The organism is Paenibacillus oryzisoli (assembly GCF_001653565.1).
GTDB lineage: Bacteria > Bacillota > Bacilli > Paenibacillales > NBRC-103111 > Paenibacillus_E > Paenibacillus_E oryzisoli.
The window spans coordinates 346028-403698 of record NZ_LYPB01000069.1; the positions used below are offsets into that span (position 1 = coordinate 346028).

Sequence of the window (57671 nt, forward strand, 5' to 3'; positions counted from 1 at the left end):
CCTTTGACCCGAAGCTCTGTCCAGCCTACCATATTTTGCCCCATATCATAAATATAAGTTCCTGCTGCTGTTTGCCTTACAGTGAGTGGACGCATCGTTTCGGTAATTCGGATGGGCGGCTCCACAGCAGCAACGAGAAGACCATTATAACCTGGACGCACATCCGGCGACTCCCAATCCGCATCATCATAGTAAGGACTATCCCATTCTTCTTTTTCCAAGCGTGCATCATAAGTTTCCCCTAGAATCATATCCGAATATACAATCGGACCACGAGATGTCTTCCAACTGGCATCCGTCAGGACGGAATCGCGAGTTCCGTCCGCATAATCGATATGAACCTGCATAAGGAAAAAGGGCCTCTCACCATACACTTTGTTACCCAGAAATCCTACCGTTCCTGCATACCAACCGTCCCCGAGTATAACACCAAAGGCATTATCGCCTGGATGGATGTGCTCAGTAAGATCGAAAGTAGTCACTTGAACACGCGTATCATAATCCGTCCATCCTGGCGCAAAGTGGGCGCTGATTGGCGCTCCGTTCACTCTTAGCTCAAAAACACCAAGTGCTGTCGCATAAGCAGTAACGCGTCGTACACCAACCTTAACCGTAAAACCTTTGCGAAAAAAGGGTGAAGGCTGCATATGCAGATCAGACTCCGACTTGCGCCCAATCCACAGCGCTTTCCATTCATCTCTGGAGAGAAGTCCCATCGTCCAGAGGGCCGGATCACTCCAATCCGAAGCTATATCCGCAGCCCCCCATACACGAACCTTCCAATAATAGCAACCCTCTGTTTCCAAGGGTTCTCCCGCGTACTCAATATGAGTGGATTGATCCGACTGCACTTTACCCGAATCCCATGCATCGCCAATATCCTTATTCAACTGTTCCTCCGAACGAGCAACCAGCACCTGATAGGCAATCTGCACAGCTGAACGCTCGTCTGAAGCCAGCTTCCAAAAAAGTCTAGGCTTGCGCTCATCCAGCCCCAACGGGTTGTGCATATATTCTGTTCTGCAAGATGTTACCCGAAGTGTCATGGGTAATCCCCCTTTTCGTATGAATGTTAGCTTCTCTTTTAACAAGAAAAAACCTTTAATTTAAGCGCTATCTAAGTTCCGTTTCACTTTCCAAAACTTGCAAATTCGCCCAATCCGGTATCGCTTCTACAACTGGTTTATACATCTCATACCCCCAGCATCTAATTTAATAGTAATCGCTTTCAATATTGCCAATTTGAAGACAGCCGATCGTGCTCGGCTCTTACTATTAGCATAGAAAAAAAGAGGGATCCGGACAATCGATAAATCCGACCTCTAATGTTGATCATTCTGATATCAACGAAAGTATTACATTCTCTTTTATCCAGATTACTCACAAAAAGCCCCTATTATCTGATGCCAAATGAATGAAGTCTGTGATTCGTTACTTTAAAGAACGTCACAATGCTCCACCGCATGCCATAAATGCGCACAATTTCGCTCGTTTCTATAATACTACTCCCTCAATAGTCGAGACTTCCTATTTGATATAAGACAAGGGCTATCCCCTAAGCAGTTAATTTTACCGCTTTAAGGATAACCCTTATTATTTACATCTAAAGTCAGTTTGGGTTGACGATTTTTACTTTACTTGCTCTTTTGAGCCAGCATGTTCAGCAGAACCGTTACGGCCTCTGCTCTTGTTGCATGGTCCCCGGGGGCAAATTGGTTGTCGCCTTTCCCTTGCATGATGCTTGCTTGCTTTACATAAGCAACCGCAGCTTTTCCCCACGTTGGAATGTCCTTATCGTCTGCAAAGCTAGTTGCTGTGGCATTCGCTTCGCTATATTTACCCAAAGCACCCGCAATCATCGCTGCCATCTCTGCACGTGTAATTTCCCCAGTTGGACGGAAAGTACCGTCATCATAGCCATTAATAATGCCAGCTTGTACCGCTTGCGCGACAGCTTTCTGCGCCCAGCTTCCGATCTTCGCTGAATCTGTGAACGTCAGCGCCGCTCCCGCTGCTTGCGGCTTCAACGCATTCATCAGCATGACGGCAAATTCCGCACGAGTCACGGTTTTGTCCGGCTTAAACGTGCCGTCCTCATAACCTGTGACGATTCCGCTGCTTACCGCTTGCTTGATGCTTGCCTTCGCCCAGTGTTCGGAGATATCGCTAAGGTTAATCGTTGGTTTTGTGTCTGGTGCTGGCGCACTTGCCGCTTGCCCTACAATCATTACCGCATATTTTGTAAAGTGGGTTACTTCTGCGGTAATCTGATTACCGCTAACAACACCGCCAACTTCCACCCATTTCTTCTGTACTTCATCATAATAGAACACGGCTGCTCTTCGATCACCGCTCAATTTTGTCGAATCAAACTTAAAAGTCAGTGTTACCGGTTTACTGAAGTTCTCTGAGAAATTTTTCAGAATCTCGAAGATCGGACTAGCCAGAACGTCTTCATCCGTTAGAAGAACTTGAGTTCCAGTAAATTTTTCAATCGTTAATTTCAGTTCCTTGTCCGTTGCATTTGCCGGAATATCTATTGTAATTGCATCTCCCAAACTAACCTCACCCGTTTTGCCTGCGGGAAGCGATAATTCACCATTCTCAGAGATAACTTTGCTGTCATCTGGTGGTGTTGGGATGCCACCTCCACCTCCACCTCCACCTCCACTGCCAGCACCGTCACCGCTACCGCCATCAGGGCTGGCTGTCCACTGCGCGAACAGCGTCACATTCGCCGCTGCCATGCCGAACGTTGCATTTGCCCCATAGGGTGTTCCTGTTCCGTTGGCCGCCGTGTTCCAACCTGCGAAGGTGTGGCCCGTCTTCACCATGCTTCCCGTGTTTCCGAGTACGGTTACCGTTGCATTTTGCTCGTACGAATTGCTATCCGTTGGCACGTTTCCTCCCGTGCTGCCATTACCGTTGTACGTTACGGTGTATGTCGGATTGGGAGTCCACTGCGCGTATAGCGTCACATTCGCCGCTCCCATGCCGAACGTTGCATTTGCCGCATAGGGTGTTCCTGTTCCGTTGGCCGCCGTGTTCCAACCTGCGAAGGTGTGGCCCGTCTTCACCATGCTTCCCGTGTTTCCGAGTACGGTTACCGTTGCATTTTGCTCGTACGAATTGCTATCCGTTGGCACGTTTCCTCCCGTGCTGCCATTACCGTTGTACGTTACGGTGTATGTCGGATTGGGCGTCCACTGCGCGTATAGCGTCACGTTCGCCGCTCCCATGCCGAACGTTGCATTTGCCGCATAGGGTGTTCCTGTTCCGTTGGCCGCCTTGTTCCAACCTGCAAAGGTGTGGCCCGTCTTCACCATGCTTCCCGTGTTTCCGAGTACGGTTACCGTTGCATTTTGCGCGTACGGATTGCTATCCGTTGGCACGGTTCCTCCCGTACTGCCATTGCCGTTGTACGTTACGGAGTATGTCGGGTTGGGCGTCCACTGCGCGTACAGCGTCACATTCGCCGCTCCCATGCCGAACGTTGCATTAGCCGCATAGGGTGTTCCTGTTCCGTTAGCCGCCGTGTTCCAACCTGCGAACGTGTTGCCCGTCTTCACCATGCTTCCCGTATTTCCTAATACGGTTACCGTTGCATTTTGCTCGTACGAATTGCTATCCGTTGGCACGGTTCCTCCCGTGCTGCCATTGCCGTTGTACGCTACGGTGTATGTCGGGTTGGGCGTCCACTGCGCGTACAGCGTCACGTTCGCCGCTCCCATGCCGAACGTTGCATTTGACGCATAGGGTGTTCCTGTTCCGTTGGCCGCCGTGTTCCAACCTGCGAACGTGTTGCCCGTCTTCACCATGCTTCCCGTGTTTCCTATTACGGTTACCGTTGCATTTTGCTCGTACGGATTGCTATCCGTTGGCACGGTTCCTCCCGTACTGCCATTGCCGTTGTACGTTACGGTGTATGTCGGATTGGGAGTCCACTGCGCGTATAGCGTCACGTTCACCGCTCCCATGCCGAACGTTGCATTCGCCGCATAGGGTGTTCCTGTTCCGTTAGCCGCCGTGTTCCAACCTGCGAACGTGTTGCCCGTCTTCACCAAGCTTCCGGTGTTTCCTAATACGGTTACCGTTGCAATTTGCTCGTACGAATTACTATCCGTTGGCTCGGTTCCTCCCGTGCTGCCATTGCCGCTGTACGTTACGGTGTATGTCGGGTTGGCCGTCCACTGCGCGTATAGCGTCACGTTCGCCGCTCCCATGCCGAACGTTGCATTCGCCGCATATGGTGTTCCTGTTCCGTTTGCCGCCGTGTTCCAACCTGCGAACGTGTTGCCCGTCTTCACCAAGCTTCCCGTGTTTCCTAATACGGTTACCGTTGCATTTTGCGCGTACGAATTGCTATCCGTTGGCACGGTTCCTCCCGTGCTGCCATTGCCGTTGTACGTTACGGTGTATGTCGGGTTGGCCGACCACTGCGCGTACAGCGTCACATTCGCCGCTCCCATGCCGAACGTTGCATTTGCCGCATATGGTGTTCCACTTCCGTTTGCCGCCGTGTTCCAACCTGAGAATGTGTGGCCCGTCTTCAACAAGCTTCCCGTGTTTCCTAATACAGTTACCATTGCATTTTGCGCGTAAGAATTGCTATCCGTTGGCACGGTTCCTCCCGTGCTGCCATTGCCGTTGTACGTTACGGTGTATGTCGGGTTGGCCGTCCACTGCGCGTACAGCGTCACGTTCGCCGCTCCCATGCCGAACGTTGCATTCGCCGTATAGGGTGTTCCTGTTCCGTTAGCCGCCGTGTTCCAACCTGCGAACGTGTTGCCCGTCTTCACCAAGCTTCCCGTGTTTCCGAGTACGGTTACCGTTGCATTTTGCTCGTACGAATTGCTATCCGTTGGCACGGTTCCTCCCGTACTGCCATTGCCGTTGTACGTTACGGTGTATGTCGGGAGATCCATGTTTTTAAATATGGCTCCATTGTTTCCTACCGCGATAAACGTGCCGTTACCGTAGGCGACGCCATTAAGAGAACCGTACGTACCCGCATAGCTTTTCGTCCAATTCACTAAGTCACTGGAGGTATAGATATTATTAACTGGCCCCACCCCCACATACGTACCATTGCCGTAGGAGACACTATGAAGGACACCAGTATGGGCCTGCACACATTCCACGCAGATAACGCCGGACGTGGTGATCATACTCCAGCTCACTCCGTCATCGGAGGTCAATATCTTAGTTCCGTCTTCTGCCCAGGAAACAAACTTTCCATTTAGATATTTAACGCCTTGAAGATCAACCGCAGTACCCGAATTTCGGCTCGTCCAGCTCACTCCGTCATTGGAGGTCAGTATCGTTCCATATTGCCCCACCACCACAAACTTTTCGTTGCCGTAGGTGACGCCATTGAGTATTGACGTGGTGGTTACATTGCGATTCGTCCATAAGTCAGGCGTCTCAATCGTCGTAGATGTGTATATCGCTCCTTTTCTTACATCTATTTTGTTCCCTACCGCCACATACAGGCCTTTGCCGTAGCTAACGCCCCAAAGCGATAAATAATAATTGAGGGTATAACCCGTTTTCCAGTTCACTCCGTCACTAGAGGACGATGCATTCCCAGTTCTACTCACAACCACATACTTGCCGTTATCGCAACTGATACTAGAAAGCCCGTTTGTAGTTTGCGGATCGAAAATCGTCCAACTCGTTCCGTCACTCGAGGTTAAGATGGATCCATCATCAGTCACCGCCATAAACTTGCCGTTACCGTAGCAGACGTCCTGATTACTGGTACGAAGGGTATCAGATTTCCGATTAACCCAACTATCCGTAGAAGCAGCATTAGCAAAAGTAGGGGTCATCCCCAATAGAATAATTAATGCCATTAGTAAAGAAATCCAACGTTTGTTCATAAATTGTTTCACTCACCTTTGTCTAGACTCGACATTCTCCTCTACTATAAATTAAAATAAACAAAATAGAACCTACCCGCCTGGGGTAGGTTTTTTAAAAACAGGATATGCATTTTAACCAAGTCTCTATAATTGCTTTGCAAGTTCCAGTGCTTGTTTACGATTGTTTATTCCAAGCTTCGTGTAGATGTTTTTAATATGAAATTTCACGGTATCTACCGTAATATGCAGACGCTCAGCAATTTCCTTGTTCATCAATCTATCCATGAGTAGCAGCAAAATTTTAAATTCCTGCCCTGTAAGTTTTCCTTTCGGTGATTGATCATCCTCTGGGGTACCATTCATAGCACGCAACAGTTGCTTTACATAGAAACCCGAAGAAAAATTACTATCTTGCTGAACCATTGAATAAGCGTTAAGCATCTCCGCCATTACAGAACCTTCGTCAATAAAACTACGAATATATCCATCTGGCTTGGCCAAATCCAAAGCAGTGCCCAATTGATTGAGCGCAGCCTCCGTTTGACCCGAATGCCATAGCGTCACACTTTGCACAATTAATACTTTTGTGTGATCACGGAGACAGTCTCCCTTGCACACCAAGAGGTATAATTTTTCCAACAGGTTCAGCGCTTCTTCTATTCGTTCGCACGCCGCAAGCACTCTAGCCAAAATCAGATGCTCTGCCAATAGATTCAATGAAACCTCATCCGTATGCGCAAGACCGCACCTTTGCAACCAATCAAGCGCATCTTGGAGCGAGCCTTGCCGCAAAGATAGATAAGCTTGTTCCGTTTCGATTTTCACAACAAATAAATCATTATCGGGTGAATCAATTTTCGACTTCAATTGCACCAATAGTTCGAACGCTCGCTTTGGGTTTCCTTTGGCTTGCTCAATCCGCGATGCAGCGATGCCCAATTGGATCGTAATTCGCGCAAGAGGCTGATGGTCTTTGCGCCGCAATGACTGACCGAGGTAAAATTCTGCCTCCTCCAACCGATTCCACTCATACAGCAAATGGATATATGCCAAGTAAAAATATCCAATAAAAGGATAATTCTTTTTATGCTCCCATACTTTAATCCATTTCAAAATGAAGTCTTCCGCCGCATACAGATCTTTGATTAAAGTTAATTGATCATAATTCCTACTATACCCTTCATACCGGTTTACCCCCATCACCTGAAAGTAGCTTCCTTCCGGCATATATCGTTCTGTAAGGGCCAAATACTCCGATGCTCGCACAAAGTCATTTTGGATATAAGAGGCCATACCGCAATAGAAATAGATATTCCCCATAACCATGTTCCAGTCTACATCGGGTAATTTCCCTTGCAGTGCTTCAAACCGGACTTTGGTTTGCTCCATTCTCTGAATAGCGGCTTCCCTTTTACCTCCTAGCAGCATTACGGCTATATAAAATATTTCGATCATAGGCTTCTCCGCAAAGGAACTTTCAGGTAAAACAGTAATCCACCTCATCAACGCAGCACTCTTCGATTGCATTAACGCAGGGGGATTTTTCTCGATCAACCGAATAACATCCATAAACTGTTGGCCTTCTAAATAATGCTCCACCGCTTCTTCATCAAACCCATGCTTTTCCAACCAATTCGCCGCGCGGATGTGCACTTGAATCCATTTGTCCGAATCCGTTCTGGACCCTAGCTGTCGCAAGAAATCGGAAAGCAAATGGTGATATCGATACCAATTCCGCCCCTCGTCTAAGGGTATAATGAATAAATTCAGCTGCTCCAGTCTCTCTAATTGCTCTTGACTGTTCATTTGACCCGTTACTGCTTGGCATAAAGAATGGTTCATTCTACTTAAAATGGACGTTTCCAATAAAAAGGACCGTATTGTTTCCGATTGATGCAGGAACACTTCTTCCAGTAAATAATCGGATATATGATGTTGTTGACCCGTAAATTTCTGGATGGATTGGGTTATATTCGTACTGCGTTTCAGAGAGATTGCCGCCAGCTGCAATCCACTGATCCAACCCTCAGTTTGATGGAGCAGCTCGGTTACTTGCCCTTTCGTTAGCGATAAATCCGTCGTATCCCGAAAAAATACAAACCCCTCATCCAGTTCAAAGCGCAAATCCTGCATTGAGATATCATACAATTCACCCTTCGCGAGAAGTCTGGTAGTAGGAATCGGCAAATCGGTACGGCTGGCGATATAAAGATGAATATGTGGTGGTAAATGTTCTAGTAAGTAGCTCAATGAATGGTGAATCTCGGGAAGTTCAATGAAATGATAATCGTCGAGTATGATTACCAGTTCGCAGGTTATATGATTCAGTTCATTCAAGAGTTCCTTAATCATAGGCTCAGAAGATCCCGAAGGCCCTTTTTCAAGGAAAATCCCAATCGTTTGGCCAAAGTTAGGAACTCTCTCCTGAATAGAGGCCGTTACGCAACTCCAAAATGAAGTCCAATCATTATCATGCTGATCTAAAGAGACCCACGCAGCAAGCGCGCTGCATTGTTTCACCCATTCACATAAAGCTGTTGTCTTTCCATAGCCAGCCTGTGCGGAAACAAGCATCAGCTTGGTTTTCATCCCTTCATTAAGCTTGCGTATCAGCTTCGGACGGGATACCATCGTATTTCGTATATGGGGGATCTGAAATTTTGCACTTACAATCACTGTTGATTCCTCCACAAAAAAAAGCTCTAAATTAATAACTCAACTTTCGTAACGCGAAATTAGCTTTAATCCCTTGTGGCTGTAGGGATAAATCGTGTTTTTTCTTTATCTAGACAACAAAGTACCTTCTTCGTTTAGTATCATGGGAGTGACTAGCAACCATGCAGACAAAGAAAGGTTTGTAATCTATGGTACACCATCGTTCCCTGGCTTGCCAGTCTCGTTTTTCGTCTGTTTTAGCGGTCCCAGGTAGTTATGTCGCTAGTCTCTTGTTTCCGGTTGTCATAAAAGGTTTTGTAGAACGACTCAATAGCTTTGATCAATCCGATCGTCCCTATCAAGATCAAATCTTCGCCCGTACTGTCAGGAAACTCAATCAAATTGTTCATATTTTAATGACATCCTTCATTTCATGACGAAATCGTTCATCTTATAATGAATCAGAGATGAACGATAATATGATAACGAGAGGAACCTTGCATGAACAAAATGGGAATAGGTCTTCAATTGTACACGCTTCGAAATGAAATGAATCAAGACGTTGCAACGACATTGCAAAAAGTTGCCGAGATGGGCTATGAGGGCGTCGAGTTTGCAGGTTATTACAATTTTAGCCCTGAACAGCTAGAGAAGCTTCTGAACAATCTCTCACTGCAAGCCATTGGCAGTCACGTCAGCATGGATCGGCTTCGAAATCATTTAGCAGAAGAGATTGCTATGAATGTCGCAATAGGGAGCCGTTACGTTATCTGTCCAGGAATTAATCAGGAAGAGCGACAGTCACTTCCCGAAACTGTTGCTTTTTTTAACAAGTGTAGCGAGCAATTTAGAAAACATGGCATCGCATTCGGCTTTCATAATCACTATGTTGAATTCACTGAAGCTTATGGGGATCAGATTTGGTTTGATGCCTTTTTCGGAAGTATGTCCCCGGAGAATATGAAGAGCGAGCTCGACGTTTGTTGGGTACATAAAGCCGGCTGCGACCCTATTGCATATCTCGAGAAATATGCCGGACGTGTCCCCTTACTTCATTTGAAGGACATTCGCAAGTTCGCCGATGGCACTTATCAGACGTTGGAACTGGGACGCGGCGAAATGAATTTACCTGCAATCATGAGGGCAGCGGAAAAGGCGGGAACCAGATGGCTTATCGTCGAACAAGACGATTGTGACTTGCCTGCGTTAGAAAGTGTTCAAATAAGCATGAATTGGCTCCGCCAAAATTATACGTTTATGGAGGTCATTTAAGATGGCGAACAAACTGCAAGGGGCAATCATTGGTTGCGGGGGAATTGCTATGGAGAAATATTTACCTACACTTTCCAAGCTGAAGGACCTAGAATTGGTCGCTTTCTGCGACATTATTATCGAAAAAGCAGAAAAAGCAGTGGCAGCATACGGTTCAACTGACGCAAAAGCGTTTTACGATTATAAAGAAGTCCTAGCAAATGTCGCCATTGATGTAATTTATGTATGTACGCCGAACGATTCACATGCGGAAATCTCGATTGCGGCCATGGAGTCAGGCAAGCATGTGATGTGTGAGAAACCGATGGCCAAGACGGCTGCCGAAGCGCAAGCCATGGTCGATGCTGCCAAACGCACCGGCAAAAAGCTATCGATTGGCTATCAGAATAATTTCCGGCCAGACAGCCGCTATTTACAACAAGTTTGCGATAACGGCGAGCTCGGCGAGATCTATTTTGCCAAGGCTCATGCGATTCGCAGACGTGCTGTACCAACCTGGGGTGTCTTTCTGGATCAAGAGAAACAAGGCGGTGGCCCTCTCATTGATATCGGCAGCCACGCGTTGGATCTGACGCTTCGGATGATGAACAATTACGCACCGAAATGTGTTCTGGGCACGGCTTATCACGAACTTAGCCGTAAAGAAAACGCGGCAAATCTCTGGGGACCGTGGGACCCGGAAAAATTTACGGTCGAGGATTCCGCATTCGGCTTCATCACGATGCAGAACGGCGCGACCGTTATCCTTGAAGCCAGTTGGGCGCTTAACTCCTTAGACACCCTAGAGGCCAAAACGACGCTTTGTGGTACGGAAGGCGGCGCGGACATGCGTGACGGACTCCGCATTAACACCGAGAAGCTGGGAAGAATGACTACGACCACCATCGATTTGAGTGCGGGAGGCGTTGCTTTTTTTGAAGGCAAAGCAGAGAGTCCAAGCGATGTGGAAGCGCGGTTGTGGCTAGAGTGCATCCTTCAGGATACCGAACCGTTGGTAAAACCGGAGCAAGCATTGGTTGTCACGCAGATTCTAGAAGCGATCTATGAGTCTTCGCGGACTGGCAAAGCCATTTATTTTGAATAACCTTATGAGGCAAGCATAGGCACGAGCATGAGCCGCCCTGTTCAAGGGCGGCCGCGGTTGTTTTTAGAAAATTGAGCGTACAATTGTCTGGAAATTTTATATAATTACGAATATACACGAAACATGAACAATTTACGTTCACAAAGGAGACCGCTGATGATGTATGGGAGCCAGGATAAGTTGCAAGCTGAATCGATTGATGTAGCTATGGCACACCATAAAAAACGTCATAGGTATCCTTCTGAGTTTTTGACCACATACATCATTCGATTGCAGACAAGCGGTTCCTGCGAGGCGTTGATTGATAACGAATACATTGTGATTGAGCCTGGAGATCTGCTTATGTTTCGTCCTGGTGAAAAGTATGAGCTCATCTTGAAAACCAACAGTATCGATTACTATGTGATTTGCAATGGAAAATGGATTGACCAATGGTGGGACAATTTCTCTCCTCCGCAGAAGTCAACCATACCTCTTGACGATGATCTGCTGAAACTGTGGCAACAGTTGGCAAAGGAAACATTACGGAGGAAAGGCACCGTCGATGAATTGGCAGATTATTTATTGCGTGTCTTTTGCTTGACTTTACAACGCCTGCATGAAACTGCCAGCATGGGCAAATCATTAAGTCCATCCTACATTGCCTATCAAATCAAAACATTCATCGATCAACATGCAACCGATGAGCTCACTCTGAAGCAAATCGCGAAACATGCAGGAATCAGCGTTTCCAGAGCTGTCCATTTGTTTAAAAGCAATTTTGGTCAATCCATCATGAGCTATGCTATCGAAGTCCGTCTTGCGGTTGCTTGCGAACGCATTCGTTTTAGCGCCATGTCGTTGGATTATGTCGCAAAGTCATGCGGTTTCAATAGCTATACCTACTTCCATCGGCAATTCCGCATGCATTTCGGACTATCCCCTCGGCAATACCGTGAAGAACAAAAGAAACGTTCGAAACTTAGTATGGAACCATAAAAAGATCGCTCTTCACTTGCCAAAGAGGTTCAATTTGCCGAAAGCGCTACCCATGACCCCATTAAACTTTCGATTATATGTCTGAAATTAAGATTCCGTTTTGAATCCGAATGAAACATACTATAATGAAACTATCTACTAATGTGTGTACTGGAGGGTCATCATGAAGCTTTTACTTGTGGAAGACGAACAGTTGATTCGCAAAGGGATTCTGATGAAGACCGACTGGCAGCAATGCGGAATTAATGAAGTGATGCAAGCCGAAGATGGCCGTGATGCCGTGCGGATTGCTGAGCAGTTCCGCCCCGACATTCTGCTAACAGATATCCGTATGCCCCATTTGGATGGTATTGAGGCAGCGCGCAGCATTCGGGAGTTTTGTCCGAAGGTTCACATCATCTTTATGAGCGGCTTCTCGGACAAGGAGTATTTGAAAGCCGCTATCTCGTTACAAGCGGTTCATTATGTAGAAAAACCGATCCATCCAGATGAGCTGCACGAAGCGATTCGCACCGCTTCCAAGATGGTCCAGATCGATCTGCGAACCGACATGGGAGAGGAAGAAAGTATGCCTCTTATTAAACGGGAAATAGCCGCTCTACTCTGTTCACCTGTGTATCAATCGGATAAGCTTGCACGCTTGTTCTCTTTAATCGCTTCTCAGTTTCCGCGTGCCAATCCCTGTGTGAGCTCCGTTCTCAATTGGCATCGTGCCATCGAACATCCAGATAACCTTATGCAAGAACTCGAAGATGCCGCACAGATGGCAGAGTTGGATTGCTTTAGTATGTTAAAAGATAACCATCATGTCGTCATACATTTGACATCCCGTTCGGAGCCAGACATACCTTTTATCGACATACTTCAACGGTGGATCTATCAAGTATCCCTTCGTTTACCCAATCTTCCTGGTTTTCATTTGTCGGTTGGCCATCAAGTCCATGGAATGGACCAGCTATATTCTTCCTATCTATCTGCGGTGATGAATCTTCAAAGGGGCTTTTATCAGCCACCAAACTCCATCATATGGGAGTCTACTAACTATTCCCACACAGATGCGTTCTTTTTTGACGATAAGCGTATCGCGACCTTTACCCTTTTACTTCAACAAGATGAAGCCTATCAGACAAAGAATTGGCTGGCGAATTTGACGCAAGAAATCCGTAAATATCCGGATACATCTGTCACTTATACCAAAGGAATCTATCTGCAGCTCTATCAAACCGTACTGCAAGTCGGCAAAGAAAGCGGTATATCTCCGTTCAAGCAGGAAACAGCGGTAGGTAAGTACGTGGAGCGTTTGTACGCTTGTCAGACATTGGACGACTTAAATCAGCTGCTGAATGATGAACTCGCTGTTCTTTTTGATCATTTGGAAACACGAAAGGGCAACTCGATCATCCGTCATGTGACACAATTTATTGAGCGAAATTACCAGAATCGCCAACTTTCACTGGCCGAAATTAGCGAGCATGTCGGAGTGACCATCCCTCACTTGTGTTTTGTATATAAGGAAGGCACCGGTGTGACTATCAAACATTTCCTATCGGAATATCGGATTGACCGAGCTAAAGAGCTTTTGGCCAACAGGGATCTCAAGCTGTTTGATATTGCGCTGCAGGTGGGTTATGGGGACGGGGAATATTTTAGCAAAATATTTAAAAAAGTAACTGGCCTGCAACCTTCAGAATATAGGAAGAGGATCGCTGATGTTTAATTCCTTCAATCGCATTCTTCTTAAGCTTCGACTAAAGCAAAAACTGTTGTTGTCCTATCTGCTGCTTATTTTGCTTCCAATACTCTACCTTCAGTTCTACGCTTCCGGTAAAGTGACGGGCATCATACAGGAAATGGTCAACTTTTCACTCAATCAAAGTTTTAACCAAACGCATTCCTTTCTTTCCTATAAATTAAAACGGATGACCGATGTTTCAGATATCATTGCCTTGGACGAGCAGAATATGACCCGTATCCTAACGCGTAACGTAAACGATTACAATATCCATGATCAATTACAAGATGGAAACATAATGAGGCAATTCATCACTTCCTTCCGTGATAGTACCGATGTAAGCGAAGTCCGGCTCTATCTGCCAAAAGGATTTCTATTCGCCGATGAGGGCAGCAATATGTTGCGCCTGGATGATGTTCAGAACTCGACATGGTATAAGAACTTGGTCAACGCAAGAGTAAAGCTCATGTGGTTTTCTTCGCATGATTATCCAACCCTAGCTAGTAATGGGCGTCCGGTCATCTCCCTTATCCGTCTCATTCGCCATCCCAATCACTACAATGATACGATTGGTGTTCTAAGATTGGACATGGATGAACGGAATCTGAAAGAAATCGTTTCGCGTGCCAACACCGTGAAGAATAGTTTAACTTACTTACAGAACAGCGATGGCCTCATTCTAATTGCTTCGGACGAACTGCTCATGAAGCAATATTTTCTCGCTGATGGCTCTGCACCCATACGAACACAGCATTCAAGCCCCAGTTATAAGCAGATCATAAACGGCAGAGAGCTTGAATTCCTCCAGCTGCCCATACCGCAAACAGACCTAACCATGGTTACTGTTATTCCCTCTCAGGAGATCGTGTCTAGAAGTACACGCCTTCAGAAAGAGCTCCTTGCCAGTTTGCTCGTCGTCGCACTGCTAGCGATCGGGCTTGCACAATATATTTCCCTTCATATGACTAGACGGATTACACATTTGAGTCAAAAGATGAAAGCAATGGAGGCTGGATTCCTAGAACCTATCGTAAAGCCGTCAGGGGAAGATGAGATCGGGGAGCTCATCCAAAGCTATAACTACATGTCGAAACAACTAGCTTTGTTGAAGGATGTTGAAGTAAAGGCAATTAAATCGGAATTGAAGGCTCTTCAATCCCAGATTAATCCCCACTTTTTATACAATACGCTAGATCAGATCAATTGGATGGCTCAATTCGGGATGAACGACCAAATCCCCACTCTTGTACATTCCTTAGCTGGATACTATAAGCTTACTTTGAGTAATGGACAGGACATCATTACAATTGGACACGAATTGAAGCTGGTCGACTATTATGTCCAAATTCAAAATATTCGCTTTGAACAACGAATCGAATTTATTATGGGGGTCGATGAGGAATTTCTACAAGGTCTCATTCCGAAGCTAACGCTTCAGCCCATCATAGAGAATGCCATTCTACACGGAATATTGAAGAGTGAGAATCGAGAGGGGATCATTACAGTAACTTGCGAACGCCAAGCAGATCAGATCGTTCTTTCTGTCGTTGACGATGGGGTTGGTATGGACGGAGCACATCTGGAAGCACTCCAATTAGGCAGCAAGATAATTAATCCGAATGGCAGCGGTTACGGGATTCGAAACGTACAGGAACGAATTAAATTATACTATGGCGAAGCATTCGGTTTGCAATTCTTCAGTTCACCCGGAGATGGGATGATCGTTGAAGTACATATCCCGTTAGTTATGGATTCGGATTCCTTATAAATAGTAGACAAGAAACCAAAAAAAGATCGCCCTCCACTTGCCGCGTAAAGACACAAGTGAAGTCGCGATCTTTTTACACTATCAAGGTTCCTTACAGGTCCGGTGATAATTTAAATTAATACCCATACACCTCAAGTTCAACCATATAATTAGAAGTATTTACGGTATTGCCATTTAGCCAGAACCTTACATACCGACCCGATATGGGACTAAACGCAATCGTCTTACCGGCGCTCGTCTCCGTATATTCAGCATCGGTCCCTGTTCCTTGGCCTGCCGTGTTATTCGTATCATTATTGAATACATTGGTATAGCTGCTGAAATCCGCCTCATTCGAAATCTGAACAATCACATCGTGGTATTTCCGACTGTCATTGAAATAGTGCCACATCGAGATTTGGTTCAAGGTGACGGTGGATCCAAGATCCATTACTGCAGAAACCGCGCCAGTCCCCACATCTACCATATCACTTGAGGTTAAATTCCCATTCGATAATTTGGAAGGAAAAGAATCATTCACACCCGCAGCACTGTAAGTAATGTCCCTGTATTGAGACACTAACTTAGCGATCGGATCAGTTCCAAATACCTGCAGCTCTACAAAATTGCTGTTGGTATTTACTGAGTTGCCTTTTAACCAGAAACGGGCATATCTAGCTGTAACTGGTGCAAAAGTAAGCGTTTTGCCGTTAGCCGACTCGGCATATTCATCATCTGACCCGTACCCTTGACCTGAGCTGTTATCCTTATCATTATTGAACACCGTTGTTACGTAACTGCTGAAATCGGACGTTCGCGACAGCTGAACGACCACATCTTTATACGTGCGGCCATCTGTATAAAAGTGCCACATCTTTACTTGACTAATGTCTTTCAACGCACCAAGATCAATTTGAGCATATACTAATTGGTCAGGGTTTCCAACAGTTACATAATCCGTAGATGCTGTATTACCATTGGTTAATTTGGAAGGGGGAGGATCCGATGCGCTACTACTAAAAGTAGGAGCTATTCCTGCAGATAGGTTCGTTCTGCTGACTCCGGGGTATTGAATCGCCCCTATACTTCCGCCGCTCATTGCAAATGGCGTACCAAAAAAGTCGCTATATCCTCTGTCCATATCCGAATGATAGCTCAGGGCTCCTGTTTGCATAGTAGTGCTAGAACTGGATTGAAGCCGATAATCTCGATTAGTAGGATCCACGAATACCGGATTGATCTGAACATTACCACTGCAGCTAGATGAGCAGACGCTGTTCAATTGCGCAGCGTCATAATTCAAGCTAAAGTTCGGGGTTGCACCCAGATAGTTCTTGTAACGAGCCACTTTACCATTGGTGTCGCCGGCTTGAACGACAGGATCCCAGAAATTGTTATTGTGTACGAAGGCTGTACCCGTTACTTGCGGGTGCACGTTCAGACCAACCTGCCCTTGAGGGCTGAGACCATACTCATACATAATGTTATTGGCAATAACATTATTCTCTACCTTGTTGGTGCTCGGACTGCCAGGATTATCTCCAAGGTAAATAGCATACTGATCCGTCTCAGTAATCGTGTTATTAATAATCCAGCTATCCTTGGCTTCCATCCAAGTGTCGTCATCACCCGAAACAGCTTGCCAAGGATACATATCTAATCCCCAGGGTTGGAAAGAATGTTTGGGTAGAACTGTCCCCGTAGCACCCGTAATAATATTGCCGTAAATTTTGTTGCTACTGCCAAGAACATGATTTGTTGTTGTGTAATCGTGAATATAGTTGCGGCGAATGATATTATTCGTGGTCTTGCCGCTGTAACCGTCCATATCAAGGCCATGCATATAACCGGAGGTACCCGCAGAAATATCATTTTGCTCCACAATTACATGCTTGACTCCAAGCAGGTTATTCTTGTAGTTCGTAAGAGAGATTCCGGAATGTCCCCAGTTCAATATCTTATTACCACGAATGACTACACCGTCAACGGCATGATGGATGAATAATCCATCCCCTGTGGTCACTACCGTATCGTTCTCCTCGGGTAGCCAAACTTTGTCAATCAAGGAGTTCGTTATCGTAATGTGAGAGACACTCGAAGTATCATCTGGATTAGTTCCTAAATTCCCGATTTGTATGCCACCTTGAACAGCTCTTTGGACGATTAGATTGTCGAAGGTTAGATGCGAACTTGGCGCTTTGACCCAAATGACTCTCCCATAGGAGCCTCCACGGAAATCAATATCCTTCATCGTGACATGCTCTGTGTTCTCCATAACAACAACTGACGCCAAATTATAGGCGATGACCTCTACATTCGTAGGAGCAACCGTGGATGAGCCTGTATATACGTATACAATACCACCTGCAACTGCCCATTCATGTAGTTGATCGACGTCATTCGCGCTTGCAACTTTTTGTTTAGGAACGCCATTCACAAATACCCGATATGCGTCCAGACTGGTACTTCCATTGATACTCTTTTGCCAACGATTCGTCCCCGGTACATTCGTCCAGCCCGAGTCTAGCTTATACATACTTGCAATCACTGGCTTTGGTCCCGTCCCATACGCACCTATCGTGATAGGATCAGCTGATGTTCCCGCTTTGTTAGTCAAGTTAAGAGATGCGTTGTACCAAGCATCACCTCTCTTGAATAGGATTGTATTCCCTGCATTCATTAAGGTAAGGGCCGTTGAGATATTTTGCTTAGGAGCGCCTGCAGATAAACCGTTGTTGGAATCGCTTCCAGATGTGGAGAAATAGTAAGTCGTGCCTGTAGCAAACGTTATGTTAGGCGTTAGCAGTATGGAGATAAGTACAGAGCTTATAACAAGTGCTGCAAAAAGGAAAAGCTTAGACAAAGAACCCTTCGATACATAGTTCATCGTAAACCTCCTCAATACCTATTTACTTACTACTTGTTACTTATTTAAAAACATGAATGACTGCTTGAATAAAAATGATCACCTCCTACGCTTTAATGCTTGCCAATGTTACAACATATAGACACCACCTCCTCAATTAATTTGGTATTGAATTAACCACTGTACATGCCAGTAAAAGATAACAGTCGTTTCAGAACAGCAGCAGCTTCCCCTCTTGTTGTTTGCGCCTCCGGACGGAAAGTGTTCTGTTCGTCACCCTCTATTAAACCCGCTCCCGCAGCTTCGGCAATAGCCTGCTGCGCCCAATGTGCAGCCTCGTTGAAATCGACAAATGGCCGTACACTCCCACTGACTTCGCTAGTTGCCATTGGTTTACCGGTGAATTGGGCCGCACGTTTCAACATTACCGCCAATTCTTGTCTGGTAAGTGTTGCTTCAGGCCGAAAGGTCTGATCCGGATAGCCGCTGACTAGGCCAGCATCCGCTGCCGATTGGACTAATGCCTCATACCACTGCCCATTTATGTCAGCGAAGGAAGTTTCGCTGGCATTTCGATCCAAGGAAAGAGCACGTACTAGCATCGATGCGAACTCAGCCCGAGTAACCGGTTTGTCTGGTCCAAAAATCTGATCCGATAAGCCATTAACGATAAGCTTATTCGCCATCGACTCTACCAAGGACTTGCTCCAATGGCCTTCAAGATCGGCGAAATGTTTATCTAGGCGAATCAAGGAATAAATACTGTTTCCTTTCCTGAAAAGCTCCGCTACCGTTTTACCGTTAATGCTATGAAACACTGTTGGAACCGGGAGCAGCTCACCTGTAGCTTCATCCATATAAACACCTATCGTATGGCTAGAATCAACTTCAAAATCGAGCTGAAAGGAACGAGGCACATACCGCGTGAATTTCGTTATCGTTACTTTTTCTCCAGTTGGTGTTTCGGCAATCATTTCAAAATCGATCGGGTTCATCAACAAGTTCGTTCCAATCTTAATTGCTGCGCGCTCAGCTTTCTCCGTCTGCTCCCTATTTGCCTCTGTTATGATAATTGTAATCACAGCATTATCCGCTTGATCACCTAATTGGTCACGCCAAGCACCTAAGGTCATTTCGCTAAACGGTACAGAGTAAGTAATATTCCCTACTTTTAGCACTACAGCTCCAGACGAATTCTGCACTGCCCACTTTTGAAGCAGCCCCATCGATACTCGTACTGGACCGTCTGCATCAACAAGGACCTGTCCCGATGCCACTTGACCGTTTCCGTCCTCTTCTGTGATATCGCGATGAGCGTTCATATTACCATTACCATTGCCATTGCCATTGCCATTACCGTTACCGCTGTTCTCCCTGTTGTCCGAAGTTATTTGAATGCTGAGCTTTTTGGGCACCGCATGAACCGTGGCATGCAATCCTGTTTCAAGATTTATCATACTCTTGACCTTAACTAGCTTGAAGTCAACGATTCCAGGAGTTACTGCTTGAAAGGTAAGTGTGGTTAATGTTCTGGTACCGCTTTCCCCAGCAGCTTCACCTGACTTCGTCGATCCATACCTAAGCGTATTACCGTTTTGAACAAAAACAGGTGTTCCCCCGGACAGATTGTCCTCTGCACGCAATAATGTAACGCCTGCGGGAATATCAATCGTCAAGTCATACGCATATAATGCATTGAGATTTGATCCTACAATGGTAATAGCGAAAGCATTGTTCTCTTTAATAGTTGGCGTTGTAGTCCGAATGTCAAACGATGTTGGCATCTCATCTGCAAATACCACTGACGAACCCTTGATCATCCCAAATAAACACGTGATGAATAGTAGGATCGCACCAATTCGAAATGTGTGCTTTATCATTTGGCTCCCCCTTGCTAAAGCTAATCACTTACCTTCTTAGAATTTGAGAAATGGACTTAACACCCCCTTGCATAAACAAGGGGGCGCATCGCCATTAGTTTGTTTCGTCGTTACCCGGAAATCCGGCTTGCAATGAAGGCAAGATCCTCCATATCAACGGCACCGTCACCGTTGATGTCTGTCAATTGTGCAAGGGCCCAGTCTGGGCTTGTCGCATCTTTTCCATAATGCTTGGCAATATTGGCGAAATCGACGATATTAAACTGCTGATCGTTGTTCGTATCGCCTGTTGCAGCCTTAATCCGGTGAGCTTCAAACTCCGCAATCGCCGCTGCCAGATTCGTCTGTGCAGTCTGGATTTGCACTTGCGCTGCGTCGGGCTGATTAAATACCGACTTGGCTGCATCGATCACGGCAGTCAAGGCTGCTTTCAAACCCGACAGCGTCGAGCTGAAGAAGGTCCCGATAACCGTCCCTGCAGCAGCCTGATCTCGGGTCGACTCCGCTTGCGTGATCAAAGCACCTAGTGCCGCTTTATTCGAAATGCTCACATCTATCGAGCCCCCGGCTAGTACTGTAATACCCCCTGCCTCTGAGGAGGCCGTTCCAGAAGATGTAGTAAAGCTGGAACTACCTGCGGAAGCATCTGATTTTACATCGAACTTCAAGGTTAAGAACGGCCCGCTTGCAGGAATTGCACCTGTTCCCGTGCGTGCTGCCAAGATACGCAGCTTGCCCTCTGACTCGTTGTTCGTTACGATGACGGCTTGTTGTGCGTAATCTTTCTCATAACTACTGTAAGTGAACTTCGTTGGATCGTAAGATACGGTTAGGTCGATCCCAGCCGCAGGTTCTGTCTTGTCTAAAGCTAGTTGAAGATCCAGCTGCTGCCCTGTACTGACAGTAGATGTGCTGGAAGTCAACTTGACCGTTGGCACTGCAGGAGCTTCGGTTTTGACCAAGCCCACCCAGTCCAAATTCATCGCTCCGCTGATCCTCCACATCTTAAGTTCAATCTCACCTGTGGGTAAATACGTGCCTGAATGGACAGTCAATGCTTTCCAGTTTTCCGGCACAGTACCTTGATCAACCGTTCTTTCTGCTTCCGCCGTGTAATACTGGTTCCCTAGTTTAATGAGTCGGGTGGGAAGCGAGTCTGCAAGTTCCCATGCTACGTATTTGAAAACAAGATCATAGTTGCCAGCTTCCGGAACGGTTAATTTCCATGTAATATTTTGGCCCAAAGCATTCCATTGGCTGACTCCTTTTCCCCCGGACAAGAAAGGACGCGAGCTGTACACATTGAAATTGCCGTCGTTCGTATCACTGAAGCTCTCGGCCTCTGCAAACACCGTCAGTCCGTTCTTGACGGCTTCGTAGTTGCTTGTAGCTTCAGATGGTGTTGCTCCGCCAGATCCGGCGCTGCGCAGCCTCAAGGTTCCAGTAACGTTAGGCATAGAGAATTTCGCATTCTCCCCGATGAAGGTGACAGGCTTAACTGCACCCAACCCCTCAAAAATCAGGCCCGGCGGCGCTTCAAGAACCTCATAAAGGCCGGCCGAATTCGTGATGGATCCCCAAGCTGCTGTACCACCGTGTCCATCGCTGTACGTGGATAAAGTTACTGATGATGCTACGCCGTTAATCTCAACGGGATAGGAAACCTGAGCTTGTGGTGCAGGTGCGTTAGCATTGCTTAACAGCAGTTTATGCTGACCAGGCTCCACATTCAGCGTTAGTGTGCTGCCGGCCGTATCCCAATGAACGCCACGCGTATACACAGCATCCGTTACGCTACCGCCCTTCGGCAAGTTACGGTACTCTTCATCGCGTACAGTCGTAACACCGGACTTATGCAAGCTGACCTGCGAACCTCGTGTTCCTGTAATCGATAGCTCGTCGCCCGAGAGAGCGATCGTTGCCCGCTCTGCGCTGGCAATGCGCGTAATACCGTTGATCACTAATTGCGTACCGCCGACCAAAAGAATGGAATCCCCCTTGACGGTAGCTGCGATGCCTTCGAATTGCATATCACCGGTGTCTACAACACCGCTTTGCGCTGTTCGAACATAAACATTCGTTCCATCGGTAAAATGAAGTTTCCGATACGTACCATGATCCTCGGTAACGATATCCTGAGGCTCAGAGCCCACTTGGTAAGGCACATAGGAGGATACAATCGTCGCCTCCTCCGTTTTTGGCGTTTTGAATCCGCCATGCAGCCTTCTTTTTCCTCCATAGGTTGATCCGCCAGGCAAATATTCAACACCATTGTAATCCAAGAACTGGTTGGTTACGTCGATTTTTGTTAATCCCGGATAGTACAGATTTACTTCTAAAGCAACCTTATTCTTGATAATCGTCGCGCTGCTGTTCGCTTCGTCCAGGTTTAAGGTGTTTTCGGCATGGAGCCAATATTCGAAGCTGGAACCTCCCGGCTCGCGCGCATTCAGATTATCAACGACGACAAAGGCGCCTGGCTTCACATAAATCACACTGCGCTGAGCCAAATCAAGGCCGGTGAAGTCTCCGGTATTGTAAGCCGTAGTTGCGTCACCTACCGCCGCGTCGAAATCCTTGTTTGTAGCGAAGCCCGTAATTTGACCTGATGCTTTCATATCAAAAATCTTCTGGCCTTTTTTATTATCATAGGTTATCGCATTATGGGCAAAAGTCTGCTTAGCATATTTCTGGAAATGCTCGCTGTTGAAATCATCATAGAACCCACCATCAACCGTGAGATCCTCCCCGAAGGCTTTGATCATAATGCCGTTCTGATCCGCGTGGCTATGATTGAAGCTGCCGAAAGGACTGGACTTGAAAAAGAACGATACCCGCTTCGGATCAAGCAAATTGGAGTGCATCGCGACCGTTCCGATATTCTCGAAATACTTGGCTGTCGGCATCTCCACCGGAGGGCGAGCCGGCAAGCTGCTGTCTTCATAAAGGTAAGTGATGAAGTTGGCATAATCATAAGGGTCTCGCTGTGAGTACCACTGCATCACCTCATTCTGCTGCATCTGCGCTTCGCGTGTTATACCTGCTGCAACATAGTTGCGGGAGATCAGATCGGCTTGGTCTCCGAATGCGCCAGTTTTCTGACCTGGAGGCAGCATATACATCGGGTACCAGGCTTCATTGCGGAAGTATGCCTTCTTATAAAGACTGAAGCCGGTCGCAATATAGAGTGTATCGACGAACTGTTTGTTACTCATCGTAGACCATTGCCAGTAGCCTTCTCCATTGCCCCAGCTGCCGTCCTCGCCGCCCCATGGAGGCGATAAATTAATATAGGCCGGGACGATCAGATTGAACCAATTCTGTGCGTCATGCATAACGTTTTTCCCATTCACATTAATGTCGTCGTGCATCAAGGCAGTCGCAATCATGCCCAGGAAGCCGAATACGGTCCAACCGTGTGAATCATAAGGTGTACTGGAGATTGGTTTGCTATCGTACAGAACATCGTTTGCAATCGTTGTGGAGCGATGATGCACCATCGTTAATACGGTTTCCCGCTCAGTCGGGCTAAGGAGATCATAAAGCCAGTCATAAGCCATCGCGCCTGTTAATGCGATCTCCCGGTGAGCCTGATCGTCATTTTTATAAGCGGTTAGGCTGCTCTCATCCAAACTCCACGAAGAGATATGCAGCAGCCGTCTTTTTGCGAACTGGCCGTAATTGGGGTCCTGAGTGATTAAGTAAATAAAAGCTGCGTCCAATAAGGGATTTGTTATTGCGCTTACTTGATCGATAACTTTTGGGTTTTTAGTTACGGGTTCACCCGGCAGCGCCTGCGGGGACTGGGCTTCAGCCTCCACCGCAGCCTTTACTCGGCTCTTTACGGTATCGAATGTTTTCTTGCCGTCACCGTCTTTTCTGGCACGAAATGCTTCCAGCGTAGCAGGTGTCGTGAGGATACGTGGATGTTCGGTCGATACGGCATTAAACATATCTGATGTTGAAGGCACTGGGAACGGGACGTTATCCGCATCAATGCGGAATTTTAATACTTCACTCCACGCCGACCACCCGGCCGGTTTATGAAACCTGACTCTCCAGAAGTAAGATTGCCCGCCTGCAAACGTATGTTGGAAATTATAGAAGTTGGTAGTAATACCGTTTTTCTGATAAGCAATAGACTGAAAGGAGCTGTCTCCTGAAACTTGTAATTCGTAAGAATCAGCACCCGGAATGAAGGGCCATGCGAAATCAGGCGGATTCTGGGTCGTTACCAGATGATTAATAGGTTGAAATTTCCTAGAAACTCCCGGATCCTGCCCAATTGGCCACGTTAAATCACCTGAAGGCGGTGGAGTAGGCGTTGGTGAAAGAGTTGGTGTGGGTCCGGGTGTTGAACTGGTTGCTGTAAGAGATGCGGCATCAAAATAAACATCGGCAGTCTCCATACCTGGCGTAGATAATTCCACTTGTACATCAGTCGTACCAACAGGCGGCACAGCCGATACAGTTAATGTTTCATAGCTGCCTGTGAGTAATGATTGCGTTTCCACAAACTGCTGTTCGGAAGATCCAATAAAGTGCAGAATCAAATTCGCATTGCCGGTTAATGCTTTAGCTCTAACCGTTGCCTTGTACTCATTGCCGGTTACGACAGGAATAGTCGGGCTTTTCACACTGTAGGCGTCCGAGGTGGAATTATCAATCATATGCACAGACCGGAAGCCATGAGCTGCATAAGTCGCAGAGTTAACCGAGACGATACTGGAAGTCAGTCCATGGTCGATTGCTGTCCATCCCGTTGGTCTCGAACCTGTAAAAGCTTCAAAACTCGAGTTAGGGAGCAGCTCGGTCGTCTTAAGCGATACATCGTCGAAATAAACGGTGCCGCTAGCAGCTGTGCTGGGAATAACCAGACGAACAAGTAAACTTACCGTACCGGGAGGGGGGGTGTCGGTAAGCTCCACCGTCTGCCAGTTTGGAGAAACCGATTTGTATTCGGATACTTTAGTTGTATTGGCATTGCTGGCATCGAAATATCGGACCTGCATCACGGCTTGCCCTACTTCGACTTTTACTTTGACACTGGCCTTGTAGGTTGTCCCAGGCGAGTATGGAATCCTTTGGCTTTCCATTACTGCCGCTGCACTAGCATTGGTGTCTGTGACCTTCACACTTGCGGACCCTTCAGATACTTGGTCGGTGGCCCGTTCGTAGGAAAGACCCGTATTAACGGCTAGCGTCCAGCTTGCAGGTGCACCGCCGCTCGCTTGTTCAAAGCTTGGGTTTACAACCAGCTCGGGACCCATAACCGAGTTATCGGCCGCACTGGCAAATTGAAAGGTAAACAAGTTGAGGATCAAACTCAATCCCATAACACCGGTGAGGAATGCAGAGATTTTGCGCTGCCAAATTCGATTTTTCAAATAAATTCGCCTCCTATGTTTCATTGGTTGTATTGGTTGTATATCTAAACATCTCCTCGAATAATACGAAATGACTGTCCAGAATTTCATCCGCTGTCAATTTAATACCGGGAGCATCCAGCCCCATATTGGACTCGAATGTGAAACTAATTCCGCCGCATACATGGTGGATCGCCGACGTTAAATTAAACGCCCGATAAGGAAATGTCCTCTCATCAGTTAAGATCAGATTCAATTTCGAATAGGGAAGGTTACCCTTCAAGTAGGCTCCTGCAATCTGTTCGTTGAACGCCTGCTGCCTTTGCATAATGCCAAGTGGTACATAAGAAGTTGGCAAGAGATGATTTTCATAATTGGATCCCCCATGCAGCAAAACCGTAAAATCTGGAGCCTCTTTGTCGACAAGTCCAAGTAGAGAACTAGTTTCACGTGCCATCGGGGCAAAGAAGTTATCGTGCATAATATTAACGCCATCATCGTTAAAGTAGCTGCCTAAGAAATCGGAAGCATCTTTAATGGGATGAACCGCCTTGCAGTCCGGCCACTTGCACAACGAACCGTCTTTCCATGTACCTTGCATATAATAAACAGTCTTTTCGAAAGATACATCAATTAACGTATCCACAGGCAATCGAGCCCGGCCATCCGGGTTCATGCAGGGAATCAGAATCAGTCTGAATCGATGGGCATTTTCATATATATAATCATGCCTTTTCCCCCGGTAATCCTCCCCTGTTTCGAGCAGTCGTATAAGGTTCATTACGGCAACAATGCCCTCCATTTCCCCGCCATGGATACCGCCGACAATGAAAAGAACCGGTTTGTTAGCCTCATCCTTATTCGCGTAATGCTTAGGGTCCTTCGCTCCGCAAGCAGAATTATAATTTGCCTGCCGACCGAAATCCTCCTTCAACCCGTATTCCACCATATAAATGTCTCTTTGACCTGCTGAAGTTGTCAGTACACTTGCCTTCCCCCTATGAATTGTCGACATTGCTTTCTCTATATCCAATAATCTGCTCTTCCAAAATGATTCCAAATTCACTTTCCTCCTATAGCTTAAATTGCCTCTGGGCATGCGACGAAGCATATCTGACAAGCCTTTAACAGGATATGTAACCGCTTTACTTTTGGGGCAAAGAAAACGGAGCCGCCGTTTCATTGAAATAAAACATTGCAGCCCCGCCAGGTCTTTACTTCTTACTTGCGATGTAGGCATCCAATTGTGCTTGGAACTCTGCCTGAACCTTCTCAATTCCTGCTTGCTTCTGTTTTTCGAGTACCTGTGGAATACCTACATCTGCTTTGATCAAGCCGTGTACGATCGGCAGCAAATAGGTTTGTTGGACATTATCAAGTGCGGCCAGCTCATTTTTGATCTTGGAATCATCCAGTACAAAAGTCTCAAGCGGGCTGTGGACAATATTCGTTGCTTTCCATCTGTTGTAAGTAGCCGTTACCATATCGCCGACTACTCCCTCCATCTGCCTGGAAAGCTGAGTTCTCCAGCCCCAGGGACTAGCACCTTCAGGCGGATAACCGGCAGTTGCTGCCAGTGTTTTGAACTTATTATCCCCTACAGGTTCCCAGTGCTTCCCTTTGATCCCATAGAACGTTAGTTCATATATCTCTTTGTCGTAACGGAGAAGATCTAGCGCCATTAACGCCCGCTCCGCATTCTTGGAGGTTGCGTGAATCCCCATTCCATTACTGATCAGTGGGGTTTGGTACTGTTTGGCCGTCGAATTAACGTCAATTAACTCTGGCTTCCACTCCGGATTCGTTTTTAGAATAGCGTCGATCGAGTTAGCCATCGTTGATATATTACCAAAGTCAGCTGCCGTCTTGCCTTCTTTAAATGCCTTTCTCCAATCCGTCTTGGATACAATCGCATCCTTCGTCCAGACGCCTTGCTGCGCCATGTCATAGAACATGTTATATTTTTCGATCGTTTTCGGGTTTTCTAGATAATTCGTAAGTTTTGGATTTGGATTTTTCAAGTCATAGACCAAAGTAACACTTCCATGGACGAGTCGCATTTCCATATCAGAGAAGAATACAGGAATTCCGGTAGAACTTAATTTAGCAGGAGGACCACTGAAGCCAAGCATGCCCTTCTCGTTCTTGGCAACCGTAGTTAAGTAATTGGCCAAATCGGCTTGCGTCTTCACTTCCGGCAGCTTATATTTTTCTCTCAAATCCCCACGGATCACACCTATTGCAAAACTACTTTCGAAGGTATCATTCGGCACCATATAGATCTTGCCATTAATCTTGGCTTGATCCCACCCAACCTTATCCTGTTTAGCCCATGTGTTTGGCGCATAGGTTTTGAGCATATTTTCAGTTAATTGAAGGAAGCCGTCTTTACGGGCTGTTGCATTATAGAACGCCCAATCACCGGTAAAGATCATATCAAAGTCCTCGTTAGCAGCAAACAATAGCGGATATTTCTGATTGTATTCATTGAAGTCTAGATACCTGACCTCTAATTCGGCATTGATTTTTTGCTTAAGTAGTTTGTTGACTTCCACATAGACTTCATCCGTATCCGCCGGTTTCGTACCCACCAAGACCAATTTCAGCTTGACCGGTTTTGAAGTGTCTATTTTCGTTGCAGTTGCGCTTTCAGACGGCTTTACGGACGCGTTCGGTGATGAAGTAGACGGGCTTCCCGTGCCTCCGCTGCAGGCACTTACCAACACGCTCAACACAAGGGCCGGCACTATGCCCTTCCAAATTCCTTTGTAGTTGCCTTTCATTGTCATCATTCCTTTCATGCTCTACCCCCTATGGAATCTCATGCTATGATAAACCGGAGTGTTCCGGGATTATCCTTTTACTGCACCAATTGTTAGTCCTTTGACAAAATAGCGTTGAATAAATGGATAAAGCAGCACGATTGGTCCCGTAACTACAATTGTTAGAGCCATTTTAAGGCCTTCGCCTGGTAAATCCGGTACGTTCATTCCGCTTTTCTCCGCAACGATTTTGAGCGCATCTACACTGCCAATAACTCGATATAAGTAATATTGAAGCGTGTAGAGCTTGTGATTATTAATGAAAAGTAAAGAGTGGAACCAATCATTCCAATATCCAAGAGCTACAAAAAGCCCAATGGTGGCAAGAGCAGGCTTGCATAGAGGTAAGATTAGCCTGATGAAGATCGTAAAATCTCCAGCACCATCCATCTTAGCTGATTCCGTAATAGCTGCTGGAATGCTCCGCATAAAACTTTTCATGACCAAAATATAGAACACGTTAATCAATGGAAGCAACAGTAATACCAGGTACGTATCGTTTAATTTCAAATAATTGACGACCAGGATATAGAGTGGAACCAGTCCTCCGCTGAATAAGGTAGTGAAATAATAGAAGAATGAAAATGTATTTCTCCATTTAAAATCAGATCGTTGGAGCACATAACTGCTCATGGATACGAGAAATAGCGAAATTGTTGTACCGATAATTGTCAAGGATGTTGTTATTCCATAAGCACGAATAATCTCTTGTGGAACCGTGAAGATAAACCGATAAGCCTCGAAGGATAAGCTGGAAGGAATTAATTTATACCCTTCCAAGATAATCTCTTTTTCATCTGTGACTGATCCGCTTAAGATTAGTAAAAAGGGTAAGATACAGAGAAGTGCTACGAACGATACCCAACCATAGGCTATTACATTCAGGACAAATTGGTCCATCTGAATCTTCGGGGCTGGCGTCTTCGTTAAGAACGCAATTTCTGTTTGGGTATTGGCTGCCGATTTCATTCAGGTGCAGACTCCTTTCCGGATTTAGAACAAAGCTGAGTCTTTATCCGCTTTGCGAACGACTCCGTTAACTAGGAGAATAGTGATAAAACAAAGAATGGATTGAAAAAGACCAATAGCCGCTGACATGCCAATTTCATTGTTTTGAACCAAAGATCGGTATACATACGTATCAATGACGTCCGTATTACCAAACAAGAGTCCGTTATTACCGATAATGTTAAAGAAAAGTCCGAAATCGCCGCGAAAAATGTGGCCCACCGACAGCAGCGTCAAAATGATCATCGTCGGTTTCAAACACGGAATCGTGATATGCCATATTTTCTGGAACACGTTGGCCCCATCGGTCTCAGCCGCCTCATACATCTCCTGATCAATACTCATAATTGCGGCTAAATAGAAGACGACACCATATCCAACAGCTTTCCACGTTGAGAAAAATACGAGGAGGTACGGCCATATGCCGGTTGTGCTGTAGAAGTTGAGGGGTTCCATTCCGAAAGTACGAAATATTGTGTTGATCGTACCATGTTCAAAATTTAACAAATTGTACGCGATTGAGCCTACTACCACCCAGGAAATGAAGTATGGAAGGAACATGACAGATTGGCTAACTTTCTTAAACCATTTGCTGCGAACTTCCGAAAGTAAGATTGCGATTCCTACCTGAAGTACCAAATTAATGAAGATAAAGAACACATTATAAAGTACGGTATTACGGGTCACTCTCCATGCATCTCCAGAGATAAAAAAGAACTTAAAATTATCAAGTCCACTCCAATCACTTCCTAGAATGCCTTTACCGTACGAATAATGTTTGAATGCGAGAACCAGGCCGAACATCGGCACATATTGGAATAACGCCACAAACAGAAAGGAAGGAACCAGCATAAACAGCATAGTTCTGTAACTGATCAAATCGCGAATGAACGGTGTTTTCATTTTACTCTCCTCCTTTATGTTCACCGGTCTATGTAGCTTATTATAATGGAACCGCTACCATTTGGGTCCCCACCAAACTTTCGAATTCATGTCCAGAATTAAGATTCCTGTTACAATGATGATTTTCCAACCCTATTAAATCATGCGTAATCACAATAATCGTCCTGCCCTGCTCGTTCAATCTCCTGAAAATATCCATAATCTCCGCGCCTGTCTTGGAATCCAATGATCCCGTAGGTTCATCCGCCAATATCATTGGTAGATCTCCAGCCAAGTTACGTGCTATAGCTACGCGTTGTTGCTGCCCACCGGATAACTCTTCCCCTGAGTTATCGAATTTTTGAGGATATGAACACGAAGCAAGGTAATTTTGCGATGAATCGCTGGTATGACAAAAAGAGAGCAGCTACCATATGGCAAGCTACTCCCTAATTACTTTAACCAACGCAGTTATTGAAGCCAGGGCAACTCTATCGCACAGTCGTTTAATTCAAATATGGCTCTCTTTCAATATCCACATAGGTCGTGCCAGCGTTAAAATCCGCTGCATAGAACTCTATTTTGCCAATGTCCAAAACAGCGTTTCGAAGTGTCCCTTGAGTCACCTTCTGGAATATCCATCCTCCTACTTATGATTTTGCAACTAGATAAGCGGCTACCTCAGCTAACCGAGAGGCATAACCCCATTCGTTGTCATACCAGGTAGCGACAGACAATAGTTCTCCTTGAACTTGGGTTAATGGCAAGTCAATAATCGAAGAATGTGGATCAGCGACAATTCGGGAAGAGGCCCATTCCCCTTCTAGAACATCAAGAACACCTTTTAATTCGCCTTCTCTTGCAGCTTCTCGAAACATATCGTTAATCTCTTGAACGGTGCATCGCTTCTCTGTGATCAAATTAAGTTCTGCAATGCTCCCTGTACGGGTAGGGATCCTGTAAGCTTTGCCAGTGATTTGAAGATCATTCCAAATGAATTTCAGAGCTTTGGCTGCACCTGAGGACGACGGAATGATATTCTCTGCGGCGGCCCAAGAATCTCGGCGATCCTTCATCGGCTGGTCCGTTAACGATTGCGTGTTCGTATACGAGTGTACCGTGGAGAATAATCCATATTGAATGCCAAAGTTCTCTTTGACCAATTTGACAACCGGTGCAAGCGCATTGGTCGTACAACTCGCCATGCTAATGATTTTATGCTTTTCCGGATCGAAACTATCTAAGTTGATTCCCTTAAGTAAAACGGCGTCGCAATCTTCTAAGGTTTTGCTTGGACCACTGACAAGCACCCTTTTTGCGCCTCGCTCCAAGTGCAGTTCAGCTACAGGTCTCGTAACAGCTCGTCCCGTACAATCTATAACCAATTCAACGCCCAACTCGCCCCAATTTGGCAATTCGCCAGCAGAATTCAAATACCGAATTTCCCGGTCGCCGATTACGATTGCGCCTTCTCGAGCAGATACTTTCTCATGCCAACGTTTGTAATTGGTATCCACTTCAAAAAGTGCTGCAAGTGTAGACTCGTCTTTAATATCTGAGATAGAAAATGGCGTAAACAAATTTAGTTGTAACGCCGCCCGAAGGAGCTGTCTTCCGATACGTCCAAAGCCAAAAACCGCGATTTTACTCATAATAACCTCCATATATTTAATAGTTGTTATACTTCCTACACTTTCAGCAGATTTACCTGATCAATCCATTGCAAAAATGTTTGAACATAACGCTGTACATATTTGCGAGTCTTTGCATCTGTAAGCTTGTGAGTAACTAGGAATGATGTGTTGTATAGCACGCCGTAGATATTAATCTAGCAGCGTCGATCACTTAAATTACCTCAATTTAGATAATCTTAATTTAAAGATATATAGCAAAAATTATTGAGCATTAGCTATTTTTTTATCGATAAGCTTTTTAGGAGTTACATCGTTTCCTAACGTATCCCTAACAGATACGCTCAACAGTGTCGAGAACACTTGCCCTCGTAAAATCTGTAAATACTGCGTCCGAAGTGCTGCCTGTTCCCCTTTTTCTACATCAGATAGACCTATGCTACGCTCAATTCTGCTCAGTTCATTAATGCGGCTCAAAATTGGAATCATGCTGTTTACCTCCTTGAAGTCGGTTGCTGATATCAATAAAATATATCTCTAATTAAAGATAATACAAATTAAGATAAATGTCAACAACTGCCTAACTTGCGTTATTAAAAGTCAAAAGCCTTACGTTAATATCGTAAGGCCAAACTTTTCCATTTCCGAATGTATCCATTTTCAAACAAAATTAAATGCTGCTCCTCCTTTCTTATAACAAGGAATCTAAACCTACAAATGCATCGTATAATGCTGCAATAATGGCGAGCACCGTAAAAATAATGAAGTACCACTTGGTTATCCGCAACGTCAGCCCAGTCCACCCTTGCCACCACATACTTGCATATATAACAACTCCAAGTAATAAAACACCGAAAAACACTCCGATAAAACTCATTATTTAAACCACTCCCTTTTGGATAGCTACACTTCTTTATGACTATTAAAGTAGAACGAATTCATCTATTTCTCTATACCTACAAAGGGGTATTTTCTATAAAAATCGGGTTAGAATTCATTTCCCTCTCTGTAATAAGCACAGATCTTACAGTACAATAGGGTATAACCGATTAAGTTAAATGCAGAGGTGTGCTGAAATGGAAGTCAAACATCCCATCGAGAAGCGTATTGGAAATTCTCAACTAAACGTAAGTCCCCTTAATACACCACTGATGCATGAGGAAGATATCACGCTTAGAACATATATGAACGGACAAATGGGCATAAAGCCGGAAGCGTTTCTCCCGATTGCCAAATCTATTGTGAACTGTGTCGGAAAACTTCATCATCGGCAGATTATTCATCTGGATTTGCGGCCGGAGCGAATCGGTATCCATGCTGATGGAAAAGCGGCTTATTTACTCGACTCAGGACATGAGGTCCATCGCTCGGCATATGGTTACGCAACTACTCTAGGCAGTTGCACCTACGAATCAGGCCTGCCCTACTGCTCTCCAGAACAAACAGGCAGCATGCATAGAAATGTCGATGAGCGAAGCGATCTATATGCCATAGGTGTTATCTTTTTCGAAATGCTGGCACACCAGCTGCCGTTTCAGACGGATAACCATTTAGAATGGGTATATTTTCATTTGGCACAAAGCCCGCCCCCCTTACCTAACCTGCACGAACATCTACCCGACGGTCTGGAATCGATCGTTAGAAAGCTGTTAGCAAAAAATCCGGATAAACGTTACCAAAGTGCCAGCCTTCTGCTCGCGGATTTGGATAAAATTGGCCGTTCCCACGATACGCTTTTCATGGAGCAGGGATATCACGGCCGAGAGAATGAAATATCCATACTGACGCAAGCCTTTTATTCCGCTTGTCTCGGATCAACAGAAATGATTTACGTTTCAGGCGAAGCAGGCATCGGCAAAACTAGCCTAATCAATGAGGTGCTCAGGAAACAGCAGCTTGATCGCGATTTCTTCTATATCACCGGAAAGTTCGAACAGCTTTCGAACGAAAGCCCTTACCATCCAATTATTCAAGCATTTCGCGGGTTAATACGTCACTTGTTAGGACAGCGGAAAGAACAGACAGAACGGTGGAAACATCGACTACAAGAAGCTCTGGGATCCAATATAAACATAATCACAACAATAATCCCTGAGGCCGAATTGCTTTTAGGCAGCGGTACCCCCGCTGTGGAGGAGCTGCAGGCTCATGAATCGAAGAAACGGTTCATATTTGTATTTCGGAAATTTGTACAAGCTTTGACTTCAAAAGAACACCCTCTCATTTTGTTTATTGATGATTTACAGTGGGCAAATGCATCCTCTCTTCAGCTCATTCACGCATTGCTCAGCGACCCTGAAAGCCAATATGTTATGATCATCTGCGCGTATCGACATTCAGAAACGGACCGATATATACTGCCTGGATACGAAGCGGACGGAAACATAACTATGCAGGCCGTGGTTCGGCACATTCATTTACAGCAACTGAGTCTGGAACAAATGAACAGAGTCGTGATGGAAACGCTGAATAGCTCCGCTGACTCTACATGGTCTTTGACGGAGCTCCTGTACCATCAATCGAATGGCAATCCTTTTCATTTCAAACAAATATTGCTCCGATTACAGGATGATCGCACGCTGTATTACAATCATGAGAAACGATGCTGGCAGTGGGATTTAGGGCAAATCCTTGAGCAAGAGCCCCGTTATTCGATACAGGATCTGATGGAGCACAAATTGCATCGTCTTACGAATGATGCGCAAGAACTGCTTCAGATAGCTGCTTGTGTCGGGAGTACTTTTCATCCTAAACTAATCGCTCGCTTTGCAAATCCAGTTATTGAACATTCACACTCAATATGGTCTGCCATCGAATCAGAAGGAATGATAGTGCCTTTTGAAGAGGACACTTATCGTTTTGCTCACGATAACATACAGAAGTTGATTTACAATCGGATGGACGATATTTGGAAACAGGACGTCCATCTTCGTATTGGTCGAAGCTTAATCAGGAATGAAGACGGATATGTGGATAACGCCTTTGATGCTGTCAATCATCTGAACCGAGGATCAAAGCGAATAACGGACGAGCAAGAAATTTTGCAACTCGTAAAATTAAATCTGAATGCAGGAAACCGCGCTAAATCATCTACCGACTACGATGTTGCCTTAGGGTACTTCAGAAAAGGTGTGGGATTGCTGTCGGCGAAAGATTGGGAGTCTGAGTTTGAACTCCTCTTCGAATTGCATGCTCAAAAAGCCGAATGTGAATATTTATGCGGCAACTCCAGTGATTCTGATAGGGAAATCCACTTCCTGCTCGATCGTGCGCGTTGTCCGCTTGAGCGAAGCAGAGTGCAAATAATTCGGATTATGCAGTACATTAATCAAGGAAGATACTTGGAAAGCACGACTCTTGGTCTCGAAAGTTTAAAAGAACATGACATTTACATATCACCTAATCCGAGTAAATTTATGCTGTTGCTTGAAGGATTGCGGATAGAATCCATGTTGGGCAAGCAGTATGAGAGGCTTGCTCATTTGGAGGACATGTCGGATAAAACGGGGATCGGTGCGATGAATCTGATTTTTGCCATGATTCCTTCAACCTTTTTCACGAATAAAGAAGTCTTTTTCCTGCTGATGTGCAGAGCTATTCAACTATCGCTGAAGTTTGGAAACACGCCTGTGTCAGCAGCTGTTTACTCCGCAATCGGTATGCTTCTCGGTATTTCATTAGGGAAATTCGATAAGGGTTACGCCATTGCCAAGGTAGGTGTGGACCTATCTGAGCGTTACAACGTCACCTCAATCAAAAGCAACACGTATACGATGTTCGGCAGTGTGCTCTGCCAATTTGCAGGGAATGCCCGTGAAGGAAATGCCTATTTGATAAAGGCACTTCGTTGTGGTTTGGATTCGGGAAATTTTGTGTTTGCTAGCTATGCAATGGGCGGACATGTGAACTCCTTATACACAAGGGCATCCTTAAGTGAATTAGCCAGAACGATTGCTGACTACATGGCAGTGCTGGATACAACGAAAGATGAATTCGTGAGACAAAACTTTTACCTGTATCAACAAGTGATTCTTGCCCTTCAAAGCAAGACGAGTGCTCAGAACTCGTTCAACGGTCCCGGATTTGATGAAGATGAATTTTTAAACCGCATCCATAAAGAAGAAACTTCAGCCACTACCTTATTCCAGTTCAGCACATATAAGACGCAGCTTTGCTACTTCCTCGGCAATTACGAGGAAGCTATCCGCTGGGCCGATCAAGCAAAGTCGTATACAGCTTATGCCACTCATTTGCCGCATTTACCTGAATGTTTGTTTTATGAAACACTTGCTCTCTTCGCTGCTGAACCACGATCACATAAACATGTAAAAAGATGGGGAAATAATGTTCGCCGGTTCCGAAAATGGGCAGCATGGAGCTCGATTAATTATCATTCCAGGTATACTCTCCTGCAAGCCGAATATGCGCGTGTATCTGGTGATTATGATAAGGCCGAAGAGATGTACGATAAAGCCATTCGCGAAGCGAGAGAGCAAGACGATGTCCATGTAACGAGCATTGCAAGCGAAATCGCAGCTGGCCACTACTTGAGAGGTGAAAAGAGAAAGACAGCTTTGCATTATTTGCAGTTAGCAATTGAGGGATATCAACAATGGGAAGTGCATATGAAAGTAAGACAATTGGAAGAGCTAATCCTGATCGTACAACAAGAAAAAGACACTTTTGAAACGCCTAGTAACGCAGTAAATTTCATAGACCAGACCACCAGTACGGAGCCAGCCGCAGGAACATTAGGCACTCGAAACCACCTCCATACGAAAGAGAGTGTTGATTTAGCAGCCATCCTGAAAACAACTCAAGCGATCAACAACAAGATCGACATGGACACTGTTCTTGGGGAAATTATGAACACCATTATGAAACATGCAGGTGCGAGCAAAGGCGCTTTGCTTACAGGCAGCGAAGAAAAGTTATACATTCAAACGTATGCCCATTCGGATACACCTGCTTTTACGACACCATTTGAAATGCACGATAGCACCTTATTCCCAGAAGGAATTATCCGATACGTATTTCGTACAAAGGAAATGGTCAATTACGCTGGAGAAGCAGAAAGCTGGCTGATTCATAATCCTTATATCATAAAACAACAACCTCAGTCTGTGCTGTGTATTCCTGTTACTGTCCACGGAACGATGCTTGGAATTCTTTACCTCGAAAACAAGCTGGTAAACGTCGCTTTGTCGCCTGATACTATTGCTGTTCTTCAAGCAATTGCCTCCCATGGAATCTTTATGTGTGTATTGCAAAGCTTACCCAGTCCGTCGAATTCAGAATTGGTTACGGAAGAAGAAATTGAGCAATCACCTAACTCGATAGAGGAACCGCTCACGGATCGCGAGTTAGAGGTGCTTGCGTTGTTATCGGCGGGAATGTCTAATAAGGAGATTGCCGACCAATTAATTATCGCCGTAGGCACGGTTAAGGTGCATGTGAAAAATATTTTCGTCAAATTAAAAGTCAATCGGCGCATAAAAGCAATCGCACAAGCGAAGGAACTTAAATTGATTGGCGAGCATTCACGCCATTCTCTCAAATAATCATAGAGATGAACTAAGTAAATAATTGAATGGAGGCTGCCGTTCGTGTCGGCAGCCTCGTTTATTTCTGTATTGATTGTCTCCATTTGCAGCTCATTCAATCCTAACGCAGAAACATATTCTCAGGCGCAGGAACCACCGTTTGGATGACATAGCCAGCGCTTCCGCTTTCGGCAGCTAAGGGACCGGAAATCCCGCCATTGCCGCCGTTGCCGCCGCTTGCACCTCCGCCTCCACCGCTAACAATGGTTGCCGATGACCCTGCCGTTGTTCCGGCTACACCGCCATTTGCTTGCACCGATCCTGTGATTGAAGCCGCGTTCGTTGAAATTAAATGTACGATACCGCCGCCGCCACCTCCGCCGCCTCCTTCAGAGCTGCCTCCATTGCCGTCAAAACCAGCCGCGCCGTTACCGCCGTTCACCCGGATAGTTCCGGCAATACTCATCATACCTTTCGCGCCAAGGACGATGATACCGCCACCACCGCCGCCGGATCCGGTAATCCCTGCCCCTGCTGTATTCGGGTTGGTTCCATTGGCCCCGTTAGCAGTCAGCGATCCAGCTCCCGTAATGATTAAATCGTCCTTCGCAAGCATCACAATAGATCCGCCGCCTTCTCCACCAGTAGCCGTAGCTAATCGGCTTCCAGCACCACCAGCCGCCGCATCCGGCAGTGTGATACGCGATGCCGTCAGATAGGATACGCCTTTACCACCAAAGCCTGGCGCCGCTTGAGATAAAGAGATGCCGGGATGCGGACTATTTGGGTTCGTGTTCATTGCTCCCGTCTGCACTTGGACGGCACCTGAAATCGTAATACTTCCTAATGATCGCAGGATCATGCCACTCGGTACGATTAATGTTCCTGAAATATTAATATTCGCGAATTGGAGATTACCTCCATAATACGGGCTTGCAGATGTAATTGCTGTCATATCCAGCGTTTGTCCTACCCCCACACTTAAGGATCCCGCTGAGCCATCTCCGTATAAACCTACATTCCCAGCAAGTCCTTGCGGGCCCATTGCACCGGTCGCTCCCGCCGGACCTGCAAGCCCCTGTTCACCTTTATCACCTTTGGCTCCTTGTGCACCCGTTGCGCCAGTTGGACCCTGGTCGCCAGTTTCGCCCTTGTCCCCTTTGGCTCCTTGCGCACCCGTTGCGCCAGTTGCACCAGTTGGACCCTGGTCGCCAGTTTCGCCCTTGTCACCTTTGGCTCCCTGCGCACCTGTTTCACCTGCCGGTCCTACAGCACCCGCAACTCCATGATCACCTTTGTCACCTTTGGCCCCTTGGGAGCCTGCAACCCCTGCAACTCCTGCCTCGCCTTTCGGACCGACTGGTCCCTGATCTCCCTTCAGATTGAGCGTATAAGCGGTTTGATTTGCCTGACAGCTGTTGTTAGGCGCTAGCAAATTCATTTGCCCATTGCTGCTAACGCAAATTTGTATGGTATCCAACAACGTAGAAGTCGCCCCTGCCCCCGGAATCTGCGTACCTAGCAACAGGACACTTGCCGCTACGGCAATTTTACTTTTTATCGTTTTCATGGGTAGTATTCCTCTCTTTCCATTATTGAATAAACTGTACGTTCTTCAACATCCGTTCCAGCATAGCGGCGGTCTCTGCCCGTGTTGATTTGTTGGCTGGTCGAAACGCGTCATCGCTGTCAATAATTCCTGTTTCAGCAGCCATGTTAACGGCCTTCAACGCCCATTCTGCAATGTCACTCTCATCCGTTATCTCTGCATGCACAGCTTTATTTGCGACCTTCACCTCTGTATAAATCATTGCGCTAACGACCATTTGAACGAGTTCTTCCCTCGTAACAGACTGGTTAGGACGGAACGTTCCGTCATCATAGCCGGCAATAAGTCCTGCTCGGTAAGCCGTATTCACAGCCTGTTCATACCACTCTCCGGAAATATCGGGAAATGGAGTTGTCGCCGTCGATGACATAAGCCCCAGTGCTCTCACTAGTAAAGCGGCGACTTCCGCGCGCGTGATCGACGCATCCGGGACAAAAACATTCAGGCTGCGACCCTGAATAATCAGCTTGGAAGCCAGCAGCTCAATTGTTGACTTTGCCCAATGCCTCTGTATGTCACCGAAGCTGACAGGTCGATTGATTACCGTATATACACTAGCACCTTCCCGCTTCATTACGGCAATCCATTGCCCGTCTTTCTTTTCAAAATAAGTCGGCACGAAGTGGAACTCACTCGTCTCCGGCACCCACCATACCCCGGTCGCAGTAGTCGGCACCGTATCGCCATTCACAGGAAGCGTACGTGTTACGTATCGATTAAACGTGCTGATGAACGCGCTAACGCCGTTCCCGCCCGTCACTTCCACTTCAAAGACCATGGCTGGCGCCAGCTTCTGCGCTTTCATTCCATCTACCTTCCGGTTAATAGTTGCATCAATAGAGAACTCAGGCGGATGTACGATAAAATGAAACCGGACATCATTCTCCGGAATTTTAAACTTTTGGCTGTAGCTTTGCGTTGAAAGCTCCGCAATCGGAATCGTCATCGTAGCTTCTCCAGCTTGCAGCACCAGCACCGTTTGCGGGTTTATATTTCCGATCTCGCGAAGGCTGGCACCAGAAATTTGAAACTCACCGCCGTCCAACGGCATTTTAAGCAACACTAAGCCTTGCTGAACATCCTCGTACGAAACAGCCTGCGAACCTACTGCCCCTTTGTCAAGCACAAGCTCTACTTTCATAGTCGGTTCAGGCATCGAAGGCGTGACCGGCCCTGTTTGTACGGGGTCTCTCGGTGTTGCAGGAACATCTGTATCGACACCCGACGTTGTCACGACAATCGATGCATCCTTCGTTAGGTTGCCATAGGTTGCCGTTAGTACCGTCTGCCCGGCTTTTACCCCTCGCACTTTTCCATCGTTCTCGACCACCGCAATGGAAGCATCCGCACTATGATACGCGGCAAACGGCGTCACACTCGTGACCGACTGATCACTCAGCTGCGCACTTAGCTCGACTTGTACTTGCCGTCCTACTGTTACCCCATAGGAAACTTGGCTGAAGCTAAGCAAAACTGGTTCAATCGGCAATGTGCCATTCGTAAAAGCTACATATACGCTCGACGTTACAGATACGCCATTCAGACTTGCCGTAACGCTAGCGGTTCCCTCCGTATTGGCTGCTGTCAAAACAGCCTGATAAGTCCCAAAACTCTCATAAGTCATAGAGAGCGATACCCGCAGCGGCGCATTATTCGGTGTTCCCGGTGGAATCGCTCCCGCTTCTAAGCTTACCTGTGGGTCAAACACCGTATCTGCGGCGCTCGTCAAACTTCCTATACGACCATATACCGCCGATACCATGCTTGCTTCATAACGGCCGTAGGTGACATGTGTCACACTGCTAAGCTGGCCGCCAGTCGTGATCAGCTGCAGCGCATCTGCAGGCTCGGCAATGGAATTGCCGTATGCATCCTTCAGCTGCAGTGAAATTATGGTCTGGCTGCTGCCGTCAGCTGGCAGCACTTGACGGCTCGCCGTCAGAACGGAGCGCTCAGGAGAAGGCTCCCCAGGTTTAAAATAAACCCGTGCCAAGTCCGTCACACTGTTACCTGCTACTTCTGCGCTGATATAGCTGACACCCGCCGTTGTCGGCGCAATCAGGACAGCATTGTAGATGCCGTTGCCTACTGCTGTCGGCGCTGCCGCCCAGGTGCCAAGCGTGGCATGAAGCTCAATTTGATTCGCAGGCAGGTCAATGGCATTACCACCCTGATCCCGCAGCACAAGCAGCACTTTCACCCCGCTTGTCCCATCTGCTGAAACAGCCTCATCATCTGCAAACAGCGTCCCTTTGAGCTCCGACCAAGTGGACGCATCTGTGCGTAAAGCCGGCAGCAATAATCCAGCTATCAGTACAATAGCTGCCAAACTGCACAATAGCTTAAGCTTACTCCCCAACTGAACAAATAGGTATGTCCGAAATCGCATAAATTCCCTTCTTTCTTACTCAGCAAATAATTCGCAACAGTAAAATAATAGTGAAAACAACTACTTCTCACCATACCTCCAAAGGGGTATTTATCATTAAAGAAATTCAACCTCTGTAACACGGCTACTTAACTAAAACTTTTACGACTTTTTCATACAAAAAACCTGCTGATATTACATATCAGCAGGTCCAGCACACTTTTCATCACTTCCATCGCCACCTTTTAAACAAAGCCACTGTCTCTTTCACCTATGTGCTTCCCTGAACAGTTATGAAGCTTCCTCTCCTACGCCTCATGCCACAACCGTCTTGCATTGTCCATCGCAATCTTCGAGGCAGATCTGCACTCCTCCATGCCTTCAAATTCAATGGTAAGATAACCATCGTAGCCCGAATCCTTAATGAGCTTCATAATTCGACGCATGTCGATATCGCCTTGACCGACAATTGCACCTCTTAAATAGTTGCCATTTGCTGTTGTAAACCATTCGCCTTCGCCAGGATGCTCATCGTACGGTCTGAAATAAAAATCCTTCACATGGATCAGTGACGCATAGGGCAAATTCTTACGCACACCGATAAGCGGGTGCTCATCCACACACATAAAATTGCCGATATCCAGTGTCGTCTTAAAGTTAGGCCGATCGACCTCCGTTAGCACGCGCTGCACACGATCACTAGCCTGTACGCTAAATCCGTGATTTTCTATCGTTGTCGTGATCCCGTACTGCGCTGCATAATCGGCAATGAGGCGACTTCCTCTCACCATAGCGTGTAAATTCGCTTCGAACCATTGAATCGTCATCTTGTCAGACGGTAATGTAAAAGCAGTCACATCATGCCGCATATGCTTCATGCCGAGCCTATTCACCAAATCTACATGGAGCTGAACTCGCGCTATCTCTGCTTCGAAAGCCTCTTCCGTTTCCTGAACGAAGTTGGCCGGCATCGAATAATTGGATAGTTCGATGCCAGCTTCCTCCGCCTTCAATCGGACTGCGGTTGCTAGCTCAGGTTGATCAATCAGTGTGAACCCATAGGGGACGATTTCCATATGCTCGCCGCCATGATCGGCAATCCACTGAATGACGTCAAGGACTATCATCTCCCCTGCTTTCAAGGCACTCAATAAGCTATATGTGCTAAGACCAATTTTCAACGTTGATTCCCCTCCGCCACTTATTCGATTTCAAGCGCTATGACTGTATCCATATCATCTGATAGTTCGGCACCCGTCAAATGAATGAAGGCGCCACTTTCGGTATCCGAGTAATGCTCCGCCATCCATGGTGTGGAAACCTTCAGTTCCGAGCCGTCTGCGAGGAGTCTCGCCTTCTTGATTTTCCCCTTAAGTCCTTGGAAATAAATCGGTCCAATGCCGCGATCAAATACGTGGGCATAGAGCATATTCCCATTTTGCGTATAGCGTCCCCATTCAGGCTTAGGAAGCGAGGACGCTCCACATCCATAAATGCTTTTGCCGTTACGCCTCATCCATTCACCAACCGAGGATAAAATCTGAATGGACGGAACTGGAATTTCTCCTCGAGCATCTGGTCCGACATTGAGAAGCATATTGCCGTTCTTACTGATGCATTCGACTAAAGCCCGAACAACCTGTTTGGGTGATTTATAGGCAAAATCTTTTGCATGATAGCCCCAATTGTCGTTGAGTGTAATACAAGCCTCCCAAGGTACGTTCAGTCCATTCTCGTCTACAATGCCGCCAGGAGGAACGATTTGCTCTGGAGAATAAAAGTCGCCGGCATACACTTCCGGTTCAGACTTCTTAATATCTCCGCCAAGTCGGTTATCAATAATAATGTCTGGTTGCAAGGAGCGAATCATGGTAACAAGCTCTGCCCCCCGCCACTTCTCACCTGTCATGTCATCGTAGGAGAAATCGAACCACATGATATCTATTTTACCATAATTTGTAAGCAACTCTTTCACTTGTGCATGTAAATATTCCACATAACGCTCGAATTGAATGGAACGATCTTTGTAGGCTTCATTGTCTCTCATCGGATGAATGCGATCTCCATAAGCTGGATAATCATCATGATGCCAATCAATCAGCGAATAATAAAAGCCGACCTTCAAACCTTCATCGCGAAAGGCTTCTACATAGTCCTTGATCAAATCCCGCTGCGCAGGCGTGTTGGTCGCTTTGTAGTCCGTAAACTCGCTGTCAAATAAACAGAAACCATCATGATGCTTTGTCGTGAGAACTGCATACTGCTGACCCGCCGCCTTCGCTGCCTTGGCCCATACCCTTGGATCATAGCGGTCCCCTCGAAACTCTCGGAAGTAGGGTTCGTACTCTTCGTTACTCAGTTTCTCGACGCTTCGGACCCACTCCCCCCGAGCGGGGATTGCATACAATCCCCAGTGAATAAACATGCCGTACCTAGCTTCCCGGAACCAATCTGTTCGCTCCCAACGCTTGTTCATGTTTTCCCTCCATTTTCGTGAATCGTTGCCTGTCATCACTTTTTATACACTTTATCGTAAGCATCCTGATAGATTTTGATGAATTGATCCATGCCGGAATCTTTAAGACCTTTCACATACGAGTCCCAATCTTTGTCAAAGCTTTTGGCTCCCATGATGAACTGCAGCATAGACTGTTTGACGTAATCCGTAATAATCGGCTTCAATTGCTTCACTTGATTGGCCTGATCGTTCGTTAAGAAAATATCCGTAGGAAACTCATCTTTCGGTTGGTGACCCTCATACAATTCTTTGGTAGCCTTGTACAGACGGGTTTCCAATCCATCCATCGTATAGATGTCTTGGCTTGCTGCATAGGCCGTTTCTCGATATTCAGATGAACGAAGTCCTGGTCCCATTTGATTCCAATGATCGTTCTGCACTTGACCTACTCCGTAGGTCGTTTCTTTCACTTTGAATTTAGCAGCAGTACCGCGTGTGTTCTTATCATTCGCATCCGCTTTCACCCAGTTGCGGCCTTCTTCCCCGAAGTTGGACAGCGTCGTTCCCTCATCCGAGTACAGGTAATCGGCTAGACGAATGGCAGCTTCCGGATTTTTATTTTTATTCGTCACAGCAAACACGGAGTTCCCTATGCCAATATAGTGAGCTGCAAACGACTCGCCGTCTGGACCCTTAAGCGGCGCAATTGGATCATAGTCTTTGTGGCGCGTTGCCGTTGGTGAGGCATCTGTGAATTCGCCGAACCAGCCTGCAGGAATCGCACCAGCTATCGCTACATTAGGGCTATTCCCTTTTTGGGAAAGAGCATCTGATTTCTGAGTAAAGGCTTCCTTATCTATCAGACCTTCCGTATACAGTTTGTTTAAGAATTGCAGACCTTTTTTAAAGCCTGGCTGATCGACCGATGTTGCGAGCTTACCGCCGTTCATCATGAAATAATTGTTGTCCGCATTGAAATACACGAACGAATTCATGACGAATGTTTCAATATCCGTATGCCAACCCGTTGGTGAGCCCGTGAACGCAATTTCGTCTGCTTTACCATTTCCGTTCGGATCCTTTTCCTTAAATGCTGTTAACATGTTATAGAAATCGTCGGTTGTCTTGGGTGCGCTAAGACCCAGCTTTTGCAGCCATTTTGAGTTTACCCACATTTTGGCAGAGAATTGGCAGTGATAACACTCATTCACGGAAGGAATTGCATAAATATTGCCGTCCGGCGCTGTGATCGCCTTCTGCAAGTACGGAATGTCCGTGAATGCTTTCTTAATATTCGGCGCGTATTGATCAATCAACTTATTTAACGGGAGTAGGACGCCTTGTTGACCGTACAACAGCTGCTCCTCTTTCGTTAAATTACCTTGCATGAAAATATCCGGATAGTCGCCGCTTGCCAGCAGCAACTGCTTTTTCTCATTCAATGCCGCTGTTTCTCCAGGCACTAGCTGCCAGTTCAAATGGATATTCGTCTTACCTTCCAAATATTTGGTAAACCAATTCGTATTCAGATCAGCAATATTCGCAGATTGCGGTGCGAAAGCACTCATCGTAATTTTATTTTTGGCAATCGGAAAGCCAGTTGCATTCACGTCTTTTCCGCCATCGGAGCTAGCTGCGCCTGTTGGACTTGCACTGCCTTGTGGATCATCATTAGATGTGCAGCCCACAACAGCCAAAGTTATGAATAATATCAGGACCGCTGATAACCAAGTCTTTCTGGTTCTTTTATTTACCATGCGTAAACCCTCCTTGTTTTTCATAGCTAATCAAATTCCATATAAGTACACAACCTTACCAAGCTTCCTGGCATCCCTCCTCTCAAAGTGTAACTGGATTTAACCTTTCAAAGAGCCGATCAAAAGTCCCTTCACAAAATGTTTCTGTACAAACGGATACAACATGAGAACAGGTGCACTCGCCACGACGATCAGCGAATATTTAAGAAGTTCTTTTAACCCTTGCCGATCCGCAAGCTCTTTGACATCCTTGACCATCGTTGGATCTATGGAGTTTAAGATCAGAATATTTCGTAGAATCAGCTGCAACGGATATAAGTTAGCCGATTTTAAGAAAATCAACGCTTCAAAATAAGAGTTCCAATAACCTATCGCATACATAAGCACGAGAACGGCAATGATCGGTTTAGACAAAGGAATTACAATGCGGAGTAGAAACTTAAAATCGCTGCATCCATCCAAATGAGCCGCTTCCGTTAGTTCCGAAGGTATTGAAGTTTGGAAGAACGTTCTTGCAAGAATGACTTGCCACACCGATATGGCTCCTGGGATAATCATTGCCCATCTTGTGTCGAGCAGCCCCATTCCTTTGACAGTCAAATAATAGGGAATTAACCCCCCGTTGAACAGCATCGTAAAAATAAACAGTGTAGTGATCACATTGCGTCCATAAAAGTTTTTGCGCGATAGCGGGTAAGCCGCAGTAATCGTCAACGTCACGCTAAGCAGCGTCCCGAAGAAGAGATAGAACAACGAATTTCCATACCCTGTCAAGATTTGCGGATTCTGAAATACGGCTTTGTACCCTCGAAGGGTAGGTTCAACAGGGAACAACCACACCTTGCCAGAGATAACAGCTGACGAGGAGCTGAACGAGGAACTAACAATATAAATGAGCGGATAAGCCACAATGATTAAGCAAATAACCAGAAACACATAAACAAAGAACAAATACATTCTATCGACACTATTTTCAAGAATGCGTGCAGGTGCCTTTCTCGCTTTGAGCAGCACGGTTTGCTCGGAACTCACCATTTCATTTACCTCCTACCACAAGCTTGTCTCCGAATTTTTCCTTGCCACATAATTGACTACAATGAGCAGTAATAAATTGACAACTGAATTAAAAAGTCCGACAGCAGCCGAGAAACTGAAGTTCGCTCCGACCAAGCCCATTTTGTAAACATACGTAGATATGACCTCGGACGCCCCGACATTAATCGCATTTTGCATCAGGTACACCTTCTCGAATCCAACGTTCATGATTTGACCCGCATTCAGAATGAGTAAGATGACCGCCGTCGGCATTATGCTCGGTAAGTCAATATTGATCATTCGTTGAAACCGTGACGCACCGTCTACTTTTGCAGCTTCATACAAGTGCGGGTCTACCCCTGCCAGTGCGGCAATGTAAATAACAGAAGCATATCCTGTAAATTGCCATACATCGGAAAGAACATAAACCGTTTTGAAATAAGCCGGCTTGGACATGATGTTTTCCGCTGGAAATCCAAACTTATCCGCTAATAGATGAACGAAGCCTAGCTGAGGAGAAAGGAACAGCATAATAATCGAAACCATAATAACCGTAGATATGAAATAAGGCGCGAAGGTGACTAACTGTACCGTCCTTTTAAAGATTCCGTTTCTCAGTTCATTCAAAGCAAGCGCAAGAATGATTGGTGCCGGGAAGCCGACTAGAAGTGAGTAAAGGCTGAGGAGTGCGGTATTTTTGATCACCCTCCAAAAAATAGGCAGATGGAAGAAGTCCACAAAATGTTTGAAACCGATCCAATCGCTTCCCCATATTCCTTTCGTGACCATAAAGTTTTTGAAAGCGATTTGTACGCCAACCATTGGTATGTATTTAAATATGAGTAAATAAACAAGTGATGGCAAAATAATCAGATAGAGTTGCCAGTTTTTCTTTACCATTTTAAGTGCTATACTCATGATACTCCCCCTCGATGCAATGACTATCTGCTTGTATTAAGCGCTTACATTCCCAATCTTAACGGAGTGCGGCTCATAATTATAGTGATCATTTTTAAGGGGGGTACTGTCCGTTTATAAGGTGGTGGGATCCGTGAAATTGAAGCCTGCTTTCAGCTATCAGAACTTATCGATTGTGAAAAAGATGGCAATAGGTTACATCTTCATCATCTTCCTTCCGATTATTTCATTCGGCCTGTTCCTTTATAACCAAAACTACAACAGCTTCCTCGAAGAATATGCGCAAGGCAGACAAAAAATCGTGAATCAAGTCCTGAATAACGTCAATGTAAGCACGGTACAAATCGAATCTGCCTATCAGCTATTCCAAAATAATTCGAACACGATTGCCTATTTAAGTGGAAACTATCGGAGCGATTTTGATCAGGTCTCCAATTTTTTGACCTATATCAGACCGTTGTTTTCATATATTTTGTCATCGAATCGCATGATTGATGGGATGACCATCTATATGGAGCAGCAGAATGGGATGCTTTTCAGGCCAGAGATGGCCAAGATGGACGAGTTCAAGCTGGACGAAAGCATGAAGAGGCTTCCGCTAGGTGTAGGTAAATGGCTAACCTTTACGAATGGCACCGATCCAGACATTAATCTTCATTATTTTCATAAAATTGGAAATCGCAATTTTGAGCAGGACATCGGTCTGCTAGATATCAAAGTATCCTCTAATTTCATAAAACCCTTATTGGAATCGCTTAATTTAAATAACAGAAGTAATTTTTATGTGCTTGATCAGGATAATCAGGTCATTTCTCATATTCAGAAAATCCCCTTGTCCAAAGAATCCGAGAACTCCTTACTTGCTCAAGCCTTTCAACCCCATGCCAAATACGCGTATCATTCCGTTAATGGCAAAAAGTTGCTGATTGAATCCTTTTATTCGGATAGCCTTAAGCTGCAGTTTGTGATGATGGAGCAAGTAGACAACGTCTTTATTGGGATCAAAAAAAACAAGTATATTCTCGTATTCATTGTCTCCCTCCTTTTATTATTACTATCCGGTATCTATTATCTGATCGCGAGTTCGATTACGAAGCGCATTCTGAAGCTTTCCAAGCATATGCGGCAAGTTGACGAAAATCATTTTCCTCTCTATCGCGGGGAAATTAATAAAGACGAAGTCGGGCATTTAACTACCTCTTATAACGCGATGATCAGGCGCATGGATGAGTTGGTTAATACGGTCCATCGTTCGGAAATGCTGCGAAAAGAATCAGCCTATCTCATGATGCAAGCGCAAATCAAGCCTCACTTTCTTTACAATACACTTGAATCAATTCGCATGATCGCTGAAGCCAACGATGACCCCGAAGCAGCAGAGATGTCCTATACGTTAGGCAAACTATTCCGTTATAGCCTATCTGGAACGAAGAACGAGACTTCGCTGCGAGAAGAAGTGGAAAATGTTAGAGATTATATCAAAATCCAGCAAATTAGATTAGCTGATCGTCTGAAAGTAACGTATGAGATTGGCGTGGCTATCGAACATTTTCAATGTCCCCACTATATGCTGCAGCCGATTATTGAAAATAGTATTGTTCACGGGATTGCAAATGTACGAAAACAAGGCTCGCTTTCAATCCGGATTTGGGAAGATACTGCGTTCATGTATATTAGCGTTGTCGATACCGGTATTGGCATTGAGGTAGAACGACTTGTACTTCTCCAAGGTGTATTAAACGGTACCATGGATGTCCATCGTTTGCAGAAAAGTGGCGGAGGTCTCGGGATTATGAACGTAAACGAACGTATAAAAATGTTTTTTGGCGAACGTTCCGGAATTCAACTAGAGAGTAAGCTCCATGAAGGGACCACCTGTATACTCAAGTTAGCTAAGGGGGCAACACCATGAAGCTGATGGTAGTTGATGATGAACCCATCATCTTAAATGGGATTATCCGTATGATCGAGAAGGCACGAACACCGTTTATCGAAATCGTTGGCGCTGCGGATGGCATTGATGCCATGCAGAAGTTAGCCACCTTTCAGCCTGATTTAATCCTTACGGATATTCATATGCCTGAAATGGACGGACTCACACTGATTAAGGAAATACAAGCTCTGAATCTTTGCAACCGATTCGTTATTCTAACCGGTTATGACGATTTTGCTTATGCTAGACAAGCGCTGCGCTGTCACGTCATCGACTATTTGTTGAAGCCGATTAATAAGGACGAGCTCATTAACCTACTGGGTAAAATAGCTAAAACCATTCAAGATGAACAGCAGCGAATTATCGCGCATGATGTACAAATGCTCAAAGAACATATCCTATTCAACATACAATTGGATGACTTGCCGCTAAAGCCTGAACAGTTGCACCCCCTGTTTCCAGCTCCATTTACGATGTTGATCGTAATCCAAGCAAACGAGCATGTACCGCTTGTAATAGCTGAAAGTCGCACAGCTATGAATACTCAACAAATGAGTATTTTCCACAAAATGTATATTTTTCATTCCCGCTTCTTGCGGCAAACCATTGTGTTGGCAAATTGCGAATCGATACCGACAGATGAAGAGTTGCAGCTTGCATGTGACGCCATGTTCGATATCAATAGGAAGCAAGCCAACGATTATTCCGTTGGGGTTAGTGTACAGAAGAAAAATATCGAACGCATGCACGATCTGTATGTTGAGGCAATCGCTGCGATGCTATTTAATCGCTACTTTTCCTCGAACCTATTAACGTTCTATCAACCGGCATCGGAACATGACCACCATCACTTAGATCATCTTGTCCAATACATTGAACAATCCATTGACAATCAGCTTACCAGCGAACAGATTGAAAAGGATGTGCTTTCCATACTGCCTCATTTCCCAGGCAATACCGAAGGCAATAGTAAGCTTCGCAAGCAGTTTCTTATCTGTATTGGCGTTTATTTGCAACGGATTGGTCTAACGCCTGAAACCATCTGGGGTGCACATACAGCAACGAATGTATTCGTATCTAATAGCATTTTACATACAGACTCTCATATCTCCGAGATTATCGCACAACTCATTCAATATACGCGAACGACCCGTCACCACCAGCCGAACTTACATACCATTGATAAAATCGTCGCTTTCGTGGAACAAAATTACAAGCTGGATTTATCGCTCGATGCGGTTGCCGCTCATATGCATATGCACCCTAATTACATCAGCATGTTGTTTCGGAAGGAGATGGGACTGACCTTTCTTCACTACTTGCATACCTTTCGACTTGCCAAAGCAAAACAAATGATGCAAGAGAATCCGGAATGGCCGATCAACACGATTGCTGAGCAAGTTGGTTACGAAAACCCACGGCATTTCTTCAAAGTATTTAAAAAATTCGAGAATATTACGCCTGGACAATTCAGGCTTGAAAGTTCCTCTTTTTGAAAAAAACGTACTCTATTTTTAAAATTTGTGGCATTTGTTGTAGAATGACATTATACATAAACCTTTTAGAGGAATAGCTATTTGATTGGAGCAAAATAATGATCTATCCAAATTTAGAACAATGCTTAGCCGATTTAGAAAAGAATGGCCATTTGATTCGTATTCATGAAGAAGTGGATCCTGAACTTGAGATGGCAGCCATACATTTGAAAGTGTATGAAGCTGGTGGCCCAGCCTTATTATTCGAGAATGTGAAAGGATCGAAGTTCCGGGCCGTTTCCAACCTTTTTGGTACAGTAGAGCGCAGCAAATATATATTTCGAGATACGTGGGACAGCGTGAAAAACGTAATTTCTCTACGAAACGATCCCATGAAGGCTCTGAAAAGCCCACTCAAACATATCGGGACAGGACTTGCTGCTTGGAAAGCTTTGCCGATTAAAATAACCAATGGTCTTCCAGCTGATTTTGAGGAAATCAGCATTATGGACCTTCCCCTCATCAAACACTGGCCAGAGGATGGCGGTGCATTCGTCACCCTGCCCCAAGTCTATTCCGAAGATCCGGAGAAACCAGGGATTATGAATTCTAATCTCGGGATGTATCGGATTCAACTGAGCGGGAACGAATATGAATTAAATAAAGAAATCGGCCTGCATTATCAGATTCATCGCGGCATCGGAGTCCATCAGGCAAAAGCTACAAAGCAAGGGTCCCCTTTAAAAGTAAGCTGTTTCATCGGTGGACCGCCAGCGCACACATTGTCTGCCGTTATGCCCTTGCCGGAAGGCATGAGTGAGATTACATTTGCAGGCTTGCTCTCAGGACGCCGCTTCCGCTACAGCTATGTTGATGGCTATTGTATTAGTCATGATGCTGATTTTGTTATCACAGGAGAAATATATCCTGGTGAAACCAAGCCCGAGGGCCCTTTCGGCGATCATTTGGGCTACTACAGCCTTACACATCCTTTTCCTCTAATGAGAGTCCACAAGGTATATGCCAAGAAGAAATCTATCTTTCCATTTACTGTTGTGGGCAGGCCACCTCAAGAGGATACATCGTTCGGAGCACTTATTCATGAACTCACAGGCGATGCAATTAAGCAAGAAATTCCCGGTGTCAAAGAAGTTCATGCCGTAGATGCTGCGGGTGTACACCCTTTGCTGTTTGCAATTGGCAGCGAACGGTACACACCTTATCAACAAGTCAAGCAGCCGGCAGAGTTACTTACAATAGCTAATCGAATTTTAGGAACGGGACAAGTTAGCTTAGCCAAATACTTATTCATCACAGCTGAAGAGAGTCAGCCTTTGGATGCTCACAATATAGAGCAATTCTTAACTTACATATTGGCTCGAATAGACCTTCATCGGGACCTTCATTTTCATACCAATACGACGATCGATACACTAGATTACTCAGGTACAGGTTTAAATAGCGGCAGCAAGGTTGTATTCGCAGCAGTCGGTGATACAAAAAGGGATTTGTGCTTAGAAGTTCCCGGCATCTTCAACGAAATATCAGGGGTCCAACATGCGCATTGGGTGATGCCAGGAATCGTCGCGATTCAACTTTCCGAATTTATTAATTATGATGAGACTCAGGTTGAAATGAAAGATTTATGCAAAGCTATTGGAGCAAGGGGGGCCCTCACAACTTGCCCATTGATCATCGTATGTGATGACAGCCATTTTATGGCCGAGTCCATAAACAATTTCGTTTGGGCTACGTTCACACGTTCCAATCCTTCCCATGATATATATGGCGTGAACAGTTTCTATGAAAATAAACATTGGGGTTGCGATAATGTTGTGCTTGATGCACGAATTAAATCGCACCAAGCGCCTCCATTACTATTGGATCCAGCGGTTGAAAAGCGCATCATGCGATTTTTTGCCAAAGACGCAAGTTTAGCATCCATTCTAAATAAGTAATAAACAAAACAGCATCACAACCTTAGGGATTGTGGTGCTGTTTTTCTCATTCTCATAGTGGCTGCGCCCTGCAGAAAACTCTTCCTTGGTGTTTATACGACAAGATGAATGGTTAAATACATTACAAACTTGTCAATTTCACACTATTCCTGTCCAAAAAGGTAGGTGCCGCTGCATGAAACCAGCCACGGTTCGATTAATTCTGTTAACTTTAATGTTCACGGTACTGCCGATATACGCTTGGGAGGCTACGGCAATGGCGCCTGTCAATACAGCTGCCATTGCGGAAGCTGCTCCTGCTGTCGCAGGGCAGGCCGAGACTGAATCACCAATTGTCGAACCGTTCGCGTTCGAAGAGCCGATTGCGGCAGCGCCAGCTGCTGCAAAACCCGCAACAACACAGAACAGTGAGCCTCTCTTCTCCCTTTCCGTGCTCAGTGATGTGCATGTCGGAGCCCGCAATTCAGACTCTCAGAAACGCTTCCGTTCCGCTCTGGCCGATCATGCGGCCATTCGGCCCGACAGCAAGCTGATGGTGCTCAATGGCGATTTAACGAACGGCAATCCTGCGGATAACAAAGCGTTGATGAGCATCATTGATGCTGCTACTCATCCCGAGTTGCATGCGGCCATCGGCAATCATGAGTTCTATCAGATGTGGGCAACGCCTAGCGGGGGCCAGGATGTAACCAAGCTGAACCCGAATTGGTCCACGCCGCAGGCGATATCCCTGTTCAAGCAAATGTTTAATTACAATCAGCTTTACCATGAGAACGTGCTGGACGGGTATCATTTTCTTTTTCTAGGCGGAGAACAATATCGAGATGTCGATCCGAGTGTCCACGAGGATGCCTATCTGTCGCCGGAACAGCTCGGTTGGTTACAGGAGCGGCTGGCCAATGCGGATAAGCATTCACCGGACAAGCCCATCTTCGTCTTCCTGCACCAACCAATCGTACATACAATTGAAGGCTCCGACACTGAACTCGGAGTCGTGCAGCATGAACAACTGCTGGCCATCTTGAGTTCGTATCCAAACGTAGTCTTATTCAGCGGTCATACGCACTGGAATTTGGAGACGACAAAGCAGGTCAATCAACTAGAGTTCCTCGCTGTCGGCAGCTCGTCTGTCGCAGAGGTATGGAACGGCAACAACGAACCGGAGGGAAGCAAGGCCAGTCAAAGTCTGGTTGTGGACGTCTATTCGGACCACATTGCCATTCGCGGGCGTGAGCATTCGGAACAGCGCTGGATCGAGCCCGCTTTTGTCAAATCATATCCGGCGAAATGAGAAAACATCCTTAAGGAGACTGGTCTCTTTAAGGATGTTTTTCTTACGGTTGTGTTATTGTAAGATCCATACCGCCAAATTCAACATTTTGGAAAAGAACAACAGTATCTCCGAGGCTTAAACCGCACAACCCGCTTCGCCTGCTCCGCGACCTGCCGGTCATGTGTAATCACGATGATCGTCCTGCCCTGATCATTTAATCTAGTGAATAGATCCATAATTTCCGCACCTGTCTTAGAATCCAATGCTCCTGTAGGTTCATCTGCCAAGATGATCGGCGGATCACCTGCCAACGTCCGAGCAATAGCAACCCGTTACTGCTGCCCCCCAGAAAGCTCCGACGGAAAGTGCATCCGACGATCCAGCAGATCGACTACTTCTAGTGCTTGCAAAACAAGCGGCTCCCGCTGCTTCCTCGACAGCCCTCGATAAATCAATGGCAACTCCAAAAATTTACTCACATGCTCAATCTGAATTAAGGCTGTCATTGTCTTCGCTTCCATTATTTGATGTCAAATGCATGGAAGATGCGACTCAATTCCCTTAACCTAATATGCTTCTAACGCTTCGCCTTATACAACTCATGATACAACTTCATCAGCGCCCTCTTCTCAATCCGAGACACGTACGAATGTGAAATCCCCAGCTCTTTCGTGATCTCCCGCTGCGTCCGCTCTTCCCCGCCAAGCTCCAAACCGAACCGTCCGACCACAACTTCCTTCTCGCGTTCAGCTCCAACCTTCATTTCTTTTCACTTAATATCTGTTCTTCATCACCAGCCTCAGTATAACTTTAGAGCTTTTGCTTGATTTATTTAGAGTTAATTCAATGATTATGATTCCATAACAAGTTAACAGATTGAAATGAATATTAATAAAATCACATTGTTTGCACATTTTTAATTAATTAAAATTTAAGTGTAAGTACCTAATTCAAAAGGAGGGTAAGTTAGGAGTAATTGCAAACGGTTACATTGCTTACATTCTGTAATTCCTAATTATCAAAAGTCTGAGAAAGAAGGTTGAAAAATGTATATTCTGCAGTTGAGAAGAAATGTGGTTGTTATTTTAATTCTTTCGTTAATATTTACCTTGTTTAATTTGAGTTTTAACTCATCTAAGGTGAATGCGGCAAACACTGCCGTTTCCATGACTTCCAATTACGCAACAAATGCCGGGAACTACGATAAGACAAAGTTGTTAAATGTGGCTCGTGGTGGACATCTGACGAATAAGAATCTACACTGGCTCCCATCTTATTATGATATGATGGCTGCCGATGGCATTGATATGATGCGGATTGATTGGGTACTGTCTGATCAATTCTACCATGTAGTATCGCGTAATGGGTCTGGCCAATTAGTTTACGATTTTACAATGCTTGATGCTGTTGTATTGCCTCTAGTACAAAAAGGTATAAAACCTTTCATGTGCTTGGCGTATCTTCCAAGCGTAATTGGAGGGTCAGGTGTCTCCGGGATAGGATATCCAACAAATTTGAACGAGTATAAAGCCATTGTGCAAGCAGTTGTTCAGCACTATGTAAACCTCGGTTATACAGGTTGGTATTGGGAGTCGCATAATGAAGCGGATGCTAGCGTAGGTGGAAGTCTATCGGCAACCCAAATTAATACCATGTATCAATATTTCGCTACTGGCGTTCGTGCTGTTGACTCTGCAGCCAAAATTGGAGGGGCTGGATTTGCAAACAATAAATCTACAAATACTAAAATAATTGGATTTATGGATTTTATTCAAGCAAATCCGACTATCCCATTTGATTATCTATCGGTCCATCAATATGGCGGGGCTGATTTTAATGACTCATTGAACGCTATGTTTACAAGCAGAGGCATTCCTCAAAAGGATATCATCTATTCCGAGTGGAATTACGATTATACATCCGCTACAGCAGGCTCGGTAAAGGATACCAATATTAATGCAGCCTATATAGCCAAGAGAATGTACAGCGCACTCTTACGTCCGGAACTGAAGAAAGTCATGTTCTTTACACCTGCTGATGCACTCTCCACTAGAGATTTATTCTTTGGTGACTCCGGTATTTATACGCTTGATGGACATCGCAAGGCTGGAGCCAACACATTTAACATGTACAGCAAATTGAAGCCTACGATATTAACCAGCACTTTGACAGGCACCGGTACGAGTACCCGTGATACTTATGGAATTGTTACCAAGGATCCTGTAACCAAGGCGGTTTCTATGCTTTTGTGGAATTATACAGCTACTCCAGCAGATATGACAATTAGTTTGAGTAACTTACCCTATCTTACTGATACTACCAATATGAAAGTTAATAAAACATTGGTAGATAGTACAAATGGAAACTACTATGCTGATTATGCTTCTGGATCCAGAGGAACACAAGTAGGTCCAAATGAAAATCCTGGACTCAAGGAAAGCTCTATTTTAGCCTCTAGTTCAACTTTTTCAAGAATTGAGACATTGCCAGCAAATAGCGTTATGCAAATAACACTGACACCTACAACTAGTGTTCCTACAGCTGGTCCGGTTGATACACTTGCTCCCTTACCTCCATGCAACCTTGCAGCATCAAAACCGGTTGTAACAAGTTCTTCATTAGAGTCGCCGACAACAGGTTGGCAAAAAACACTATTAACAGACGGCATTAATTACTCGTTTGAAATGGCTGATGTCGGCAATCCAAACATGGGATGGACGAGCAATCCAGGCTATTCGGATCCGAACCATACGGAATGGGCTTATGTCGATTTAGGAACATCTAAGACAGTAAATAAAATCGTGATGTATGCTAGAAACGATGTTTCAAATGATGGGAAAGCTTTTCCAGTCGACTTCAAAATACAAGGCTCCACGGATGCTACCAACTGGACTGATTTGGTAACCGCAACAAATTTCAATTCAGGCAATGCAGTCAATTGGCAACAACCATTTACATTCTCAAGCGGCAGTTATCGTTATGTAAGAGTAAGTGCTACAAAACTATCAAGTGTTGGTGGAAGTTATAAAATGCAGCTAGCTGAATTCCAGGTTTATAATACCAATCTCAGCGGTTGTGCATCTACTTCTCCTCTTAATTTGGCATTAAACAAAAGCGTTTCCTCTACAAGCAGTGTAGAAAACTATGGATGGTTGAATGCGAAAATAAATGATGGACTGCGAGGCAGCACATCAAGTACAGCACGTGGTTGGTCAAGTGCTTTGGGGGTAACTACAAACCATACTGAATCCGTATCAATTGACTTAGGAACATTGAATTCCATCAGTAAAGTCGATTTGTATCCGAGAAACGATAGCGGGCAAATAGGGAGCTATTTCCCAATAGACTTCACAATTCAAGTATCTACAAATGGAACAACCTGGACAACAGTCGTCACCAAAACTAATTATGCGAAACCGACATCTGGCAGTGTTCAAAGTTTCACCTTCCCAGCAGTAAATGCTCGATATGTAAAAGTAGAGAGTACTAACCTAAGGATTGAGGACGGTATAAACTATATGGTGCAGATTCCAGAAGTAGAAGTTTATTAATTTACC

Annotated in this window: 34 protein-coding genes and 2 pseudogenes (1 of these 36 cut by a window edge); 11 read left to right on the forward strand and 25 right to left on the reverse strand. The window is 45.5% G+C overall.

Annotated features, from left to right (window positions below; translation table 11 throughout):
• The 4 genes and pseudogenes from A8708_RS15980 to A8708_RS37095 all read right to left on the reverse strand — a co-directional run.
• Window positions 1–1046 carry the beginning of a glycoside hydrolase family 78 protein gene (locus tag A8708_RS15980; RefSeq protein ID WP_068665092.1) on the reverse strand. 1597 nt of this gene lie to the left of the window's left edge, so only the first 1046 of its 2643 coding nucleotides appear in the window; its start codon is at window positions 1044–1046; its stop codon lies beyond the left edge, outside the window.
• 588 nt (window positions 1047–1634) lie between these two features.
• Window positions 1635–5882 (reverse strand): InlB B-repeat-containing protein, encoded by a 4248-nt coding sequence (locus A8708_RS15985; RefSeq protein ID WP_068665094.1) that lies wholly within the window; start codon window positions 5880–5882, stop codon window positions 1635–1637.
• Window positions 5883–6008: 126 nt separating this feature from the next.
• Window positions 6009–8540, reverse strand: coding sequence for a LuxR C-terminal-related transcriptional regulator (locus tag A8708_RS15990; RefSeq protein ID WP_068665096.1), 2532 nt, complete (start codon window positions 8538–8540; stop codon window positions 6009–6011).
• Window positions 8541–8839: 299 nt separating this feature from the next.
• Window positions 8840–8905 (reverse strand): annotated as a pseudogene (locus A8708_RS37095) (flagellar biosynthesis protein FliA); the annotation flags it as partial.
• Between the two features lie 115 nt (window positions 8906–9020).
• Between A8708_RS37095 and A8708_RS15995 the strand changes: the two are divergent.
• The 5 genes from A8708_RS15995 (at window position 9021) to A8708_RS16015 (ending at window position 15353) form a co-directional block, all read left to right on the forward strand.
• Window positions 9021–9791 (forward strand): sugar phosphate isomerase/epimerase family protein, encoded by a 771-nt coding sequence (locus A8708_RS15995; RefSeq protein WP_068665098.1) that lies wholly within the window; start codon window positions 9021–9023, stop codon window positions 9789–9791.
• Between the two features lies 1 nt (window position 9792).
• Window positions 9793–10875: a Gfo/Idh/MocA family protein gene (locus A8708_RS16000; protein WP_068665100.1), complete on the forward strand. Its 1083-nt coding sequence runs from the start codon at window positions 9793–9795 to the stop codon at window positions 10873–10875.
• 156 nt (window positions 10876–11031) lie between these two features.
• The gene (locus A8708_RS16005) at window positions 11032–11853 is read left to right on the forward strand and encodes an AraC family transcriptional regulator (protein ID WP_167355893.1); all 822 of its coding nucleotides are present in this window, start codon (window positions 11032–11034) and stop codon (window positions 11851–11853) included.
• Between the two features lie 163 nt (window positions 11854–12016).
• Window positions 12017–13570, forward strand: coding sequence for a response regulator (locus A8708_RS16010; RefSeq protein ID WP_068665104.1), 1554 nt, complete (start codon window positions 12017–12019; stop codon window positions 13568–13570).
• Window positions 13563–15353: a sensor histidine kinase gene (locus A8708_RS16015; protein WP_068665106.1), complete on the forward strand. Its 1791-nt coding sequence runs from the start codon at window positions 13563–13565 to the stop codon at window positions 15351–15353. Before A8708_RS16010 ends, A8708_RS16015 begins: the two co-directional genes overlap by 8 nt.
• Before the next feature lie 115 nt (window positions 15354–15468).
• Here the strand turns inward: A8708_RS16015 and A8708_RS16020 are convergent, their stop codons facing one another.
• From A8708_RS16020 to A8708_RS16070, 11 genes are all read right to left on the reverse strand, one after another.
• A complete protein-coding gene (locus A8708_RS16020) occupies window positions 15469–18219 on the reverse strand; it encodes a right-handed parallel beta-helix repeat-containing protein (protein WP_068665108.1) in 2751 nt (916 codons plus the stop codon).
• 152 nt (window positions 18220–18371) lie between these two features.
• Window positions 18372–20078, reverse strand: coding sequence for an S-layer homology domain-containing protein (locus A8708_RS16025; protein WP_068665110.1), 1707 nt, complete (start codon window positions 20076–20078; stop codon window positions 18372–18374).
• 110 nt (window positions 20079–20188) lie between these two features.
• Window positions 20189–25465, reverse strand: coding sequence for a DUF4962 domain-containing protein (locus tag A8708_RS16030; RefSeq protein ID WP_068665112.1), 5277 nt, complete (start codon window positions 25463–25465; stop codon window positions 20189–20191).
• Window positions 25466–25478: 13 nt separating this feature from the next.
• Entirely contained in the window at window positions 25479–26504 is a 1026-nt protein-coding gene (locus A8708_RS16035; RefSeq protein ID WP_068665115.1) for a M14 family zinc carboxypeptidase, read from the reverse strand.
• A gap of 154 nt (window positions 26505–26658) precedes the next feature.
• Window positions 26659–28245, reverse strand: coding sequence for an ABC transporter substrate-binding protein (locus A8708_RS16040; protein ID WP_082927546.1), 1587 nt, complete (start codon window positions 28243–28245; stop codon window positions 26659–26661).
• A 51-nt stretch (window positions 28246–28296) separates the two neighbouring features.
• Window positions 28297–29235 carry a carbohydrate ABC transporter permease gene (locus A8708_RS16045; RefSeq protein WP_068665116.1) on the reverse strand — a complete coding sequence of 313 codons (939 nt, stop codon included), beginning with the start codon at window positions 29233–29235 and terminating at the stop codon, window positions 28297–28299.
• Window positions 29236–29259: 24 nt separating this feature from the next.
• Window positions 29260–30177 carry an ABC transporter permease gene (locus A8708_RS16050; protein WP_068665119.1) on the reverse strand — a complete coding sequence of 306 codons (918 nt, stop codon included), beginning with the start codon at window positions 30175–30177 and terminating at the stop codon, window positions 29260–29262.
• A gap of 40 nt (window positions 30178–30217) precedes the next feature.
• Window positions 30218–30583 (reverse strand): ATP-binding cassette domain-containing protein, encoded by a 366-nt coding sequence (locus tag A8708_RS34870; RefSeq protein ID WP_082927547.1) that lies wholly within the window; start codon window positions 30581–30583, stop codon window positions 30218–30220.
• A gap of 223 nt (window positions 30584–30806) precedes the next feature.
• Entirely contained in the window at window positions 30807–31808 is a 1002-nt protein-coding gene (locus A8708_RS16060; RefSeq protein ID WP_068665123.1) for a type I glyceraldehyde-3-phosphate dehydrogenase, read from the reverse strand.
• A 243-nt stretch (window positions 31809–32051) separates the two neighbouring features.
• Window positions 32052–32276 carry a DUF896 domain-containing protein gene (locus tag A8708_RS16065; protein WP_068665124.1) on the reverse strand — a complete coding sequence of 75 codons (225 nt, stop codon included), beginning with the start codon at window positions 32274–32276 and terminating at the stop codon, window positions 32052–32054.
• 202 nt (window positions 32277–32478) lie between these two features.
• Window positions 32479–32664 carry a hypothetical protein gene (locus A8708_RS16070; protein ID WP_068665126.1) on the reverse strand — a complete coding sequence of 62 codons (186 nt, stop codon included), beginning with the start codon at window positions 32662–32664 and terminating at the stop codon, window positions 32479–32481.
• A gap of 199 nt (window positions 32665–32863) precedes the next feature.
• On the opposite strand from A8708_RS16070, the gene A8708_RS16075 reads away from it, so the two are divergent.
• Entirely contained in the window at window positions 32864–37348 is a 4485-nt protein-coding gene (locus A8708_RS16075; RefSeq protein WP_068665128.1) for a helix-turn-helix transcriptional regulator, read from the forward strand.
• Between the two features lie 103 nt (window positions 37349–37451).
• Here the strand turns inward: A8708_RS16075 and A8708_RS36845 are convergent, their stop codons facing one another.
• The 7 genes from A8708_RS36845 to A8708_RS16110 all read right to left on the reverse strand — a co-directional run bounded on the left by A8708_RS36845 (window position 37452) and on the right by A8708_RS16110 (window position 47475).
• Window positions 37452–38900, reverse strand: a complete 1449-nt coding sequence (locus tag A8708_RS36845; RefSeq protein ID WP_068665130.1) for a collagen-like domain-containing protein — start codon at window positions 38898–38900, stop codon at window positions 37452–37454.
• Window positions 38901–38922: 22 nt separating this feature from the next.
• A complete protein-coding gene (locus tag A8708_RS16085; protein ID WP_068665132.1) occupies window positions 38923–41328 on the reverse strand; it encodes an S-layer homology domain-containing protein in 2406 nt (801 codons plus the stop codon).
• A 287-nt stretch (window positions 41329–41615) separates the two neighbouring features.
• Window positions 41616–42488, reverse strand: coding sequence for a sugar phosphate isomerase/epimerase family protein (locus A8708_RS16090; RefSeq protein ID WP_068665134.1), 873 nt, complete (start codon window positions 42486–42488; stop codon window positions 41616–41618).
• Window positions 42489–42508: 20 nt separating this feature from the next.
• Window positions 42509–43783, reverse strand: coding sequence for an alpha-L-fucosidase (locus A8708_RS16095; RefSeq protein WP_068665136.1), 1275 nt, complete (start codon window positions 43781–43783; stop codon window positions 42509–42511).
• Window positions 43784–43818: 35 nt separating this feature from the next.
• On the reverse strand, window positions 43819–45522 hold the full coding sequence (locus A8708_RS16100) for an ABC transporter substrate-binding protein (RefSeq protein ID WP_068665138.1): 1704 nt from the start codon (window positions 45520–45522) through the stop codon (window positions 43819–43821).
• 99 nt (window positions 45523–45621) lie between these two features.
• Window positions 45622–46557: a carbohydrate ABC transporter permease gene (locus tag A8708_RS16105; protein WP_068665139.1), complete on the reverse strand. Its 936-nt coding sequence runs from the start codon at window positions 46555–46557 to the stop codon at window positions 45622–45624.
• A 12-nt stretch (window positions 46558–46569) separates the two neighbouring features.
• Window positions 46570–47475, reverse strand: a complete 906-nt coding sequence (locus A8708_RS16110) for an ABC transporter permease (RefSeq protein WP_068665141.1) — start codon at window positions 47473–47475, stop codon at window positions 46570–46572.
• A gap of 133 nt (window positions 47476–47608) precedes the next feature.
• Between A8708_RS16110 and A8708_RS16115 the strand changes: the two genes are divergently transcribed.
• From A8708_RS16115 to A8708_RS16130, 4 genes are all read left to right on the forward strand, one after another.
• Window positions 47609–49387 carry a sensor histidine kinase gene (locus A8708_RS16115; protein WP_068665142.1) on the forward strand — a complete coding sequence of 593 codons (1779 nt, stop codon included), beginning with the start codon at window positions 47609–47611 and terminating at the stop codon, window positions 49385–49387.
• On the forward strand, window positions 49384–50904 hold the full coding sequence (locus A8708_RS16120; protein ID WP_068665144.1) for a response regulator transcription factor: 1521 nt from the start codon (window positions 49384–49386) through the stop codon (window positions 50902–50904). The genes A8708_RS16115 and A8708_RS16120 overlap by 4 nt, the downstream gene beginning before the upstream one ends.
• A gap of 98 nt (window positions 50905–51002) precedes the next feature.
• A complete protein-coding gene (locus tag A8708_RS16125; protein ID WP_204787555.1) occupies window positions 51003–52841 on the forward strand; it encodes a UbiD family decarboxylase in 1839 nt (612 codons plus the stop codon).
• A 175-nt stretch (window positions 52842–53016) separates the two neighbouring features.
• The gene (locus A8708_RS16130) at window positions 53017–54132 is read left to right on the forward strand and encodes a metallophosphoesterase family protein (protein WP_082927549.1); all 1116 of its coding nucleotides are present in this window, start codon (window positions 53017–53019) and stop codon (window positions 54130–54132) included.
• Window positions 54133–54212: 80 nt separating this feature from the next.
• Here A8708_RS16130 and A8708_RS36990 read toward each other — a convergent pair whose 3' ends face one another.
• The 3 genes and pseudogenes from A8708_RS36990 to A8708_RS16135 form a co-directional block, all read right to left on the reverse strand.
• Window positions 54213–54425, reverse strand: a complete 213-nt coding sequence (locus A8708_RS36990) for a hypothetical protein (RefSeq protein ID WP_204787557.1) — start codon at window positions 54423–54425, stop codon at window positions 54213–54215.
• Window positions 54426–54446: 21 nt separating this feature from the next.
• The gene (locus A8708_RS36995; RefSeq protein WP_204787559.1) at window positions 54447–54635 is read right to left on the reverse strand and encodes a hypothetical protein; all 189 of its coding nucleotides are present in this window, start codon (window positions 54633–54635) and stop codon (window positions 54447–54449) included.
• A gap of 56 nt (window positions 54636–54691) precedes the next feature.
• Window positions 54692–54862: pseudogene (locus tag A8708_RS16135) on the reverse strand (sigma factor-like helix-turn-helix DNA-binding protein); the annotation flags it as partial.
• A gap of 298 nt (window positions 54863–55160) precedes the next feature.
• Between A8708_RS16135 and A8708_RS16140 the strand changes: the two are divergent.
• Window positions 55161–57665 (forward strand): discoidin domain-containing protein, encoded by a 2505-nt coding sequence (locus A8708_RS16140; protein WP_068665150.1) that lies wholly within the window; start codon window positions 55161–55163, stop codon window positions 57663–57665.
• Window positions 57666–57671 lie beyond the last annotated feature (6 nt).

Bases quoted from the DNA above. Each gene is read 5' to 3' on its own strand.
- A8708_RS16040 (WP_082927546.1), bottom strand. From the start codon at position 28,245: ATGAAAGGAATGATGACAATGAAAGGCAACTACAAAGGAATTTGGAAG.
- A8708_RS16110 (WP_068665141.1), bottom strand. From the start codon at position 47,475: ATGAGTATAGCACTTAAAATGGTAAAGAAAAACTGGCAACTCTATCTG.
- A8708_RS16075 (WP_068665128.1), top strand. From the start codon at position 32,864: ATGGAAGTCAAACATCCCATCGAGAAGCGTATTGGAAATTCTCAACTA.
- A8708_RS16070 (WP_068665126.1), bottom strand. From the start codon at position 32,664: ATGAGTTTTATCGGAGTGTTTTTCGGTGTTTTATTACTTGGAGTTGTT.
- A8708_RS16095 (WP_068665136.1), bottom strand. From the start codon at position 43,783: ATGAACAAGCGTTGGGAGCGAACAGATTGGTTCCGGGAAGCTAGGTAC.
- A8708_RS36995 (WP_204787559.1), bottom strand. From the start codon at position 54,635: ATGGAAGCGAAGACAATGACAGCCTTAATTCAGATTGAGCATGTGAGT.
- A8708_RS16100 (WP_068665138.1), bottom strand. From the start codon at position 45,522: ATGGTAAATAAAAGAACCAGAAAGACTTGGTTATCAGCGGTCCTGATA.
- A8708_RS16050 (WP_068665119.1), bottom strand. From the start codon at position 30,177: ATGAAAACACCGTTCATTCGCGATTTGATCAGTTACAGAACTATGCTG.
- A8708_RS16010 (WP_068665104.1), top strand. From the start codon at position 12,017: ATGAAGCTTTTACTTGTGGAAGACGAACAGTTGATTCGCAAAGGGATT.
- A8708_RS16060 (WP_068665123.1), bottom strand. From the start codon at position 31,808: ATGAGTAAAATCGCGGTTTTTGGCTTTGGACGTATCGGAAGACAGCTC.
- A8708_RS16045 (WP_068665116.1), bottom strand. From the start codon at position 29,235: ATGAAATCGGCAGCCAATACCCAAACAGAAATTGCGTTCTTAACGAAG.
- A8708_RS16125 (WP_204787555.1), top strand. From the start codon at position 51,003: ATGATCTATCCAAATTTAGAACAATGCTTAGCCGATTTAGAAAAGAAT.
- A8708_RS16085 (WP_068665132.1), bottom strand. From the start codon at position 41,328: ATGCGATTTCGGACATACCTATTTGTTCAGTTGGGGAGTAAGCTTAAG.
- A8708_RS16120 (WP_068665144.1), top strand. From the start codon at position 49,384: ATGAAGCTGATGGTAGTTGATGATGAACCCATCATCTTAAATGGGATT.
- A8708_RS16140 (WP_068665150.1), top strand. From the start codon at position 55,161: ATGTATATTCTGCAGTTGAGAAGAAATGTGGTTGTTATTTTAATTCTT.
- A8708_RS16000 (WP_068665100.1), top strand. From the start codon at position 9,793: ATGGCGAACAAACTGCAAGGGGCAATCATTGGTTGCGGGGGAATTGCT.
- A8708_RS16015 (WP_068665106.1), top strand. From the start codon at position 13,563: ATGTTTAATTCCTTCAATCGCATTCTTCTTAAGCTTCGACTAAAGCAA.
- A8708_RS16105 (WP_068665139.1), bottom strand. From the start codon at position 46,557: ATGGTGAGTTCCGAGCAAACCGTGCTGCTCAAAGCGAGAAAGGCACCT.
- A8708_RS16005 (WP_167355893.1), top strand. From the start codon at position 11,032: ATGATGTATGGGAGCCAGGATAAGTTGCAAGCTGAATCGATTGATGTA.
- A8708_RS15995 (WP_068665098.1), top strand. From the start codon at position 9,021: ATGAACAAAATGGGAATAGGTCTTCAATTGTACACGCTTCGAAATGAA.
- A8708_RS15985 (WP_068665094.1), bottom strand. From the start codon at position 5,882: ATGAACAAACGTTGGATTTCTTTACTAATGGCATTAATTATTCTATTG.
- A8708_RS36845 (WP_068665130.1), bottom strand. From the start codon at position 38,900: ATGAAAACGATAAAAAGTAAAATTGCCGTAGCGGCAAGTGTCCTGTTG.
- A8708_RS16130 (WP_082927549.1), top strand. From the start codon at position 53,017: ATGAAACCAGCCACGGTTCGATTAATTCTGTTAACTTTAATGTTCACG.
- A8708_RS16025 (WP_068665110.1), bottom strand. From the start codon at position 20,078: ATGATAAAGCACACATTTCGAATTGGTGCGATCCTACTATTCATCACG.
- A8708_RS16065 (WP_068665124.1), bottom strand. From the start codon at position 32,276: ATGATTCCAATTTTGAGCCGCATTAATGAACTGAGCAGAATTGAGCGT.
- A8708_RS16020 (WP_068665108.1), bottom strand. From the start codon at position 18,219: ATGAACTATGTATCGAAGGGTTCTTTGTCTAAGCTTTTCCTTTTTGCA.